The sequence below is a fragment of the Comamonas denitrificans genome, from assembly GCF_017368815.1.
GTDB lineage: Bacteria > Pseudomonadota > Gammaproteobacteria > Burkholderiales > Burkholderiaceae_C > Comamonas > Comamonas denitrificans.
The window spans coordinates 1-56,877 of record NZ_JAFNME010000005.1; the positions used below are offsets into that span (position 1 = coordinate 1).

Sequence of the window (56,877 nt, forward strand, 5' to 3'; positions counted from 1 at the left end):
CGCAAAGCACAAGGCCCGAACCGTCGCCAGTTCGGGCCTTGTCAGGGTAGCTTGGCTGCGGACTTACTTGCGCGCAGGCGGCACATCCGTGCAGCTGCCATGCGCCACTTCCGCCGCCATGCCGATGGACTCCCCAAGGGTTGGGTGCGGGTGAATCGTCTTACCAATGTCCACCGCATCCGCGCCCATCTCGATAGCCAGTGCGATCTCGCCGATCATGTCGCCCGCATGCGTGCCGACCATGCCGCCGCCCAGGATCTTGCCGTGGCCCCGGCCAGCATGGCCGTCTCCTGATCCTGCTTCGGGGCTGTCGTCGAACAGCAGCTTGGTGACGCCTTCGTCGCGGCCGTTGGCAATGGCGCGGCCCGAGGCGGCCCAGGGGAACAGGCCTTTTTTGACCTGAATGCCTTGCGCCTTGGCTTGATCTTCGGTCAGGCCCACCCAGGCCACTTCGGGGTCGGTATAGGCCACGCTGGGGATCACGCGGGCGTTGAACGCGGCGGCGGCCAGTTCTTTGTTGCCCTGCAATTCCCCGGCGATGACTTCAGCGGCCACATGCGCCTCGTGTACGGCTTTGTGCGCCAGCATGGGCTGGCCGACGATGTCGCCAATGGCAAAGATGTGCGGCACGTTGGTGCGCATCTGGATGTTCACGTCGATAAAGCCGCGCTCGGTCACGGCCACACCCGCCTTGTCGGCACCGATTTTTTTGCCGTTGGGCGTGCGGCCCACGGCTTGCAGCACCAGGTCGTAAGTGCCTTCGCTTTGGGTGCCATCCAGCCCCTCAAACTGCACCTTAATGCCTTCGGGGGTGGCTTGGGCACCGACGGTTTTGGTTTTCAGCATCACCTTGTCAAAGCGGTGCTGGTTCATCTTTTGCCAGACTTTGACCAGATCGCGGTCCGCGCCTTGCATCAGGCCATCCATCATCTCGACCACGTCCAGGCGTGCGCCCAGGGTGGAATAGACGGTGCCCATTTCCAGGCCGATGATGCCGCCGCCAACAATCAGCATTTTCTTGGGCACGCCTTGCAGCGCGAGGGCCCCCGTGGAATCGACGATGCGCGGATCATCAGGGAAGAAGGGCAGGTGCACGGCCTGGCTGCCTGCGGCAATGATGGCGTTCTTGAACGCCACCACCTTCTTGCTGCCGGTTTTGTCCTGGCCGGTGCCGGTGGTTTCTTCCACCTCAAGGTGGTTGGCACCGACGAAGGCGCCGTAGCCACGCACGATGGTGACCTTGCGCATCTTGGCCATCTGGCCCAGGCCGCCGGTGAGCTTGGCGATGACCTTTTCCTTGTGGCCGCGCAAGGTGTCCACATTGACCTGGGGCGCGCCAAAGTCAATCCCTGCGGCCGACAGGTGCGCCACTTCGTCCATCACCGCTGCCACGTGCAGCAAGGCCTTGCTGGGGATGCAGCCCACGTTCAGGCACACGCCGCCCAACTGGGCGTAGCGCTCCACCAGAACGACCTTCAGACCCAGGTCGGCGGCGCGGAACGCGGCGCTGTAGCCACCAGGGCCGCCGCCCAGCACCAGCACGTCGCAATCGAGATCGGCATGGCCCGAAAAGCCGCTTGCTACAGGTGCTGCAGCTGCAGCCGCTGCAGGGGCTTGAATGGGCGTGGTTTTTACTTCAGAAAACGCGGCCAGGCTTGCGCTGACTGCTGGGTTTTGTGCAGCAGGTGCAGCCGCTGCGGGCGCAGCGCCCTCCACTTCCATGGTGGCGATGATGCTGCCCTTGCGCACTTTGTCGCCCAGCTGGATGCGCAGCGCGGTCAGGGTGCCGGCGGCCGGGGACGGGATTTCCATCGACGCCTTGTCCGACTCGACGGTGATCAGGGATTGCTCCAGCTCTACGCGCTGGCCCGGTTGCACCAGGATTTCGATCACGCCCACTTCGTCGAAGTCGCCGATGTCGGGCACTTGAATTTCAATGCTTGCCATAGTGTGCGGCCCTTTCTTACAGCAGGATGCGGCGGTAGTCGGCCAGCACCGCGCCCAGGTAGGCGTTAAAGCGGGCGGCGGCAGCGCCGTCAATGACGCGGTGGTCGTAGGACAGCGACAGCGGCAGCATCAGGCGCGGCTGGAAGCCTTTGCCGTCCCACACGGGCTGCATGGCGCTCTTGGACAAGCCCAGGATGGCCACTTCCGGCGCGTTGATGATGGGCGTGAAGTCGGTGCCACCAATGCCACCCAGCGAGCTGATCGAGAAGCACCCGCCTTGCATGTCGGCCGCGCCCAGCTTGCCGTCGCGCGCTTTTTTGGCCAACTCGCCCATTTCCTGGCTGATTTGCAGGATGCCTTTTTGGTCGGCGTTTTTCAGCACCGGCACCACCAGGCCGTTGGGCGTATCGGCGGCAAAACCGATGTGGTAGTACTGCTTATAGACCAGGGTGTCGCCATCCAGGCTGGCGTTGAACTCGGGGAATTTCTTCAGCGCCGCGACCACGGCCTTGATGACAAAGGCCAGCATGGTGACTTTGACATCGCTCTTGGCCTTGGCATTCTCGGCGTTGGTTTGCACGCGGAAGGCTTCCAGCTCGGTGATGTCGGCCAGGTCGTTGTTGGTGACGTGGGGAATCATCACCCAGTTGCGGTGCAGGTTGGCGCCGCTGATCTTTTTGATGCGCGACAGCTCTTTGCGCTCGACGGCGCCGAACTTGGCAAAGTCCACCTTGGGCCAGGCCAGGACTTCCAAACCGCCGACGTTGCCGCCCGCCCCAGGGGCCGCCTTGGGGGCTGTGGCCGCTTGCGCGGCGGTTTGCACGGCACCGGCCATGACGGACTTGGTGAAGGCCATCACGTCTTCCTGGGTGATGCGGCCCTTTTGGCCCGAGCCTTTGACCTCGGCCAGCGGCACGCCCAGTTCACGCGCAAATTTGCGCACCGAGGGCGAGGCGTGAGGCAGCTGGGCCGACGGTGCCACGCTGGGGTTGTGCGCTGGCACGGCAGCGGCAGCAACGGCCACGGGCGCAGCCACAGGTGCTACTGCAACAGGAGCTTCAGGCGCAGCAGCGGCGGGCGCTGGAGCCGTATTTTGTGCTGCAGGTGCAGGTGCAGCAGCGGGTGCGGCAGCGCCTTGCACGACCATCTGGCCGACCACGTCGCCCACGTTCACCTTGTCCCCCAGCTGAACGGTCAAGGCAACGATGGTGCCCGCTGCGGGCGAGGGGATTTCCATCGAGGCTTTGTCCGATTCGACCGTAAACAGCGATTGCTCCACGGCCACGGTGTCGCCCACCTTGGCCAGCAGTTCAATCACGGCCACGTCTTGGAAGTCGCCGATATTGGGGATGCGGATGTCCACGGTGGTGTCTGCTGCAGTTACCGTAGTGGCTACCGGATCATTTACCGAAGTAGCTACCGCTGGTTCTGCTTTGGTTTCAGGTGCTTTTACCGTGGAAACTTCGGCAGGCTGTGCGCTAGCAGCTTCTTCTTTGGGAGCAGTGGCGCTGTCCGCCGTTTCCAGCAGTAGCAGCACGCTGCCTTCACGGATTTGGTCGCCCAGGGCCACTTTCAGCTCTTTGACCACGCCCGCTTGGCTGGAGGGGATTTCCATCGAGGCTTTGTCGCTTTCGACGGTGACCAAGGATTGCTCCACCTTGATGGTGTCGCCCGCTTTGACCAGCACTTCGATCACGCCCACGCTGTCGAAGTCGCCAATGTCCGGTACTTTAATTTCTACGAGTGCCATAACTTTGTCTTCTCCAATTAAGCGTGCAGGGGGTTGATCTTGTCGGTTTTGAGGCCGTATTTGGCAATCGCTTCGGCCACTTTGGTGACGGGCAGCTTGCCTTCGTCGGCCAACGATTTGAGGGCTGCAACCACGATGTAGTGGCGGTTGATCTCAAAGTGCTCGCGCAGCTTGGTGCGGAAGTCCGAGCGGCCAAAGCCATCGGTGCCCAGCACTTTGAAGCTGCGGCCTTTGGGCATGTACGGGCGAATTTGCTCCGGGAAGGCTTTGACGTAATCGGTCGAAGCCACCACCGGGCCAGCATGGGCGGCCAGTTGCTGGGCGACAAAGGCGGTTTTGGGGGTTTCCAGTGGGTGCAGCAGGTTCCAGCGCTCCACTTCCTGGCCATCGCGCGCCAGCTCGGTAAAGCTGGGGCAGCTCCAGACATCGGCGCTGATTTGCCAGTCTTTTTCCAGAATGCTTTGGGCTGCCAGAGATTCGCGCAGGATCGAGCCCGAGCCCAGCAGCTGCACGCGCAGCCCGCTTTGCGGCACTTTTTGCCCTGGTTGGCACAGGTACATGCCCTTGAGGATTTGCGCTTCCGTGCCCGCAGTCAGGCCCGGCATGGCGTAGTTCTCGTTGAGCAGGGTGATGTAGTAGAAGACGTTTTCCTGGTTCTGCACCATGCGGCGCATGCCGTCTTGCATGATGACGGCCACTTCGTGCGCAAAGCTGGGGTCGTAGCTGATGCAGTTGGGGATGGTGGCCGAGTAGATGTGGCTGTGGCCGTCCTCGTGCTGCAGGCCCTCGCCGTTGAGCGTGGTGCGGCCACTGGTGCCGCCCAGAATAAAGCCACGGGCCTGCATGTCGCCCGCAGCCCAGGCAAAGTCGCCAAAGCGCTGGAAACCAAACATCGAGTAGTACACGTAGAACGGAATCATGATGCGGTTGTTGGTGGAGTACGACGTGGCCGCCGCAATCCACGAGCACATGCCGCCCGCCTCGTTGATGCCTTCTTGCAGAATTTGCCCGGCCTTGTCTTCCCTGTAGTACATGACCTGTTCGCGGTCCACGGGGGTGTAGAGCTGGCCTTTGGGGTTGTAAATACCAATTTGGCGGAACAGGCCTTCCATGCCAAACGTGCGGGCCTCGTCCACCAGGATGGGCACCACGCGCGGGCCCAGCGCCTTGTCGCGCAGCAGCTGCGTCAAGAAACGCACATAGGCCTGGGTGGTGGAGATTTCACGGCCCTCAGCAGTGGGCTCCAAAATAGCTTTGAAGGTTTCCAGCGGCGGCACGGTAAAGCTCTCATCGCTGTGCGTGCGCCGCTTGGGCAGGTAGCCGCCCAGGGCTTTGCGCCGCTCGTGCAGGTACTGCATCTCGGGGGTATCGTCCGCCGGTTTGTAGTACGGCAGGCTTTCCAGCTCGCTGTCCGAGATGGGGATGTTGAAGCGGTCGCGGATGTATTTGATGTCCTCGTCGGCCAGTTTTTTGGTCTGGTGCACGGTGTTTTTGGCTTCACCGGCCTTGCCCATGCCATAGCCTTTGACCGTTTTAACCAGCAGCACCGTGGGCTCGCCCTTGTGCTCGTTGGCGGCGTGGAAGGCGGCGTACACCTTTTCCGGGTCGTGGCCGCCCCGGCGCAGCTCCCAGATGTCGTCGTCGGTCAGGTGCTCGACCAGTTTGGCGGTTTCAGGGTACTTACCAAAGAAATTCTTGCGGATGTAGGCCCCGTCCATGGCGCGCATGGTTTGGTAGTCGCCGTCCAGGGTTTCCATCATCAGCTGTTTGAGTTTGCCGCTCTTGTCGCGGGCCAGCAGGTCGTCCCAGCCTTTGCCCCACAGCAGTTTGATCACGTTCCAGCCCGCGCCACGGAAGTCGCCTTCCAGTTCTTGGATGATTTTGCTGTTGCCTCGCACCGGGCCGTCCAGGCGCTGCAGGTTGCAGTTGATGACAAAAATCAGGTTGTCCAGGTTCTCGCGCGCGGCCAGGCTGATGGCGCCCTTGCTCTCGGGCTCGTCCATTTCACCGTCGCCCAAAAACACCCAAACGCGGCGATTGGCCGTGTCGGCAATGCCACGGGCGTGCAGGTATTTCAGGAAGCGGGCTTGGTAGATGGCCATCATCGGCCCCAGGCCCATGCTGACGGTGGGGAACTGCCAAAAGCCGGGCATCAGCTTGGGGTGGGGGTAGCTGGACAGGCCCTTGCCGTCCACTTCCTGGCGGAAGTTTTCCAGCTGCTCTTCGGTAATGCGGCCTTCCAAGTAGGCGCGGGCGTAGATGCCGGGGGCGCTGTGGCCTTGGAAGTAGATGCAATCGCCGCCGTGGTTTTCGCTCTCGGCGTGCCAAAAGTGGTTAAAGCCCGCGCCCCACATCGAAGCCAGTGAGGCGAACGAGCCAATGTGTCCGCCCAGATCCCCCCCATCTTCGGGGTGGATGCGGTTGGCACGCACCACCATGGCCATGGCGTTCCAGCGCATAAAGGCCCGCAGGCGCTTTTCGATGTGGATGTTGCCGGGGCAGCGCGCTTCCTGCGCCGGCTCAATGGTGTTCACGTAGCCGGTGTTGGCCGAAAACGGCAGATCAATGCTGTTTTGGCGCGCGTGCTCGAGCATTTCTTCGATGAGGTGGTGGGCGTACTGCGCACCTTCACGGTCAATCACCGCAGAAAGGGCATCCATCCATTCGCGCGTTTCTTGCGGATCCAGCGCGGGAGTATTCTGTGTCGTCGAGGGTTGGGTTGTCATCTTTGTCGTCTCCAGGTCAAGAGGCTTGCATTGCAAGTGTCTGCAACGACACGCTGCCAATAGAGCATTTGGAATATTTGCTGCGTGAAGGGGCAGGTATAACCTTGCTTCATCACTTGGCGCAATCCTGATTAGCAGCACGTTTTGCGGCACTTTCCCTGCGAAGTGTCGCATATTTTTTTAAAATTTCAAATCATGCTTTTTAGTTTCTTAATGTGAAATTTTGCTGCAGATGCACATTGCGCAATCCCGCTCAATTGCATGCATGCAAGCAACCGCCTCCCCTACACTGCCGGCCATGCCAATGCCGCCACCGCACCACCACTCTGACCTTGCGCCGACCAATCCTTTTTCGCTAGAGCCCCCCACCCGCTGGTGGCGCTCTTGGTGGCGCAGTCTTTCGCCCACCCGCCAAGACCGCTTGGCTGCCATCGCGCCGTTGATTTCGGTGGCGTTGTTTTTTGTGGCCATCGTCGCATCGTTTTGGTACTTGCGCACCGAAGAGCAAGACCGTGAGCAAGATGCCCTGATGCGCTCTGTCCATTACACCCAGCAGCGCATGCGCCTGCGCCTGCTAGAGCGGCAAGAGCAAATCATGCGCCTGGCCCGTGACGTGGCCACGGAGCAAATGGGCACGGCTGAATTTGCCAGCCGGGCCGAAACCTTGATTACCCAATACCCCGAGCTGCAGGCTATTACCTGGGTGAATGCCGAAAGCACTGTGGTTATCAGCCAAGCGGCCCCTGCGGTACCCAGCGGGCAGTTGCACACCCCTGCCCGGCCTTTGCCGCCAGGCCCTACGGCCACCATCTTTGCCCAGATTCGCAAGCAGCCCCAAAGTGTGTATTGGCAGCCGCAGATGGATCCCAACGCGGCCCCCCCCATGCTGCAGCTACAGGTGCCCATTACTGCGGGTGTGAAATTTTTAGGAACAGTGCTTGCAGAATTTTCTGTCGATAACCTGCTGCGCTACACCACGCCGACAGAAATTTTGTCGCGCTACACCGTCAGCATGCTCGATGCCCAGGGGCGCACACTCTCCAGCCCTGGGGGATCACATGCCCAGCCCCGGCTGAGCTTGCCCTGGATTGGCCTGCAACCCCTGAAGGCCTATACCCTGCCCGTCATGCCCGTGGGCGATTCGCTCTCTTTATCAGCCCAGGCCTACCGCACCTCGCCCGGGCTGGTGGGCAATGGCTTGTTTTGGCTGGTTGGGTCGCTCAGTTTGCTCACGGCTTGGCTGCTGTTGGGCACTTGGCGCCACACCGGCAAGCGCTTGCGCACCCAGGAGGCCTTGGTGGCCGAGACCAACTTTCGCCGCGCCATGGAAAACTCGCTGCTCACTGGGATGCGGGCGCTCGATTTGCAAGGGCGCATCACCTATGTGAATGCCGCGTTTTGCCAGATGACCGGCTGGGACGAAGCCGAGCTGGTGGGCCAACTGCCCCCCTACCCTTACTGGCCTAAGGCCGAGTACGCCAACTTGATGCTCAAGCTCAAGGAAGAACTGTCCGGCAAAACTGTGCCCGGCGGCTTTCAAATCAAGGTGCAGCGCAAAAACGGCACCTGCTTTGATGCCCGTTTGTATGTCTCTCCGCTGGTGGATGCCCACGGCCAGCACACCGGGTGGATGTCCTCTATTACCGACATTACCGAGCCCAACCGCATCCGTGCCCAGCTGGCCGCCTCCCACGAGCGCTTCACCATCGTGCTGGAATCCCTGGATGCCTCGGTCTCCGTCGCCCCTTTGGGCAGTGCCGAACTGCTATTTGCCAACAAATCGTACCGCCAGTGGTTTGGCTCGCAAACCACCGGGCATCTGCAGCTGTTGCAGGAAGCCGGGATTGTCAAAGCCAGCCCGCAAGAAGATGACAATGCCCTGAACCTGCGCCCCAAAGCCCGCAATAAAAACGCCGAAGTATTTTGGCCTGAGCTCAATAAATGGCTGGAGGTGCGCTCGCGCTACCTCACCTGGGTGGATGGACGGCTGGCACAAATGGTGATTGCCACCGACATCACCGCCCGCCACCAGGCCGAGGAACAAGCCGCGCAACAGGCCGAACGCGCCCAAGCCGCCAGCCGCCTGATCACCATGGGGGAGATGGCCTCGAGTGTGGCGCACGAGCTCAACCAGCCGCTGACGGCGATCAACAATTACTGCAGCGGCATGCTCTCGCGCCTGGACAGCGGCACCCTGACGGAAAGCCAAATGCGCTTTGCGCTAGAGAAAACGGCCCACCAGGCCCAGCGGGCCGGGCAGGTGATCCAGCACATCCGCTCCTTCGTCAAGCGCAGCGAACCCAACCGCGCCCCAGCCCAGGTCGAAGACATGGTGGCCGAGGCGATGGAGCTGGCCAACTTCGAGCTGCGTCGGCGCAACGTGCGCCTGTCGCACCACATTGCTGCGCGGCTGCCGCCAGTGCTGGCCGATGCCATCTTGATCGAGCAGGTGCTGGTCAATTTGATGAAAAATGCCGCCGAAGCCATTGACCACGGTGGCCGCCCCGAGGGGCGGCGCAGCGTCGAGCTGCTGGTGCGCCCCAAAACGCTGGAAGAGCGCCCCGGGGTGGAATTTGCCGTTCAAGATACCGGCCCTGGCTTGCCGCCGCAGGTTTTGGAGCGTTTGTTTGAAGCTTTTTTCAGCACCAAGAGCGAAGGCATGGGCATTGGCCTGAACCTGTGCCGCAGCATTATCGAGTCGCACAACGGCCGACTACAAGCGCAGAACCTCTACAATGGATCGGAGGTCACGGGCTGCTGTTTCTCCTTCTGGATCCCTCTGGCTGAACCAGCCGCCCTGCAGGAAGACAAGGACACTCTCCCCCAACAATAAGGAACCCCCTATGAATATGACTGCGAAAAAAGGCATCGTTTACGTTGTGGATGACGATGAAGCTGTGCGCGACTCTCTGCAGTGGCTGCTGGAGGGCAAAGACTACCGCGTGCGCTGCTTTGAATCGGCCGAAGCCTTTTTAGCGCGTTACGATCCCCGCGAAGTCGCTTGCCTGATTGCCGATATTCGCATGCATGGCATGACGGGCCTGGAGCTGCAGGACAAGCTGATCGAGCGCCATTCGCCCCTGCCCATCGTCTTTATCACCGGCCACGGCGATGTGCCCATGGCCGTGGACACCATGAAAAAAGGCGCTCTGGACTTTATTCAAAAACCCTTCGATGAAAGTGCCCTGGTCAGCGTGGTCGAGCGCATGCTTGAGCACGCCCGCACCGCCTTTACCGACCAGCAACAGGCCGCCACCCGCGAAGCCTTGCTGGCCAAACTCACCGGGCGCGAATCGCAGGTGCTTGAACGCATCGTCGCTGGCCGCTTGAACAAACAAATTGCCGACGATTTGGGCATCAGCATCAAAACCGTAGAAGCTCACCGCGCCAACATCATGGAAAAAATGGGGGCCAACACCGTGGCCGATTTGCTGAAAGTGGCCCTGGGCTCGGCCCACAACGCGACCGCATAAACTTGCCCCTCGGCACCGACCTGCCAGCCAGATACCAAAACGTGCTTGCGTTTTATACCGTCTGCGCTGGCAGCGTGCTTTTTTACTCCCCCTCTTGCTTCTCCCCTTCTCTCCTTTTCTCTTTTCCCCACGACCATGACAGCACAGATCATCGACGGCAAAGCCCTCTCCGCCCAATTGCGTACCGAAGTCACCCAACGCGCCGCCGCTTTGACGGCCCAAGGTGTGCAGCCGGGTTTGGCGGTGATTTTGGTCGGCGAAAACCCGGCCAGCCAAGTCTATGTGCGCAACAAAGTGCAGGCCTGCGCCGATGTGGGCTTTCATTCGGTCTTGGAAAAATACGATGCCAATTTGACCGAAGCGGCGTTGCTCGAGCGCATCCAAGCCCTGAACAACGACCCCAGCATCCACGGCATCTTGGTACAACTGCCCCTGCCCAAGCACATTGATGACCACAAAGTCATCGAAGCCATCTCGCCCTTGAAAGACGTGGACGGCTTTCACGTGGCCAGCGCCGGCGCGCTGATGGTGGGCGAAGTCGGCTTCAAAGCCTGCACCCCCTACGGCTGCATGAAGATGCTCGAAAGCATCGGCATGAAAGATTTGCGCGGCAAGCACGCCGTGGTGATTGGCCGCAGCAACATCGTCGGCAAGCCCATGGCCATGATGCTGCTGGCGGCCAACGCCACCGTCACCATCTGCCACAGCGGCACCGCTGATCTGGCCGCCATGACGCGCCAGGCCGACATCGTGGTCGCCGCCGTCGGCAAGCGCAATGTGCTCACCGCCGACATGCTCAAGCCCGGCGCCGTAGTGATTGACGTGGGCATGAACCGCGACGATGCCGGCAAGCTGTGCGGCGATGTGGACTTTGACGGCTGCAAAACCGTGGCCAGCCACATCACCCCCGTGCCCGGCGGTGTCGGCCCCATGACCATCACCATGCTGCTGGTCAATACCCTGGAAGCGGCCGAGCGTGTCGCAGCCAAGCAATAACGCACGGCACACCCTCGCACAAACCCTGGTGGCCCCGCCCCAGGGTTTTTTTATAGCTGCAACCGCAATGGTTAAAGAAAATTTTTAATACTTTGCTGATAAATCACTTGTTTTATCAGCGGTCACAGCTCTTGCTTCATCGCATCTTGCCCATGTGCAGGCCTTGAACCCTGCGTTTGCACCACAACCTAGCCACCATGACTATGCACACCCCCAACCCCCTTCTGGCCAGCGCTGGCCTGCCCTTGTTTGACCAAATCCGTGCCGAGCATGTGGGCCCGGCCATTGATCAGCTCATCGCCCATGCCAGTGCAGCGCTGGAAACCGTCACCGCCCCCGACTTCCCTGCCGACTGGAACGCCTTGGCCACCACATTGGACACCGCCACCGAAGCCCTGGGCCGTGCCTGGGGCGCCGTCAGCCACTTGAGCAGCGTGGCCGATACGCCCGAGCTGCGCGCCGCCTTCAACGCCGCCTTGCCGGTGGTCACCGAGTTTTGGACGCGCCTGGGCGCCGATGAGCGCCTGTACGCCAAATACAAAGCCGTTGATGTGCAAACCCTCAATGCCGAGCAGCGCAAAGCCCATGCCAACGCCCTGCGCAGCTTTGTCCTGTCCGGTGCCGAGCTGCAAGGCGCTGCCAAAGAGCGCTTTGCCGCGATTCAAGAGCGCAGCGCCGCATTGGCACAAAAATTCAGCGAAAACACGCTGGACGCCACCGATCGCTGGGCCTACTACGCCACGGCAGAAGAGATGCAAGGCATCCCCGCCGACGTGCAGCAGGCGGCCCGCACCGCCGCACAAGCCGAGGGCAAAGACGGCTTCAAACTCACCCTGAAAATCCCGTGCTACCTGCCGGTCATGCAATTTGCCACCCGCAGCAGCCTGCGCGAAAAGCTCTACCGCGCCTATGTCACCCGCGCCTCGGAGCAGGCCGAAGGCGATGGCCAGCAGTACGACAACCGCCCCATCATCGAAGAGCTCCTGGCCTTGCGCCACGAGGAAGCGCAGTTGCTGGGCTACGCCAATTTTGGCGAAGTCTCTCTGGTGCCCAAAATGGCCAATTCCCCGCAAGAAGTCATCACCTTCTTGCGCGACTTGGCCCAGCGGGCCCGCCCCTACGCCGAAAAAGACGTGCAAGACCTGCGCCAATTTGCCCGCGAACACCTCGGCCTGAGCGATCCCCAGCCCTGGGACTGGACGTTTATCGCTGAAAAACTCAAGGAACAGCGCTACGCTTTCAATGAACAGGAAGTGAAGGAATATTTCACCGCCCCCAAAGTGCTGGCCGGGCTGTTCAAAATCATCGAAACCCTGTTTGACGTGGCCATCGTGCCCGACCAGGCCCCGGTCTGGCACCCGGCGGTGCAGTTCTACGCCCTGCAGCGCAATGGCCAAACCATTGCCCAGTTCTACCTGGACCAGCCCGCCCGCACCGGCAAACGTGGCGGCGCCTGGATGGACGATGTGCGCAGCCGCTGGCAGCGCCCGGACAACGGCCAGCTGCAAACGCCCGTGGCGCACATGGTGTGCAACTTTGCCGACGGGGTCGATGGCCAACCCGCCCTGCTCACGCACGACGATGTAATCACCCTGTTCCACGAATCGGGCCACGCCCTGCACCACCTGCTCACCCAAGTGACGGAGAAAGATGTCAGCGGCATCAACGGCGTGGAATGGGACGCGGTGGAGCTGCCGAGCCAGTTCATGGAAAACTTCTGCTGGGAATGGGACGTGCTGCGCCACATGACGGCCCATGTCAAAACCGGCGAGCCCCTGCCGCGGGCGCTGTTCGACAAAATGGTGGCGGCCAAAAACTTCCAAGCTGGCATGCAAACTCTGCGCCAAGTGGAATTTGCCCTGTTCGACATGCTGCTGCACACCCAGGCCGCCCCCAGCGGCGATTACCTGGCCCTGCTGCAGCAAGTGCGCGATGAGGTGGCCGTGTTGCCCACCACGCCCTACAACCGCAGCACCAACACCTTCAGCCACATCTTTGCTGGCGGCTATGCGGCGGGCTATTACAGCTACAAATGGGCCGAAGTGCTCTCTGCCGATGCCTACGCCGCGTTTGAAGAAACGCACAACCCCGACGGCAGCCACAGCCGTGCTACTGGGCAAAAGTACCTGCACGAAATTTTGGAGCGCGGGGGCAGCCGCAGCGCACTGGAAAACTTCACCGCCTTCCGTGGGCGGGCCCCGCAGCTCGATGCCCTGCTGCGCCACCAAGGCATGGCAGAACCTGTCAGCGCATAAAAATTGATATTAAAAGAGCTGCTTGCGCTTTAACCATCTATATTTCAGTATAAAAAACCTCTGAAATATAGACAGACAATGCGCAAGCAGCTCTTTTTTTAAATACTTTAGCGCTGGCTTGTCGCCAAAATCCCCGCCGCCGCAATAAACGCCCCCCCTGTCGCCCGGTCAAACCATTGCCCGGCGCGCGTGCCATGCAAACGGGCCAGCAATTTGGCCCCCGCCAGCACATACATCAGCATGATGGAGCCATCGAGCACCATCCAAGTACAGCCCAAAATTAGCAACTGCCCCGCCACGGGCGCACTGGCATCCATAAACTGCGGAAACAAGGCGCTGAAAAACAGCAAATCTTTCGGATTGCCCAGCCCCACCATCAAGCCTTTGCGAAACAGCGTCCAAAAGGTGGTGGTATCTGCCGACTCAGCACGCTCTGGCGCACCGGCATTGACAACCTCAGTGTCCACCTCCACACCCGCCGGTGCCTGCTTGGCGTTGCGCCAAGTGCTGATGCCCAAGTAGAGCAAATACACCGCTCCGGCCCATTTAATCGCGCTAAACAGCGTATCGGAAGCGGCAATGATTGCCCCCAAGCCCAGGGCTGAGAGCAACATCAACGTCATGGAGGCGGTAATCCCGCCCAAAATGGTGCCGATGGTTTTACGTGCGCCATGCGCCAACGCATGCGAAACACACAACAAGGCCGATGGCCCTGGCGAAGCAATCAGCGCTGCCGCCAAAGAAACGTACAACAACCACAAGCTCAACAACATTTATAAAAATCCAAAAAAAATTTCACTGCCCAGTAAACCGAAGCGGCCGCCCTGGCGTTAAACCTTACATCTAAGGAGTGAACGCAATGACTGCAACCCAACCGATCACCATCTGGCCCGAAGACGAACGCGATCGCAAACGCGGCCCCGCTCGCTTTTAATGCTTTTAGCGCATTAAGCCCCTTTGGTTTTTGACCTCACCTTTTTTTGAGAGTCCATCATGAACACCTGCATCTGGCCTGAAGACGAACGCGATCGCAAACGCTAATCGCCCTAGCGTGCATTGGCTGTAGCGCCCATTGAGCAAACCGTCGATAGTAACGCCGTCCCCACCCTTGCTTTAGAACAAACAAAAAACGCCTGCACTAGTTGCAGGCGTTTTGCTTTTCAGCGCAGGGCGCTTAGAACGTGAACACGTTCTTATTGCATGTGCTGACCGCCATTCACCGAGAACTCGGCGCCAGTGGCATAACCACCTTCGTTGGAGGCCAACCATGACACCATCGACGCGATTTCTTTGGGCTCACCCAAGCGCTTGACGGGAATGGTGGCGACAATTTTCTCCAGCACATCCTCGCGGATGGCTCGCACCATGTCAGTGCCGACATAGCCGGGGCTGACCGTGTTCACCGTCACGCCTTTGCTGGCCAGCTCTTGCGCCAGGGCTTTAGAAAAGCCGTGCATCCCGGCCTTGGCCGCCGAGTAGTTGGTTTGCCCAGCTTGGCCTTTGGCACCGTTGATCGAGCTGATATTGATGATGCGGCCCCAGCCTTTTTCCACCATGTCGGCCACCACTTGCTTGGTCACGTTGAACATGGAGTTGAGGTTGGTCTCAATCACTGAACGCCAATCTTCCGGCGTCATTTTGATGAACATGCGGTCGCGGGTAATGCCGGCGTTGTTCACCAGCACATCAATGCTGCCGTGCTCGGCTTTGGTTTTGCTGAAGGCTTCGACGGTCGATTCCCAATCGCCCACGTTCCCCACCGAGGCGTAAAAGGTATAGCCAAGCGCTTTTTGCTCGTCGAGCCACTTTGTGTAGTCACGGGTGGGGCCGCAGCCAGCAATGACTTTAAAACCATCGTCGTGCAGACGTTGGCAAATTGCCGTTCCAATCCCGCCCATACCACCGGTGACGTAAGCTACTTTTTGACTCATAGTTTCTCCTTGAATTAGTCTATCGCTTTATAAATGGACTGCTCGCGCAGCCCTAGGGGTCAATTGATTGCGTTTGGCGTATTTGATTATTTGCGCTCAACCGCCAAGGCCACGCCCATGCCACCGCCGATGCACAGCGAGGCAATGCCCTTTTTGGCATCACGGCGTTGCATTTCATGCAGCAAAGTGACCAGCACACGGCAGCCCGACGCGCCAATGGGGTGGCCAATGGCAATCGCCCCACCATTGACGTTTACTTTGCTGGCATCAATGTCCAGCACCTTGTTCACAGCGCAGGCTTGGGCGGCAAAGGCTTCGTTCAATTCAAATAAATCAACATCGCCAACGGCCCAACCGGCACGGTCAAGCACTTTGCGGGTAGCAAACACCGGGCCCATGCCCATCGTGGCCGGATCCAGACCACTGGTGGCATAGGCTTTGATGGTGGCCAAGGGCTTCAGGCCCAGGGCAGCGGCTTTGCTGGCCTTCATGACCACCACGGCAGCAGCACCATCGTTGATGCCCGAAGCATTGCCAGCGGTCACCGTGCCAGCCTTGTCAAACGCTGGGCGCAGGCCAGACAAGGCCTCTAGGTTGGTTTTGCGATTGACGTATTCGTCCGTATCAAACACCACCGGGTCCCCTTTGCGCTGGGGAATCACCACGGGGACGATTTCATCCTTGAATTTGCCCGCATCTTGGGCTGCAGCGGCCTTTTGCTGGCTGGCAATGGCCAAAGCATCTTGCTGGGCGCGGGTGATCTCGTTCTCTTTGGCAACGTTTTCTGCGGTGATGCCCATGTGGTACTGGTTGTACACATCCCACAGGCCATCGACGATCATGGTGTCTTGCATCTTCCAATCACCCATGCGCTGGCCATCGCGCGAGCCTTGCAGCACGTGGGGCGACAGGCTCATGTTTTCCTGCCCACCGGCCACCACAATTTCGCTGTCACCAGTGGCAACGGCTTGGGCGGCCAGCATGACCGATTTGAGGCCCGAGCCGCACACGGCGTTGATCGTCAAGGCCGGGGTTTCTTTGGCCACACCGGCTTTCATCATCGCTTGGCGGGCCGGGTTTTGGCCCACGCCCGCTGCCAGCACTTGGCCCATGATGACTTCGCCCACCTGATCCAAGCCGACATTGGCGCGGGCCAAGGCTTCTTTAATCACCAAAGCACCCAAATCCGTAGCTGGCACCTTGGCCAAGCTACCACCAAACTTGCCAACGGCGGTGCGTACAGCAGAAACGATAACAATGTCTTCCATAACTTTTCCTTAGAGGTGAAGCAAATGCAAACGGGATTTAGAGCGTATTTGCGATCTTTGCGCGAGGGGAGCAACCAGCGAATCAGGATGCCAGGGCGCTGCGCCCCCGCACAGGAATCACAACCACGTTTTTAAGCCTTTTGCAGTACATAGCGGCCGGGAGCGGCCTCAATTTCTTTAAATTTCGTGCCCTTGCCGTAGCGCTTGGGCGCTGCAATTTGTTTGCCAGCATGGCCCTTGAGCCATTGGGCCCAATCGGTCCACCAACTGCCAGCGAATTCGTCTGCACCGGCAATCCAGTCTTCCAGCGTCTGTGGCAAGGCGTTGTCGCTGCGAATCCAGTGGCTGCGCTTGTTTTTGGCCGGGGGGTTGATCACTCCCGCAATGTGCCCCGAAGCACCCATGACAAAGCGCTTGTCACCCGGTAGCACTTTGGTTGCAGCGTACGAGGCATTGATCGGCACGATGTGATCCTCGCGCGAGCCGTAGATGTATACCGGCAAATCCAAGTGACCAAAGTCAATCTTTTCTCCGCAAACGGTCAGTTTCCCGGGTTGAATCAAGTTATTTTCTAAATAGGTATTGCGCAAATACCATGCATACCATGGCCCGGGCAGGTTGGTGGCATCGCTATTCCAATACAGCAGATCAAATGCTGGTGGAGTTTCCCCCTTCAAATAGTTGCCCACCACGTAGTTCCACACCAAATCATTGGGCCGCAAAAAGCTAAAAGTGGCAGCTAGCTCTTGCCCCTTGAGCAACCCACCCTGCCCCATTTGGGCTTCGCGGTTTTTCACGAAGGCTTCGTCAATAAAGACATCCAAGATTCCGGTATCGGAAAAATCCAGCAAGGTCGTGAGCAAGGTGGCACTGGCCACCGGTTTTTGGCCCCGTGCAGCCAGCACAGCCAACGCGGTGGCCAGCATGGTGCCGCCCACACAAAACCCCAAGGCATTGATTTGCGCTGCCCCTGCAATCTCTTGCACCACCCCAATGGCCTCAATCACAGCGCGTTCAATGTAATCATCCCACGTAAGGTGGGCGCAAGAGGCATCGGGATTGCGCCAGCTGATCACAAAAGTGCGGTGGCCTTGGCTAACTGCATACCGAATCAAAGAATTGTCCGGCTGCAAATCCAATATATAAAACTTGTTAATGCAAGGCGGTACTAATAAGAACGGACGCTCGTGGACTTTTTCTGTCAGTGGCTTGTATTCCAATAATTGAAATATGTCGTTCTCGTAAACCACGGCACCTTCAGTGGTAGCTACGTTTTTGCCGACTTCAAAAACACTTTCATCCGTCATCGAGACATAGCCCTTGCCCATATCCTGCAGCATATTTTGCAGGCCTTTGCTCAGACTTTCGCCTTTGGTTTCGAGGGCTTTTTTCTGGGCATCAGGGTTGAGCGCCAAAAAATTGCTGGGGGCCATGGCCGCTACCCATTGCTCGACTGCAAAGCGAATGCGCTGGCGGGTTTTTTCATCCGCTTGCACGGCTTCGGCCATGCCCATGAGTGCGTGAGAATTGAGCGAATACGCTGCCGCCGTAAACGCCGCCAAAGGGTTTTGCGCCCAGTTTTCACTGGCAAAACGCCGGTCTTTAGGCACTTGCGGGGCTTGCGAAAGCCCTCCACTCCACAGCTGGCTGGCCTGTGCAATATAACTTTGCTGTAGCGCCTGGAGCTTTTCCACATCAAACTGCACTTGGGCCGCGTCCGCCGCAGGCGCAACGGTGCCTAATTGGCCAAACGTTTGCAGGGCCTTGGACCAATGTTCAGTAAAAAATTGTTGAACACCCTCCGTCCAAATTGGTTCAGAAGCCATACGCCACCACTCCTTTTTTTAAAAGCATGCTTTTTAGATTGTTGCCAAAATACTTTGCGATGACAATATAAACCATACTAACTTAGGTAGGATTTAAATCCTTAAAAATGAATTGCGTATTTACCCTTTGTTTTTGCGAGTGTTTTCTATGTATTTGATTGTTATTGCATGGCTTTACGTCACTGTGATGATGGCCGTCGCCGAGGCCACTGTGCCCAATGGCAGCCTATTAGGTGCCGTCATTACTTTTCTTTTATACGGCCTGTTGCCCTGCGCCATCTTGATCTATATCTTTGGCACTCCCCAGCGCAAGCGCCGCCTGCATGCCCAACGTCAAAAAGAGCAGCAAGAGTGGGAGGCTGAACAAGCAAAAAACACCTCAAACAGTGCGAACAATGGCAGCAGCCATGCGGCCCGTGCTCCCGAAAATACCACTGTCACGGCGGTGCGAGAAAAAGCGTGAAGGATTGGCAACCGTACACCACCCGGTGCTGGAGTCATTGCCATAAATCGCGTCAATCCCCAAGGCCTGCCAACGCTGGCGGGCCAAGGCGGCCAAATCAGCCTGCCATTTGCCGGGCGCAGCCCCTGGAAGAAAACACGCTTCAGCCTGCGCCTTGGCTTGCGTAAAGGCGCGAACAACCTCTTCCCCCACTTCAAACGCCTGCGGGCCAATGCACGGCCCCAGCCACACCTGGGTGGCCGCAGCGATGGCGGCGTGAGGGGTTGCCTGCTGCTGCTCCACCAAGCGGCAATAGGCTTGCCACAGCTGCTCCACCACCCCCACGCTCTGCTGCCCGGCCAGGCCACGCCAGCCGGCGTGGGCAGCGCCAATAATTTTTAGCTCACGGTGGGCAATCAAAATCGGCAAGCAATCGGCCACCATGATGGTGCAGGCTTGCCCAATGGCATTGCTGACGCAGGCATCAAACGCGCGCGCAGCTGCAGCCGCCAAAGGCAGCTGGCACACCTGCACCCCATGCACCTGCTGCAAAAAGTGCGGCGTGACCGGGCAAGCGGCCAGTTGCTCCAATTGGGCGGCAAACAACTGGCGATTGCTCATCACCGCCTGCGGCGCATCTCCCACGTGGTCACCCAGATTCAAGCTATCCCAAGGGGCTTGGCTGACCCCACCGTTGCGACTGGTAAACACGGCAAAAACGCCAGGGATGGCGGGCCAATCCGGCAACAGCCAATCGGGGGGCAAAGGATTTGCGTTTTTCATTTGTCCAGCATACCAAGCCAAGAAGTGTGGGCGTGGCACACTTGGCAGATTGTTTTAGTGTCCGTGTTGCCATGAATTTTGTTTTTCCTCCCCAGCCCTCCGCCAGCTTGCCCGTGGTGGCCAGCGACCAGCGCTTTCCCATTCATCGCGTTTATTGCGTAGGTCGCAATTACGCTGACCATGCCCAGGAAATGGGGGATACCGGACGGGAGCCGCCTTTTTTCTTCACCAAGCCAGCCGATGCCGTCATTAGCGCCCCTGCAGGGCAGAGCGTGCCTCTGCCCTACCCCAGCCTGACGCAAGATCTGCACCACGAGGTAGAGCTGGTGGTCGCCCTGGGCAGCGGTGGCAAAAATATTGCTGTCGCCGATGCATTGCAGCATGTTTGGGGCTACGCCGTAGGCCTAGACATGACGCGACGCGACTTGCAAGCCCAGTTAAAAAAGCTGGGCCGCCCTTGGTGCATCGCCAAAGGCTTTGATGCCAGCGCGCCCATGGGGGCACTGACCCCCGCTGCCCAGGCAGGCGATGTGCAGCATGCGGCCATTGATTTGCAGGTCAATGGCCAACTGCGCCAAAGCGGCAAGACCAGCGCCATGATTTGGAATATTGCCGAAATCATTGCCGAGCTCTCTTGCGCCTGGGAGTTGCAAGCAGGTGACCTCATCATGACCGGCACCCCTGCCGGGGTTGCGGCCGTGCAGCGCGGCGATCGCTTGCAGGCGCAAGTGACCGGGTTGGCACCGCTGCAAGTGAACGTTCTTTAGGGCCAAAGGACAGCACCATGGCCTCTTATTACCCCCGCCCGATTCGTTTCTGTAACCAATGTGGCCACGCCATCGCCATGCGTGTACCTGACGATGGCGATACCCGCATGCGGGCTATTTGCCCGCAGTGCCAGCACATTCAGTACCAAAACCCCCTGAACGTGGTGGGAACCCTACCCGTTGCCGACGATGGGCGCATCTTGCTGTGCAAACGCAATATTGAGCCGCGCTTTGGCACCTGGACGTTGCCTGCCGGTTTTATGGAGTTGGATGAAACCCTGGAACAAGGTGCTGCCCGCGAAACCGTTGAAGAAGCGGGGGCCGATATTGCCTTGGGCCGCTTGTTTTCGGTCATCAGCGTGCCCCAGGCGGCGCAAGTGCATATTTATTTTTTGGCCCAATTGCGTAGCTTGGTATTCAACCCCGGTTTTGAATCCCAAGAAGTGCGTTTATTCGCGCCTAAAGATATTCCCTGGGACGAATTATCGTTTCGCACGGTGAGCTGGACGCTGCGCCGCTACCTAGAAAATCCGCAAGGCACCGAGGTGCACCAGTGGAATGTGGAGTAAGCCATGCCAGCGCATTTTGTCCGGCACATCCTGAGCGCGGTTGTCAGCATTGCCGCTTGGGCCAGCCCTGGCTTTAGTTTTTCTCAGCAAATTCCGCAGCTGGACTTGCCGCGCATTGAATTGCGCGCCGGTATGCACCGCATCGTGGCCCAAGTGGCCAGCCGCCCGATTGAGCGGCAAATTGGCCTGATGCGCCGCGATTCCATGCTGCCTTTTGAAGGCATGCTCTTTGTCTTTGAGCATCCCGGGGTGCAATGCTTTTGGATGAAAGACACCACCCTGCCTTTAACGGCAGCCTTCCTGGCCGACGATGGTGCCATCGTCAATTTGGTGGATATGCAGCCGCTGGATGAAAATTCGCACTGCTCCAGCGCCCCGGTGCGCTTTGTGCTGGAGATGCACCAAGGCTGGTTTGCCAGCAAAGGGCTGAAAGCGGGCAGCCAGCTCAGCGGCAGTATTTTTAATAAAAAAGAATAGCTACTTTGCTGAGCCCATAGGCAAAAGAAGCCACTTTTTAAATATTTTTTTAACTGAAAGGAAGCTTTTTATGACCTCTTGGCAATGTGTCCGCCTGATCGCCGGTATTTTTATCTTGTTGTCTCTGGCTCTGGGCATTCCCGGCAGCCCCGTGTTTATCAGCCAATGGTTTTTGGCTTTTACGGCCTTCGTTGGTGCCAACCTGCTGCAAAGTGCCCTGACCAAATGGTGTCTACTCGAAAGCATTCTGCGCAAAATTGGCGTTCAGCCAGGGTGCTAAACCAGTGATGGTTCGGCACATACAAAAAAACGCCCCTTTCGGGGCGTTGCTGTTTGAGGAAGGCTGTTTTAGAGCGAATCAATAAAGCTGCGCAGCTTGTCGCTGCGGCTGGGGTGCTTTAACTTGCGCAGCGCCTTGGCCTCAATTTGGCGGATGCGCTCGCGCGTCACGTCAAACTGCTTGCCCACTTCTTCCAGCGTGTGGTCGGTGGACATTTCAATGCCAAAGCGCATGCGCAGCACCTTGGCTTCGCGCGGGGTGAGGCCATCCAAGATGTCTTTCACCACATCGCGCAGGCCCGCCTGCATGGCCGCTTCCATGGGCGCGACGTTGTTGGAGTCCTCGATGAAGTCGCCCAGGTGGCTGTCGTCATCGTCGCCAATCGGGGTTTCCATCGAGATGGGTTCTTTGGCGATTTTCATGATCTTGCGGATCTTGTCCTCTGCCATCTCCATCTTCTCGGCCAGCAGGGCCGCATCGGGCTCAAAGCCAAACTCCTGCAAGTGCTGGCGCGACAGGCGATTCATCTTGTTGATGGTCTCGATCATGTGCACCGGAATGCGAATGGTCCGGGCCTGGTCGGCAATCGAGCGGGTGATGGCCTGGCGGATCCACCACGTGGCGTAGGTCGAGAATTTGTACCCCCGGCGGTATTCGAACTTGTCCACCGCCTTCATCAGGCCAATGTTGCCCTCTTGAATCAAATCGAGGAACTGCAGGCCCCGGTTGGTGTACTTTTTGGCAATCGAGATCACCAGGCGCAAGTTGGCCTCGATCATCTCTTTCTTGGCAAAGCGGCTGGCGCGTTCACCATCGTTCATGCGCTTGTTAATGCGCTTGAGCTCTTCCAGCGGCACCACCACGCGGTTTTGCAGGTCGATGAGCGACTGCTGCAGCTCTTGCACATCGGGGATGTTGCGCCCCAGGATGGCGCTGTAGGGCTTGTTGCTGGCGGCCTGCTTTTCCACCCACTGCAGATTGAGCAGGTTGGCTGGGAAGTCTTTGATGAACTGCTCTTGGCTCATGCCGCATTTATCGACAATGATTTTGCGCAGCTCGCGCTCTTTCTTGCGCACATCATCGACCTGGGCGCGGGCCATATCGCACAGCTTTTCGATGGTTTTGGCCGTAAAGCGAATGGTCATCAGCTCTTCGGTGATGGCCTTTTGCACCTTGACGTAGGCGGGCGAGCCCCAGCCGTCTTTGTCATACGCCTTGCGCAGCTTCTCGAACAGCACGCCCATGCGGTCAAAGCGCTCCAGCGCGTCGGTTTTGAGCTTTTCCAGCAGGCGTGTCATGGCCTTGGAGCCGCCTTTGCCGTCGTCATCGTCGTCTTCGTCGTACTCGTCGAAGTCTTCTTCAGCCACATAGTCGTCGTTCTCATTGGCATTGACAAAGCCATCGACAACGGTGGAGATGATCACCTTGCCTTCGCGGATGTCTGCCGCCATTTTCAGCACTTCGGCAATCGTGGCGGGCGAGGTGGAGATGGCCTCCATCATGTCCATCAGGCCGCCTTCGATGCGCTTGGCGATTTCGATTTCGCCCTCGCGCGTGAGCAGCTCCACCGTGCCCATTTCACGCATGTACATGCGCACGGGGTCGGTGGTGCGGCCAAATTCACTGTCCACGGTGGACAGGGCCGCCTCGGCCTCTTCCTCGGCTTCTTCTTCGGTCGTGGCGGACTGGCCAGTGTTGTTCAGCAGCAGGGTCTCGGCATCGGGCGTTTGCTCGTACACCGCGACGCCCATGTCGCTGAGCATGGCGATCACCACTTCCAGCGTTTCGGCATCGACCAGCTTGTCGGGCAGGTGGTCGTTGATTTCAGCGTGGGTCAGGTAGCCGCGCGTCTTGCCCAGCTTGATCAGCTGTTTCAGGCGCTGGCGGCGGGTGTTCATTTCTTCTTCGGTGAGCACCGTCTCATCCAGGCCGAATTCCTTCATCAAGGCGCGCTCCTTGGCCTTGCTGATTTTCATGCGCAGGGGTTTGACTTTTTCCACACCTTCGGCCGGGGCGGCGGCCTCGGGTTCGGCTTCCAGCTCCAGGTCGGATTCGATGTCGCTCAAATCGGCATCGTCATCCAGGGCCGGTTTGCCTTTGCTTTTGGCACCGCGCTTGGCGCTGGGCTTGTCGGCATCAGCTGCGGCCGCTTTGGTGGTTTTTGTCGTTTTGGTGGTTTTTTTGGCTGCAGCGGCTTTTTTGGCTGGTTTTTCTTCCGTTGCAGCGTCTGCCACGACCTCGGTGGCTACCGCTTTTTTGCTGGTGGTTTTTTTGGCGGCCGGTTTTTCTGCGGCAACAACGGCTTCAGGCTCTTTGGGTGCTACTGTTTTTTTAGCTGCAGCCGCTTTTTTTACGGGCTTTTCAGCGTCAATTTGCTCTGCAGTTGTTTTTTTGTCAGCGTCAGCCGCTACTTTTTTTGCTACCGTGGCCTTGGGTTCGGCTTTTTTACGGGGGCTTTTTGGGGTTGCTTCTGCCAACAGCGCATCGGCCATGGCTTTGAGTTCAGCTTTGGTTGCCACTTACATTCCTTTTTGCAATATCCACCAGCACGCCAAAGGTGCATGGGCTGCACCTAGCGGGCGATCAGTTTTTTTCCATTGAGTCTGCACAGCACGCACCTGGGGCCAGGGCGTGGGGAAGTCAAACCTTCCCAGGCAAGATGGTGGGCGATCATTTGGTGTGCAGTCCTTGCGAAAGTGGGTCAAGGCGCGGTGCCGAACGTGAATGCGCTTTCACGTGACCCGGGTCGGAGGTGCTGCTGTCGCTCTTGCCGGTAAGGGGGCAATTATAGGCAATGACGGGAAACTCAAGACCAAATTTTAAAAAAATGTCAAGAGTTTTCAAAAAATTAAGCCTGTTTTAAAGATTCTTGCTGCGCAATTGCAGATTTTGGTAGCGCTGACGCAGCTCTTGGTTGCCGGGGTCGTTGGCATACGCTTGGGCCAATTGGGTTAGAAGTTGGCGAATGCGCTGGGTCAGCAGCGGTTTCAAAATGCTGCGCAACTCGGCTTGCTGGGCCTGGGGGTCATCTTCTGGGTGGCCCAAGGGGCCGGCCATTAGGCGTTGCACCCAAGCGCCATGTTCTGACTGGTCCAGCTGCTGCTGCACCACGGCCCAGGTTTGCGCGCCGTGGGCTTGGTAAAACGCCTCCGTCCAGGCAAACAAGGGGCCATGCGGCACGGGCAGGTGTACCAGCGCATCCCAATCGTCGTTGTCCAGCTGCTCCAGCAAGGCCATGTGCCCCAGCAAGAGGCGCACGGCTTGGTCTGGCCCGTTGGTGATTTCAACGCGGCGCATCGGTGGCGGCGCTGGGGCGTAGCGGCCTTGCCCCCATTTTTCAGAGGGCGCAAACGACCTGGATTGGCCGCGCTGCCAGGGCTGGCGCTCGGTACGGCGAAAACCTGCGCCTGGTGCACCGCCTTGCGCAGCAGGCCCAAGGTGGCCTGCGGCTGGGCTGGGTGGCTGCCAACTGCGCTCCAGCTCGTGCGCGGGCAGGGTGATGTGCTGGGCCAGCTCGTCCAAAACCAAACGCTTTAAGGTGCTGGGCGGCAATAAACTCCACAGCGGCTGGGCTTGGTTGGACAGTTTGGCCTTGCCCGGTGCGGTGCCCAGGTCGCAGCCCTCGCTGGCCACTTGCAATAAAAATTGGTTGAACGGCATGGCCGCATGCACCATGCGCGTAAACGCATCGGCCCCATGGGCGCGGATGAAGCTGTCCGGGTCGTGCTCGGGCGGCAGAAATAAGAATTTGGCGCTGCGCGTGTCATTGAGCAGGGGCAGCACCGCCTCCAGCGCTTTGCGGGCGGCCCGCTGGCCGGCGGCATCGCCATCAAAGCTGAACACCACCGCTTCGGTAAAGCGAAACAGCTTGTGCATGTGCTCGCTGGTGCAGGCTGTGCCCAAGGTGGCCACGGCATTGGGAAAGCCCAGTTGGGCCAGCGCCACCACGTCCATATAGCCCTCGCACACCAGGGCGTAGCCGCTGTCGCGCAAGGCGGTGCGGGCTTCGTACAGGCCATACAGCTCGCGCCCTTTGTGAAACAACGGGGTTTCGGGGGAGTTGAGGTATTTGGGCTTTTCATCCCCAAAGACGCGCCCGCCAAAGCCGATGCACTGGCCTTTGACATCGCGAATCGGGAACATGATGCGGTCGCGAAAACGGTCGTAGCGCTTGCCCTCGTCCTCGTGCGTGTTGTGGATGACCAGTCCACCCTCTTCCAGCAAGTGGCTGGTGTAGTCGGGGAAGATGCTGGCCAGAAAATTCCAGCCCGCCGGGGCGTACCCCAGGCCAAACCGGCGGCTGACCGCGCCCGAGACACCCCGGCGCTTTAAATACTCAATGGCGTGTGGGGCGTTTTTGAGCTGTTCGCAATACGCCTGGGCGGCCCGCTCCAGGGTATCGACCAGGCTGTCTTGCTGCTGCTTCATGGCCTGGCGCTGGGCACGCTGCTGGGGGGAGATGTCTTCCTGCGGCACCTGCATGCCCACCTCTTGGGCCAGGGACTGCACCGCCTCCATAAACTCCATGCCGGTGTGCTCGCGCAAAAAGGCGATGGCATCGCCGCCTTTGCCGCAGCCAAAGCAATGGAAAAACTGTTTGACCGGGCTGACGCTGAACGAGGGCGATTTTTCCCCATGAAACGGGCACAGCCCCATGAAGTTGGCCCCGCTTTTTTTCAGCGGTACATAGCGCCCAACCACATCGACGATATCGACGCGTTGGAGCAGGTCTTGGAGGAAGGAGGCAGGAATCGACACGGCAGCGATTGTCTTGCAAATCGCCCATCCGCTGGGGCGTTGCATGAATTAAAAATTAAAAAATAAAGAGCATTTACCGCAATGAATACGTGGTTTTTTATATAAATTAACTAAAAAACCAATAAATACAAGCGGTAAATACTATGGTTTTTAATTATTCCCACCGTCCCGCACGCGCCAATACCGGGCAAAGCGTGGCAGCCCGCTGGCGTGGGTGCCGTTGAAGCGGTAGGTGATGGTGCTGCCAATGGCCGGCGGCTGGGCGCGGTCGGCATCGCGCAATCCGCTACCAATTTTGAAGCGTTGGCCATTGGGTATCTCCACCAGCAAAGCGCCGGTCAAGCCCTGGTATTTGCCTTTGCCGGGCAGGTGGGCCACGACCACGGCCTCGGCATCTTCGAACAATTTCAGCTTGATCAAATCATCACTGCGCCCTGGGCGGTAGGGGCTGTCGGCGCGGCGCAGCATCAAGCCCTCGGCACCTGCCGCGCTCACATCGTTTAACTGCTGCTGCAGCGCAGCGTGGCTATCGACCTGCCACTGCGCTGCAGCCTGCACCCAGGGCTGGCCCATGGCCTTGACCACACGCTGCAAGGCCTGCTGGCGCTGGGCAAAGCCGCCGGGGTGCTGGGGCAAGTCAAACACCATGTAGCGCAGCGCCCGCCAGCCGCCCTCATCCTTGGCCCCCAGCGCCACCGTGGCCTGCACAGCGGCAAACTGCCCCCGGCCCGCCCACAACTCGCCATCAAGCGCCTGCGCGGGCCAGCCCTGGGTGAACCACGCAGGCGCGTCAATGGGCAGCCCCTGGCGGCTCATCAACCGCTGCCCGTCCCAATGGCCACGGATGCCATCGTACTTCTCGCTCACCCAGTACGCCTGCACGTCCAGCCCAGGCCGGTAGCTGTTGGCCAGGGTGAGCGCATCGGCCCAGGCCGCAGCGGCCAGCAGGCACAGCGTGAGAAAACTACCCAGGCGGCGTAGCCAGAAAAGTGGGGGCATGAGGGGGGCCTTTCATGGGTGGCAGGTTGGCACCGTGCTGCCGACTTTATGCGATCTGCGGAAACCGGGCCGCCGCGCTCAACACGGCCAGGATGGAGGCGGTGACGATGTTTGCATGCAGCCCTACGCCAAGCGCGTTCGACAAATTAACTTAAAACATGTACATTAACCTGTACGTTAAGGTGTGCATCTTAGGAGAAAATCATGCAAGTTATCAGCTTCACCAAGGCCCGCAATGAGTTCAAAGGAGTCATTGACCGCGTAGTGGCTGACCGCGATGCAACCCTCATCCACCGCCGCGACGGGGAAAACGCCGTCCTGCTCTCCGAATCCACCTACACCAGCATGCTAGAGACACTGCACTTGATGCAAAGCCCCGCGAATGCACGTCGCTTGATGGCCGCTGCCCAGCAAGACCGCAAAGGTATCGCCAAAAAACAAACCCTCATTGAAGCGTGAGCCGCACAATTAAATTCCTCCCTGATGCCTGGGGGGACTACCTCTATTGGCAAGGCCAAGACAAAAAGACCCTCAAACGCATCAATTTGCTACTGACCGAGGCAGCGCGAGAACCATTCGTTGGCACTGGAAAGCCCGAGCCACTGGTGGGCAATTTATCAGGCTACTGGTCAAGGCGTATCGACCAGACCCACCGGCTTGTGTACCGTGCCGATGATGATGATCTGGTCGTCTTGCAGTGTAGATACCACTATGGCGACTGAGCTTGAACTGGCGAGATGCCGTTAGTAGTTTGTTAGGCCGCCGCGCCCAGCTTCTGCGCGCGCGCTATTTCTTGCTGCAAGAAGTCGAACACCGCCTCATCCTCGCAAAACGCGATGTTGAAACGCAGCCACGGACTTGGCTCCAGCCCGGGCGAGAACAAATGCCCCGGCCCCAGCAGGATGTCATGCTCAGTCGCCCGCAGTGCCAGCACATTGGCATCGGCAATCTGCGGGTGGCGCACCCACAAAAACATACCGGCTTTGGGTTCGGTGAACAGCTCAAAGCCCAGTTCAAGAAAACGGGCGGCGATTTTTTCATGCGCGGCGGTGAGGCGCTCGCGCAGCGTTTTGGCGTGTTTGCGCCAGCGCCCGTCAATCAGGGCACCGTAAACGATGCGCTCAGACAGCTCGGCCGAGGTCAGGCCGGCAATCATTTTGAGCTGGGCCAGGTCCTCGATCAGCTCTGGGTGGCCCGCCATATAGCCCACGCGCAAGTTGGGTGAGATGGTTTTGGAAAAGCTGCTGATATAGACCACGCGCTTGAGCTGGTCCAGGCTGGCCAAAGAGGGGTGGGGACGCGGATCCAGGTCGCTGTAAATATCGTTTTCGACCAAGGTTACGTCGTATTTTTCGGCCAGCTGCAGCACGCGGTACATGTGCGCCAGCGTGGCCGATGCCCCGGTGGGGCAGTGCAGCCGAGGCTGGGTGAAGAACACTTTGGGGCGGTGCGTTTGCAGCAAATGCTCCAGCAGGGCCAGGTCATAGCCTTCTGGGGTGCGGGTCACCCCCAGCAGGTCAGCCCCCAGCAAGCGCAAACCAAAGCACAAGTTGGCATAGCTGGGGTCGTCGATCAGCACCGGGTCGCCGGCATGGACCAGCCGCCGGGCAATCAAATCCAGCGCGTGGCTGGAGCCTTGGGTGAGCAAAATCTGTTCGGTGGTCAGCGCCACCTCCTGCTCGGCCAGCAGGTCGCGCACCAGCTGGCGCAGTGGCACAAAGCCCTTGGGCTCGCCATAGCCGCTGATGCTGATCTCGCCTGAGGCCAGGGTGCGCAGCGCACGGCGCACGCCTTCGCCAAACAGCCAATCCTCCGGCAGCCAGCCACAGCCGGGTTTGCGACTCAGCCCCCGGTGCTCGAAGATGCGGCGCATGTAGTACATGGAGTCAAAATCGTAGCGGTCACCGCCTGCGGGGACTTGATCATCGTCCTGTCGACGGCGGCGCACAAAAAACCCCAGATGCGGGCGCGAGACGAAATAGCCCTGGGCGACCAACCGGTCGTAGGCATCCACCACCGTATAGACGCTCACGCCGTGGGCGTGGGCAAACTGCCGAATCGACGGCAACTTGGCGCCCGAGCGCAGCGTGCCCTCATCGACCAGATGGCTAAAACCATCCACGATCTGCTGGACCAGGGACACGGACGAGGAGGAATCAAGCACGAACATGACAAAAGCAAGCGGGGCGGGTGGTTGCAGCACCACCCTAGGGTTATTGCGAAGCGGGTTTGTTTGTACTGCACACACCGCCTGCACAGTACCTGCCAAAAAGGGCACAAGTTGTATATGTTAGCCCGTCAGACCAGGCAATAAAGTGGCTTGCACTGTCCCCCCAAGTAAAGAAGGAAGCCATGCTTGACACCACCCAAACCACCAACGCCACCTTGTACGCCCGCCGCGAAGCAGCCATCCCACGCGGTGTCGGTCACACCCACCAAATTTTTATTGACCGCGGTGAGAATGCCGAGATCTGGGATGTGGAAGGCAAGCGCTACATCGATTTTGCCGGTGGCATCGCCGTGCTGAACACGGGCCACCGCCATCCGCAGATCATGGAGGCGGTGCAGGCGCAAATGCAGCGCTTTACCCACACCTGCTTTCAGGTGCTGGCCTACGAAAGCTATGTGGAGCTGGCCGAGCGCCTGAACGACAAAGCCCCCGGCGACTTCGCCAAAAAGACCGTGCTGCTCTCCACCGGCGCTGAAGCGGTGGAAAACGCCGTCAAGATTGCCCGCAGCCACACCCGCCGTGGCGGGGTGATTGCCTTCAGTGGTGCTTACCACGGCCGCACCTCGCTGACCATGGCGCTGACGGGCAAAGTCGTGCCCTACAAGGCCGGTTTTGGCCCTTTCCCCGGCGAGATCTTCCACGCCCGCTTTCCCAACCCCAAGCGCGGCGTGACGGTGGAAGATGCCATCGAGTCCATCGAGCAAATCTTTAAAAACGATATCGAGCCCAGCCGCGTGGCCGCCATCATCATCGAGCCAGTGCAGGGCGAAGGCGGCTTCAACCCCGCCCCGCGTGCCCTGCTGGAGCACATCCGCGCAGTGTGCGACCAGCACGGCATTGTGATGATCGTCGATGAGGTGCAAACCGGCGCAGGCCGCACCGGCACCTGGTATGCCATCGAACAAAGCGGTGTGGTGCCAGACATGATTACCTTGGCCAAGTCGATGGCCGGGGGCTTTCCCATCTCGGCCGTGACGGGCCGCGCTGACATCATGGATGCCCCCGCCCCCGGCGGCCTGGGCGGCACCTACGCAGGCAACCCGATCTCGTGCGTGGCTGCGCTGGCCGTGCTCCATGCCTTTGACCAAGAAGACTTGCTGCAGCGCTCGCGCAGCGTGGGCCGCCATCTGGTGAGCCGGTTGGAGGCCATCGCCGACCAGCATCCTGAGCTGGCCGACATCCGTGGCCTGGGTGCCATGGTGGCGGTCGAGTTGTGCAAAAACGGCGACCTGCAGCAGCCCGCCCCCGAGCTGGCCAAGGCCGTCAGCGCCGAAGCCGCCCGCCGGGGCCTGATCCTGCTGACCTGCGGCACTTACGGCAACGTGCTGCGCATTCTGGTGCCGCTGACAGCCAGCGATGCGCTGCTGGACGAGGGCCTGGCCATCCTGGCCGCCAGCATCGAAGCGGTCAAGCAGCAGGCCTAAGCGACGGCTTTGCCGGGGCCCGCCCCCCGGCATGGGCCAGCGGCCCGCAACCTGCCCAAGCAAGGCAGACCCGAACGTTTATCAAAGCCACAGCGCTTTGCCCAATACACAAAATAAACGAGGAGACAACATGACAACACAAGCCTGCACAGCAGGAAGCGGTAGCACGCTGCACAACGGATTGCGCTCGCGCCATCTCACCATGATTTCGATTGCGGGCGTGATCGGCGCGGCCCTGTTCATCGGCTCCGGCAAGGTGATTGCCAACGCCGGGCCGGCGGCCATCCTGGCCTATATCGCAGGCGGCATCGTGGTGGTGCTGGTCATGCGCATGCTGGGGGAGATGGCCGTGGCCCAGCCCGATACGGGCTCGTTCTCGACCTATGCCGACCGGGCCATTGGCCGCTGGGCGGGCTTTACGATTGGCTGGCTGTATTGGTACTTTTGGGCGCTGCTCATGGGCTGGGAGGCCTATGTGGCGGGCAAAATCCTGCACGACTGGTTCCCGATGATTCCGATCTGGGGCTATATGCTGATCGTCACCATCTCGCTGGTGCTGGTGAACCTGATGAAGGTAAAAAACTACGGTGAATTTGAATTTTGGTTTGCGCTGATCAAGGTCACAGCCATCATCATCTTCCTGATCATCGGCCTGCTGGCGCTGACGCACATCTGGCCCTGGGGCCAGCCCGATGCCGTGGGCTTTACGCACCTGACCAAAGAAGGCTTCATGCCCAACGGCTTCGGGGCGGTGGTCACCGCCATGCTGGGGGTGATGTTTGCCTTTATCGGCGCAGAAATCGTCACCGTGGCCGCAGCCGAATCGGAAAACCCCAGCAAAGAAATCGTCAAAACCACCAAATCCGTGGTGTGGCGCATCATCCTGTTCTACGTCGGCTCCATCTTCATCGCCGTCTGCCTGGTGCCCTACAACGATCCGCTGCTGCAACAGGCCACGCACGGCACCTACACCGTCACGCTCACGCGCCTGGGCATCCCCGAAGCGCGGCACATCGTCAATTTTGTGGTTCTGACCTCGGTCTGCAGCTGCTTTAACTCGGCCTTGTACACCTGCTCGCGCATGCTGTATTCGCTCTCGCGCCGAGGCGATGCCCACCGCATCATGCAAGTCACCGGTAAAAACAGCGGCAGCCCCTGGGTCGGCGTGCTGGTCTCCAGCGTGTTCGCCTTCGTTGCCATCTACCTGACGGCCACCGAAAAAATGGACATCTACGATGTGCTGATGTCTGCCACTGGCACCGTAGCCATGTATGTGTACCTGTGCATCGCTATTTCTCAGCTCAAAATGCGCCAAAAGCTTGATGCCGCCAAGACTGAGATCACGTTCAAAATGTGGCTCTTCCCCTGGCTGACCTATGCCGTCATCTTCGCCATCCCTGCCGCGCTGGTGGTGATGGTGTTCGAGGGCACTTACCGCACCGAGGTGGTCTATACCTCCTTGCTGGCGGCGGTGATCATCGCCATGGGGCTGATTGCCCAGAAGTTCAATATCGGCGGGCCCCAGGCCCAGCACGCACCGGCCCACCTCTCCAAAGGAGGCTTGCAGCCCGAGGCCAACCCCACCTGATCCATCCCGTTTTTTTTGTATCTCAAAGGAAGTCTCAAAAATGCTCCAAAAAACCCACCGCACCGCTTTTCAATGGCACGACCCGCTGCTGCTGGACCAGCAACTGACCGACGAAGAACGCATGGTGCGCGAGGCCGCTGCGGCTTACTGCCAGGAAAAGCTCGCACCCCGCGTGCTCGAAGCCTTTCGCCATGAGCACACCGACCTGGCCATCTTTCGCGAGATGGGCGAACTGGGCCTGCTCGGCCCCACCATCCCCGAGCAATACGGCGGCCCCGGCCTGAACTACGTCAGCTACGGCCTGATTGCCCGCGAGATCGAGCGCGTCGATTCCGGCTACCGCTCCATGGCCAGCGTGCAGTCCTCGCTGGTGATGGTGCCCATCTACGAATTTGGCAACGAGGAAACCAAACAAAAATACCTGCCCAAGCTGGCCAGCGGCGAATGGATCGGCTGCTTTGGCCTGACCGAGCCCAACCACGGCTCCGACCCCAGCAGCATGGTCACCCGGGCCAAAAAGGTCGCTGGCGGCTACCAACTGAGCGGCAGCAAAATGTGGATCACCAACAGCCCCGTGGCCGATGTGTTTGTCGTCTGGGCCAAGGACGATGCCGGGGCCATTCGCGGCTTTGTGCTGGAAAAGGGCTGGAAGGGCCTCTCTGCCCCCACCATCCACGGCAAGGTGGGCCTGCGCGCCAGCATCACCGGCGAAATCGTCATGGATGAAGTGTTTGTGCCCGAAGAAAACGCCTTCCCCGAAGTGCGTGGCTTGAAAGGCCCCTTCACCTGCCTGAACAGCGCCCGCTACGGCATTGCCTGGGGCGCGATGGGCGCTGCCGAAGCCTGCTGGCACACCGCCCGCCAGTACACCATGGACCGCCAGCAGTTTGGCAAGCCGCTGGCCGCCAACCAGCTCATCCAGAAAAAGCTGGCCGACATGCAAACCGAAATCACCCTGGGCCTGCAAGGCGTGCTGCGCCTGGGCCGCATGAAGGACGAGGGCACCGCCGCCGTGGAAATCACCAGCCTGTTCAAGCGCAACAACTGCGGCAAAGCGCTGGACATTGCCCGCACCGCCCGCGACATGCTGGGTGGCAACGGCATCAGCGACGAGTTTGGCGTGGCCCGCCACCTGGTGAACCTGGAGGTGGTGAACACCTACGAGGGCACGCACGACATCCACGCCCTGATCCTGGGCCGCGCCCAGACCGGTATTGCCGCGTTCTAAGCACGGTTTACAACTTCAAATACAAGAGCTGTTAGCGCTGATTATTCAATTGTTTTATAGATTTTTTACTATGAAACCTTTGATTTCAAAGCGCGAGCAGCTCTTTTATTTTTTTAAACGGAATACTTGCTCATGACCGACTCCCCTCCCCGCGCACAGCCCCTGGCCGGTTTGCGTGTGCTTGACCTTTCCCGCGTGCTGGCCGGCCCCTGGGCCAGCCAAATCCTGGGCGACTTGGGTGCCGACGTGGTCAAGGTCGAACGCCCCGGCAGCGGCGACGACACCCGCGCCTGGGGCCCGCCGTATCTGCAGGGTGCCGACGGCCAAGCCACGCGCGAATCGGCCTACTTTCTGTGCGCCAACCGCAACAAGCGCTCGATTGCCATCGACATGGCCAGCCCCGAGGGGCAACAACAACTGCAGCAACTGGCCGCCCAGGCCGACATCGTGCTGGAAAACTTCAAAACCGGCGGTCTGGCGCAATACGGCCTGGACTACGCCAGCCTGAACGCCCTCAACCCGCGCCTGATTTACTGCTCGATTACCGGCTTTGGCCAAAACGGCCCCTACGCGGCGCGGCCGGGCTACGACTTTTTGATTCAAGCCATGGGCGGCTTGATGAGCATCACCGGCGTGCCCGACGGTGAAGACGGTGCCGGCCCGCAAAAAGTGGGCGTGGCGCTGACCGACATCCTCACCGGCCTGTACGCCACCATCGGCATCCTGGCCGCACTGCAAGAGCGCCGCCACTCTGGCCTGGGCCAGCACATCGACACCGCCTTGCTGGATGTGCAAGTGGCCGCGCTGGCCAACCAAGCCTCTAACTACCTGGTCGGCGGCGTGGTGCCGCGCCGCATGGGCAATGCCCACCCCAGCATCGTGCCCTACCAAAGCTTTCCCACGGCCGACAGCGACATGATTCTGGCCATTGGCAACGATGGCCAGTTTGCGCGCTTTTGCCAGGTCGCTGGGCACCCGCAATGGGCACAGGACGCGCGCTTTGCCACCAACCCGCAGCGCGTTGCGCACCGCAGCGTCTTGATTCCGCTGCTGCGCCAAACCACCGTCATGCGCACCACCGCCGAATGGGTCAGCGCCCTGGAGCAGGCCGACGTGCCCTGCGGCCCGGTGAACCGGCTGGACGAAGTGTTTGCCGATCCGCAGGTGCAGGCCCGGGGCATCCAGGTCGATCTGCCGCATCCGCTGGGCACGGTGGCCACCGTCGCCAGCCCGGTGCGCCTGAGCGCCACACCCGTGCAATACCGCCGCCCGCCGCCCTTGCTGGGCCAGCACACCCAGGAGGTGCTGCACGACTGGCTAGCATCCCAACCGGCAGACCCCAGCCAATCCACGCAGCTGGCACAGGCCACCTCCTGAGCCCGGCCACAATGTCTGCTACGATTTTTTCCTGCCATTTTTTATCCAACATCGCCAACATCGCTTACCAAGATCGCTATGACCACGCCCCAATCCCCCCTGCACCTGCTCCAAGACCCCAGCCTGCTGAAAACCGCCGGCTACATCAACGGCACCTGGGTGCAAGGCCCCGACACCTTTGCCGTCACCGACCCAGCCACCGGGCTGGAGCTGGCCCAGGTGGCCAACCTCACACCCACCCACACCCAGCAGGCCATTGATGCGGCCGAGGCCGCCCTGCCCGCCTGGCGCAGCCTCACGCACAAGCAGCGCAGCCAATTGCTGCGCAAATGGTTCGACCTGATCATGGCCCACCGCGACGATCTGGCCCGCCTGATGACCGCCGAACAAGGCAAACCGCTGGCCGAGGCCACGGGCGAAGTCGTCTATGGAGCCACCTTTGTCGAGTGGTACGCCGAAGAAGCCAAGCGCACCTACGGTGAAACCGTGCCCAGCTTCGCCCCCGACCGCCGCGCCATGGTGCTGCGCCAACCCATCGGCGTGTGCGCAGCAATTACGCCCTGGAACTTCCCCGTGGCCATGATCACGCGCAAAGTGGCCCCGGCCATCGCGGCGGGCTGCACCGTGGTGGTGAAACCTGCCGAATTCACCCCGCTGTGCGCCCTGGCCATGGCCGAGCTGGCACACCGCGCCGGTATCCCGCAGGGCGTGATCAACGTCGTGCCCACCGAGCATGCCGCCGCCGTGGGCAAGGTGCTGTGCGACAGCCCGGTGGTGCGCCACCTGAGCTTTACCGGCTCGACCGAAGTGGGCCGCATCCTGATGGCGCAGTGCGCCCCCACCATCAAAAAACTGGCGCTGGAGCTGGGCGGCAACGCCCCCTTCATCGTCTTTGACGATGCCGATCTGGACAGCGCCGTCGAAGGGGCCATGACCAGCAAGTACCGCAACGCCGGCCAGACCTGCGTCTGCGCCAACCGCCTGTACGTGCAAGCGGGTGTGTACGATGCTTTTGTCGCCAAGCTGGCCGAGCGCGTGCAGGGCCTGAAAGTGGGCAACGGCTTTGAGCCGGGCGTAACCCAAGGCCCGCTGATCGAACCGGCCGCGCTGGACAAGGTGCAAGAGCACATTGCCGATGCCGTGGCCAAGGGCGGGCGCATCGTCACCGGCGGCCAGCGGCTGCAGGGCCAGTTCTTTGCGCCCACCGTGATCGCCAACGCCACCCAGGACATGCGCGTGGCCCGTGAGGAAACCTTCGGCCCCCTGGCCCCGGTGTTTCGCTTCGAGACCGAGCAGGAAGTCGTGGCCGCGGCCAACGCCACCGAGTTCGGCCTGGCCAGCTACTTCTACAGCCGCGACATTGGCCGCATCATCCGCGTGAGCGAAGCGCTGGAATACGGCATGGTGGGCGTAAACATCGGCCTGCTGGGCAGCGAGCAGGTGCCGTTTGGCGGTGTCAAACAATCGGGCCTGGGCCGCGAAGGTGCCCACCAGGGCATGGATGAGTACTTAGAGGTGAAGTACATCAACCTGGGCGATGTGCTGAAGTAATGCTTTAGTTGTCGTTGCGGTGGCAGCCTGGCAAATCATTGTTCCAGCGCTTGCCATCGGGCGTACACCTCCAGAACGTGGCCGGGCCTTCCAGCGCACACACCGGGCGCATCAAGAAACTGGCCTGCCCGCAGGATTTAACCGCTGCCACCGGGGCCGGCGCGGGTGTTGGCACAGGGGCCACTTCCGGGGCCGGGGCCGGGGCCTCGCGGGTCACGGGGCGCACCACCGGCTTGGGCTGCTCCACCGGGCGCTTGACCGGTTTCGCCTCGGCTTGCGCGGGCGCTTCGGGTGATGGCGGCAGCGGCACATCGGGCACCATCACAGGCTGGGGGGCCACCGCCAGCGGGGTATTGAGCGGGGCACTGTCTGTCACCAGCGCAGGCGCGACAGGTTCAGTGGGTGCATTCATAACCGGGGCCGGGGTCGATACGGCAGGCACCTCCATCGGCCCCACCTTGTTCTTCAGGGGCGAGGGGCTGTTGTCCATGAACAGGTACACCGCCCCACCAATGGCCGCAAAAAAAGCAATGGCCCCACCAATCCAAAGCCCTACATTGTTCCCCATATTGGTAGCTGGTTCCGCAGGAAATAAAGGTGGAAGGGGATAGTTTCCCTCATCTTTTGACTCCTTACCTGCGGAAATAGCTTCTTTAATAGGAGCAGACTCAGGCACAGGGGGCGCTGGCGGCACCGCCACAGGCTGGGCCGCCATGGGGGCACGCGCGACGGCAGCGCCGCAATGGTTGCAAAACTTGGCCTCGGGCTTCAAAGGCGCTTGGCAAGCCGCGCACGCCAACGTTGGGGCGAGCACCGGCGCAACGGCCACGGCAGCAGGATGGCCGCAGTGGGGGCAAAACTTTGCGCTGTCTTGAAATTCGGCGTGGCATTGGGTGCATTGCATGGCAGAGCTCTCCCCCTCTCTTTTGAAAATATGGTTTTTTGGAAGCGCGGATATTACCCCGCAGAAACTGACAGCAGGCCTGCAAAACAGTCAAACCTCAGAGGAAAAGCACTTTCCGAGACAATCGCGCCCACCATGAAAGCCCCTGAACTGCTCCTGCCCGCCGGCTCGCTCGACAAGATGCGTGCCGCTTATGATTTTGGTGCCGATGCCATCTACGCCGGCCAACCACGCTACTCGCTGCGTGCCCGCAACAACGACTTTCGCCTGGAGCAAATCGCCCAAGGCATCCAAGAAGCCCACCAGCGCGGCAAAAAATTCTTCGTCACCAGCAACCTGATTGCGCACAACGACAAAGTACGCACCTACCTGCGCGACATTGAGCCCGTGATTGCCTGCCGCCCCGATGCCCTCATCATGGCCGACCCCGGCCTGATCATGATGGTCAAGGAAAAGTGGCCCGAGCAGGAAATTCACCTCTCGGTGCAGGCCAACACCACCAACTGGGCGACAGTGAAGTTTTGGCAGAAGATGGGTGTCTCGCGCATCATCTTGTCGCGCGAGCTGTCGCTGGACGAGATTGAAAAAATCCGCCAGGAATGCCCCGACATGGAGATTGAAGTCTTCGTCCACGGCGCTTTGTGCATCGCCTACTCGGGTCGCTGCCTGCTGTCAGGCTACTTCAACCACCGCGACCCCAACCAGGGCACATGCACCAACGCTTGCCGCTGGGAGTACAAGACGCACGACGCGGCCGTCGATCCCAACACCGGCGAAGCCCTGGCCACACCGATGGAACAGGGCTTTAGCTTTAGCAAATCGCGCGAAGATGCCGATAGCCAGTTCTCCAGCACCCACATGCAGCGCCACCCGCTGGCCGACCAAATCTACTTGCTCGAAGAAAAAGGCCGCCCCGGCGAGCTCATGCCCATCATGGAAGACGAGCACGGCACCTACATCATGAACAGCAAGGACTTGCGCGCGGTGGAGCACGTGGAGCGACTGGTGAAAATCGGGGTTGATTCCCTGAAGATCGAGGGCCGCACCAAGAGCCTGTACTACGTCGCCCGCACCGCCCAGGTGTACCGCCGCGCCATTGACGATGCCGTGGCCGGTCGCCCGTTCAACCCGCATTTGATTACCGAGTTGGAAGGCCTGGCCAACCGGGGCTACACCGGCGGTCTGCTCGAGCGCCGCCCGGCCAACGACTACCAGAACTACGAAACCGGCACCAGCGTGCTGCAGCGCAGCCACTTTGTCGGCCAGGTGCGCGGCCACGCTGACGGCATGGCCGAAATCGAAACCATGAACCGCTTTGCCGTGGGCGACATGATCGAAATCATCCACCCCAGCGGCAACCGCACCGTTAAGCTCGAACAGATGTTTAACCTGGAAGGCGAACCGGTACAGGTCGCCCCTGGCAACCCGGTGCGTGTGCGCGTGCCGCTGACGGGGCCGCTAGAGGGCGCACTGATCGCCCGCTTGCTGTAAGAACGTGTTCACGATCTAATAACAAATATCAAAAAAACCGATTGCCCCGCTCGGGCTTGGCAGGGGCCAACTCACCAAACCGGGCGGTGGTGCTGCTGCCCTCGCGGTAGGCCAGCACGGCGCTGGCCAGGGCAAAGTCTTCTGGGTAAGTCACTTTAAAGTTTTGCGCGCCACCCGCCACCAGCTTGGGGCGGTGGCCTGCGGCCTCCATGGCGCTGGCTTCGTCGGTGGCCGCATCGCCCAACTTTTCTAGCGCGTGCAGCAAAGGCTCGAGGCGGAACATCTGCGGCGTTTGCGCCAGCCATTTATCGCTGCGCTCCAGCGTGCCCACCACGCGCACACCACCCGGGCCGGTGACCGCCGTTTTCAAGGTGTCGGGGATTTTGTGTGCCAGCAAGCCGCCCACACTGTCGTGTTGGCACTCGGCAATCAAGGTTTCAATTTGCAGTGAAGTGACCAAGCACCGCGCCGCATCGTGCACCAGCACCCAATCGTCGGCCTGTGCTCCACGCTGCAACAACGCGCGCAAAGCACCCAACACCGTTTGCGCCCGACTCGGGCCGCCGCAGGGCACCGTGAAATAGCGCAAGGAAGGGTAAGCGGCCAAAAAATCATCGCCAGAGGCTACCGCTACCAACGTGCCCGCCAACTGCGGTACGGCGGCAAAGGCCGCCAAGGTATGTAGCACCAGGGGCTGCCCCAACAGCGGCTGGTATTGCTTGGGCAAGCTTGGCTCCAACGCCCCCGCAGCCATCGCGCGAGCACCCACGCCAGCACAGGGAATGACCGCCCAGAAACGGGGTGGTGAAGAAGGTTCAGGGGCAATAAAAGCGAGCGTCATGGCAGGCGATGATAGCGAGCACGGGCAAAGAAAAAGCCGTGCTTGCTTGCGCAACCACGGCTTTTATCAAACTTGGCAGGGGAGGAAGGACTCGAACCCTCGCATGCCGGAATCAAAATCCGGTGCCTTAACCAACTTGGCGACTCCCCTACGAAAAATCGAATTATGCACGATTTTTTGTGTCATTTTTCCCAAGCACTCAATTTTTTTAAAAATGAGCGCAATGCTCACAATTTTTCACCCTGCTGTGCAGCGCACGGGGCCACTGTTCTGCATTGTCCGCCCTCCAAGAGGCATGCATTGTTTAAAACTAAGCCCTGGGGCAAGGATTTGTGCAACTGCCCACAATGGTAGCTTTTTAATACGCTTTACTCGTTTTCATGTCTCAACACGAATCGGTCTCGCCAACTACGATCTGGGTTTTAACCCTTGCAGGATTGGGTGTTGCCTTGCTCATCATCTGGGGCTTTGTGGCACAGCGTCAGCAGCAAGAGGCGGCGCAGCAGCTGAAAAAACAGCAAGCCGCTTATGCCATCTATGAGCGCAATACCCGGGTCAATGCGCCGACCACAGACAACTCGGCCGAACCCACCCCCACCCAACAAGAGCGCCAAAATGCTTGGGAAGAGGCCCGACAAATCCGTAAATTCTTACTCGAGCACCCCAGCGTCACTCCCGGCCCCGGCTTTAGCGCCCCTGGCGTGCAAACCACTGGGGCGGCCATTGTCCGCGCGATTGACAATGCCCAAGAGCGTTAAATCGGCCACCTAACACTATCAAGGCTTCACACCATGCCCCACCAGTCCAGCCCCCAGCAACCAACCGCAAGCATTTACCTAGCCGGTGGTTGTTTTTGGTGCACAGAAGCCATCTTTCGCCGCGTGCGCGGTGTTCAACATGTGCGCAGCGGCTATGCCAATGGCACTGATATAGCGACCCCACCGACGTACGCAGCAGTCTGCACCGGCACCACAGGCTATGCCGAAGCGGTTGAAGTGGTGTATGCGCCGCAGGAATTGGCATTGGTGGATTTGCTCGCCATTTTCTTTGCCACCCACGATCCAACCACGCTCAATCGCCAAGGCAATGACGTGGGCACGCAGTACCGCAGCGGGATTTACACCACCACCGCAGAACAGCTCGCGGTGGCACAAGACTATGTGGCGCAGTTGAACCAAGATCGCAGCTTCCCCGCGCCGGTGGTGACCGAAGTGGCCCCTCTCACCGCTTTTTACCCGGCAGAAGAGGAGCACCACGATTATTTTGCCCAGCACCCCCAGGCGGGCTATTGCGCGTGGGTGATTGCTCCCAAGGTGGCGAAATTCACAAGCCAATTCGCCCACTGCATGCGCTGAAGATGCGTGCGCGCGCCCAGCCTGCGCCAAGGCCCGGCATGCATTGCATCGCCTTGTGCGGCACGCCGGTCATTAAAATCACAAATACCAATTAAGCGCCTCAGGACGGCGCTCGGTTGTAAACCACTGTGGTTCAAGCTGCAGACGATCGGGCCGAATGGGCTCATCATGCCCCACCAGATAGACCATCATCTCTTTACGGCGCAGCACCACGTGACTGACGGTTTCTTCGCGGCCACCTTGCAGCACCCGAACCCCAGGTTTGAACACCGGCATTTGAAACATGCGGTGGCGAGGCGTAGCCCCGGCCTGGGCCGCTTCGGTAAAAGTTGTGTTATTCATTCTGGAGCCCTTTCCAAGCTTTGCATTGCAGACAGCGAATACTTGCGCTATCGGCAGCTGCGGTAAAAAGTTAAGCTGTTTTTCCAATCCGCCTGGTTTTCAAGGATTTTTGTGCGTTTCAAACCTGACACCTTCACCCTGCTCCTGCTTTCTACGGTAACGATAGCTAGTCTCGCACCAGCCACTGGGATATTTGCAGAAATTTTGAACAAAGCAACTACCTGGGTGATTGTTTTGCTCTTTTTTTTGCATGGCAGCAAACTCTCGCGCCAAGCCATCTGGGCCGGTATTGGCCACTGGCGCCTGCATCTGGTGGTTACGGCCACCACGTTCATGGTGTTTCCCCTGGTAGGCTGGTTGGCCCAACCGCTGTGGGCCCTGTTGCTGCCTCCGCCTTTGGTGCAAGGCATGCTGTTTTTGTGCGCCTTGCCCGCCACGGTGCAATCGGCCATTGCGCTGACCAGCATTGCCCGGGGCAATATCCCTGCTGCGGTCTGCAGCGCATCGGCCTCAACCTTGCTGGGCATTGTGTTCACGCCTTTGCTGGTGGGCGCTTTGCTGGCCCACAGCGGTAATACCGGCGACCCACTGCAAGCCGTCAGCCGCATTGCCGTGCAGCTGCTGCTGCCCTTTGCCCTGGGCCACCTGCTGCGCCCCTGGACGGGCAAGTTGCTGCAAAAAGCAGGGCAAAAAATCCGCATCATTGACCAAGGCTCCATCCTGTTGGTGGTTTATGCAGCCTTTAGCAGCGCCGTCGTCGGCGGCCTGTGGCAGCAAATGCCCCTTGCGGCCATGGCGACGCTGCTGGGCGTGTGCGCTGTGCTGCTGGCGATCAGCATGGCCTGGTGCCTTTGGATCAGCCGCCGCCTGGGCTTTAACCAAGCCGATGAGGCAACCATTTTGTTTTGCGGGGCGCAAAAAAGCCTGGTCAGCGGCATTCCTATGGCCAACGTGCTGTTTTCAGCGGCGGTCGTGGGGCCCATGATCTTGCCGGTGATGCTGTTTCACCCCATGCAAATCATGGTCTCGGGCATTTTGGCGGGCCGCTATGGCCGCCAGCAGGCCCAAGCCCTTGCAGACAAGCAACCAGGGGTTCACCCTAGCACCTGATAAAACAAAACCTTGGTTGCACCTGCAATTTTTCAATTAGAGAAAATAGCGCCATGTCCCCGTAAAGTGCCTGCCATGCAGTGCGCGAACGGGGATTTTTTCCTTTGAACACTGGCAGAGTTCCCCTCTGCTCCTCCGACGAAGAAGGGTTATCTCTCCTATGCACATCACCTTCAGTGCCTACTACACGCTGATCCTGGCCGTGCTCGTGCTCCTGCTGGGCAAGTTTTTGGTGCAGCGCATACGCTTTTTGCGCAACTTCAATATCCCAGAGCCCGTGGCGGGCGGCCTGGTGGTCGCCACGGTGATTTACACCCTGCACGAAGCGATTGGACTGACGCTGGCATTTGAAAGCAGCTTGCAAACGGCTTTTATGCTGATTTTTTTCTCGTCGATTGGCCTGAGTGCCAACTTCGCCAAGCTGCGTGAAGGCGGTATGGGGCTGGTGGTGTTCCTGGCCATCATTGCCGTATTTATCGTGGTGCAAAACACTGTGGGCATTGGGCTGGCCAGCCTGCTGGGACTGGACCCGCTGATCGGTTTGGTGGCCGGCTCGATTACCCTGATCGGTGGCCACGGCACTGCCGGGGCCTGGGGATCGGTGCTGGAAGGCCAATATGGCCTGACCGGTGCCACCACGTTGGGCATTGCCTGCGCTACCTTTGGTTTGGTCATTGGTGGCTTGCTCGGCGGCCCGCTGGCCAAGCGCCTGATTACCCGCCACCAGTTGGCCCAAGCCCGCCCGGATGCTGAGCAACTGGCCCCCACCGCACCCACCGTACCGGAAGGCGGCGAGCGCACGAATTTCGAGTTTCCCTCGAATGCGCCGCGCCTGATCACGGCCGATGCCGCCATTGAAACCCTGGCCTTGTTTGCCGGTTGCCTGGCCTTTGCCGAGTTCATGACCCACCTGACCAAAGGCACGGCCATTCAGCTGCCTACCTTTGTCTGGGCCTTGGGCACGGGGGTGGTGATTCGCAACGTGTTGGACTATGTCTTTAATGTCCAGGTTTTTGACCGCGCCATTGACGTGTTTGGCAACGCCGGCCTGTCGATTTACCTGGCCATGGCCTTGCTGTCCTTGAAGCTGTGGGAGCTGACCGATCTGGCCGCGCCGTTGATGGTCATTTTGACTGTGCAAACCGTCATGATGGGCTTGTACGCCGGTTTTGTGACCTTCCGCCTCATGGGCAAAAACTACGATGCTGCCGTGCTGGCCGCTGGCCATTGCGGCTTTGGCATGGGGGCTACGCCTACCGCAGTGGCCAATATGCAGGCCATTACCAACCAGTACGGGCCGTCGCACAAAGCGTTTTTGATTGTGCCGCTGGTGGGTGCCTTCTTTATTGACATCATCAACGCCTTCATGATTCAGGGCTTTATCCAGTTTGTGCGCTAACACCGCCTAACTTGCGCCGCATCGGGCCGCGACTGCGCATACCATCGCGCATGTTTTTACGGTTTTGCTCCGCCGCCTGCATCGCCCTGCTGGCTTTGGCCCTTGGCGGCTGCGCCCTGCCCTCTTTAGAGGGGCGCAGCCACAGCCAAGCCATCGCCGCCACTGCCGACACACCGCTGGGCCAGACAGCCCGCCACCTGCGCCAATTGGCCCAAGCGCCAGAGAGCATCACCGCCATCGTGCCCCTGGACAGTCCACAAGAGGCTTTTGCGGCCCGCCATTTTCTGATCCAGCAGGCCACACACAGCCTGGATGTGCAGTACTACATCTGGCGGGCCGATACCAGCGGGCTGATGCTGCTGGGCGATTTGCTCGCTGCGGCTGATCGGGGTGTGCGTGTGCGCTTGTTGCTTGACGATGGCGGCACCGCCGGAATGGACAGCCTGCTGCACACCTTGAACACCCACCCCCAGATTGAGGTGCGCCTGTTCAACCCCTTTGTGCTGCGCTGGCCCAAAGTGCTGGGCTATGTGTTTGACTTTCAGCGCACCAACCGGCGCATGCACAACAAATCGCTCACCGCCGACAACCAGGCCAGCATTGTGGGCGGGCGCAATATTGGCAACGAGTACTTTGACAATCCCCAAGGGGTATTGTTTGCCGACTTGGATGTGCTGGCCTGGGGCCCGGTTGTGCGCGATATTTCGCACGACTTTGACCGCTACTGGGCCAGCCCTTCGGCCTACCCCATCGAGCGCATCGTCACCCACCCCTACGCTTTGGATTGGCCCACGTTGCGCCAGCGCATTGCCACAGCGCACGCCAGCACCGAAGGGCAGCGCTACCAGGCCGCCAAGGCCAACAGCCGGCTGCCCGAGCATTTACAAGCCAACGATCAAGCCATCCTCTGGGCCCCGGCCCACCTGGTCAGCGACGACCCGGCCAAGGTGCTGGGCCAGGCCCGCCAGCAGGGCCTGATCGGCGCACAACTGACCCGCGCCATTGGCCAGCCCAGCATTGCGCTGGATATGGTCTCGCCTTATTTTGTGCCCACCCAGGCCGGGCTGGATGCGCTGGCCCAGCTGCGTGCCCAGGGCATCCGCATTCGTGTGCTGACCAATGCACTGGAGGCCACCGATGTCAGCCTGGTACACGTGGGCTACGTGCGCTACCGCGCCCCCCTGTTGCGCATGGGTGTGCAGCTGTACGAGCTGCAGCGCCAGGCCCCCATTGAGCTGCCGCGCCAGCTGCATGAACGCATCAAACGCCGTTGGCTACTGGCCAGCAGCGGCACCAGCTTGCATGCCAAAACCTTTGCCATTGATGGGCAACGCGCCTTTGTCGGCTCGTTTAATTTTGATCCGCGCTCCATGCTGCTCAATACCGAGATGGGGCTGGTGATTGAAAGCCCCGCCCTGGCCGCACAAATTAGCAATATCTTTGAGCAGGACATCCCCTGGCGCTCTTACCGCTTGAGCCTCGACCCCGAAGGCCGCCTGCAGTGGGAAGCCCCCCCCTTTGGCAGTGGCACCATGCACTCAACCGAGCCCAACACCGGCTGGTTCAAGCGCTGGGGATTGCGCCTGTTGGAATATCTGCCGCTAGAACCATTGTTATAAATTTAATAGCTCTTAGCGCTTATATAAAGCCATTCCCCATTGAAAAACGGCTAAAAAATATACATAACAAACGCAAAGAGCTTCAAAAACAATAGTAGAACCCTGTTCTTGCTGGCTTACTTCAACCGCGCCAGCTCGCGCTCAATGCCTTGCACATCGCTTTCTTGGCGGGCGATTTTGGCTTTCAGATCGTCAATACGGGCTTGGTACACCTCGGGCTGGCTTGCCTCCAGCTCGGCCGCAGTGGGCTGGCCACCATTGAATTGGGCTTTCAACTCAGCCAAGCGCGCTTGGGCCCGGCCCAGCTCAGACTGCAAAATCGCTCGGGCATCGTTATCGCGCACCTGCTGCTGAGTGCTGCTGACCTGCGCCGCTTCTGGCCCTCGGTTCACCGGGGTTGCGGGGCCACTGCTGGATGCCGCCGCACGTGGGGCGCTGCCACCACCACTGCTGCCCCCACCTGTATGCACAATCGTCAGCGAGCCGCCCTCAACCAAACGGCAATTTTCTTTTTTCGCCTGGGCTGCATTGTTCGTGTACTCATTGCCACAGCGGTACACCCGGCTTTGCCCCCAGCTGGCCGAAGCCACGCTCAGCAGCACCAGCGCACAAAAAAATTGGATGCGGTTTGTTTTCATCACAGCCTCTACCTTCTAAATTTTGCGTATCCTCGCACCCACTGGCGCTTTGCCCGCACTGTAAGCGAGGCCGCCGCGCTTAAAGCCCCAATGAGCAGGGTTTCTCTGCATGAGATACTTCTGTGAAACAGTTTTTTACCTCCCCGTGTGCCCATGACTACAACGCCCCCCAACGCCGCCACCGAGCGCGTGATTAAAAAATACCCCAATCGCCGTCTGTACGACACCAGTACCTCGGCCTACATCACCCTGGACGAAGTCAAGCAGCTGGTTTTACAGCGCGAAAATGTGCTGGTCAAAGATGCCAAAACAGGTGAAGACCTCACCCGCTCCATCCTGCTGCAAATCATCTTGGAAGAAGAAGCCGCCGGCATCCCCATGTTCAGCGAAGCGGCGCTGGCCAACATCATCCGCTTTTATGGCCACGCCATGCAGGGGCACATGGGCAGCTACATTGAAAAAAACCTGCAAATGTTCACCGACTTTCAAACCAAGCTGGCCGAGCAAACCGGCAACACCGATGCTTGGGCCAAGATGATGCAGATGCCCCAGGCCATGCTGCCGGCCGGTTACGCTGAACAAATACAAAAAATGCAGGAGCAAATGCGCCAACAAACCGAGCAAATGATGGGCATGTTTGGCCTCAAGCGCTAACCATGCGCTTGCCCGCTGCCAGTGGCACGTGATGGCTTGCCTGCGCACACAATAAAAAAGCCAGCTTGCGCTGGCTTTTCTTGATGGTCAATGTGGTCAATGGCTGACCAACAACCAATTAATAGCTGCTGCGACGCGAATCACTGTAGCCACCGCCGTAGCCACCGCTGCGGGGGGCGCGCGCTTCCATCGGGCGGGCGATGTTCACGGTCAGGTCACGGCCACCCATGTTCTTGCCGTGCATGGCCTGGATCGCTGCCTCGGCTTCTGCGCCACTGGACATCTCGACAAAACCAAAGCCTTTGGAGCGGCCGGTGTCGCGCTCCATCATGACTTTGGCGGATTGGACTTGGCCAAAGTGGGAAAACTGCTCTTGCAGATCGTCGTCACGGACCGAGTAGGACAAGTTACCGACATAAAGTTTGTTGCTCATTTTGGAGCCTTTCAAAAAAAGCGCCCAACAACGTTAGGGGCGCAGGTGAAAACACAGGTGTGCGAGAAATTAGTATTAGTGCTTGCGTTTGAAGGCAGGCGCTCGCGCAGCGCGGGGCTGGCGATTTTCGATATGGCGGAAAGTGATTCGCCCTTTGGTCAGGTCGTACGGCGACATCTCCAGCGTGACGTTGTCGCCGGCCAGAATGCGGATTCGGTGCTTGCGCATCTTGCCGCCGGTGTAGGCAATCAATGTGTGGCCGTTGTCCAAGGTCACCCGATAACGGGTATCAGGCAGCATTTCATCTACCTTGCCTTGCATTTCAATAAGTTCTTCCTTGGCCATAGAGCCTCCTTGAAGTTACGGTTTAGGGCAGCGAGGTGGGGTCAAGCAACCAGTGGCGGCCTTGTGCGGCGGCGTACATCAAGGCGCTGTCTTGCGTCTTGAACTCGGGCTTGAAGGTGTAAACACGGTCAAGTTGTTGGCGGCCTTGACCTCGCTGGATGGAAAGCAATGCGGTGTATTGGTCGCTGCCGTGCGAGCGGCTAAGCGGTGTGATCCGAAAATCGCCGACAGCGAACGGATGGGTACTGGCAAATGGCATTAAAAACAATAGTGCTCGGGCCGATGTAGCCCGGGTTCATGCTGTCACGCTGTGCGACAAAGCATGGGCAGAGGCAACCGCGTAAAGGTCGCTCAAGTGAAGCTTGCCTTGGGAAAAGTCAGACCACCGAAGAGCCCACATTGAAGTGGTATGCAGTGGAGGTGTGCGGTTTTGGGGTACCGCTGCCCAGATCGAACCTGCTTGCAGCACGAGTAAGCAAAAAACGCTGCAGCTGGGCTAATGTAGGGGGCTTAGGCCTGGTGCGCAAGCAGTTTTTGCATATTGGTAGAAAAAAGTCTAGCGCCAGGTGTGCGCCAGTGCATTCGCGGGAAGCGGTTATAGCCAGTGTCGCCCTTGGATGCAAAGCGTTTGAAATAGAATCCCCGCCTTACGAATAAAGGCGTTATCGCAAAAGAAAATTAAATGAAATCAATGGATTGTGAAAATAATACCCAACCCGCCATTCCGAAAATTGGGATGGTGAGTCTGGGCTGCCCCAAAAATCTGACTGACTCTGAACTCATCATCACCCAGCTCAGTGCCGAGGGCTACCAGACCGCCAAAAGCTTTGCCGGTGCCGATTTGGTCATTGTGAACACCTGCGGCTTTATCGACGATGCCGTCAAAGAAAGCCTGGACACCATTGGCGAAGCCCTGGCTGAAAACGGCAAAGTCATCGTCACCGGCTGCCTGGGGGCCCGCAAAGACGATGGCGGAAGCAATATGGTGGCCGGCATCCACCCCCGCGTGCTGGCCGTGACCGGCCCCCATGCCACGCAAGAAGTGATGGATGCCGTGCATGCGTACTTGCCCAAACCGCACGACCCCTTCATCGACCTGGTGCCCAGCCTGCCCGGTGCGGTGGGCGAGGCGGGCATCAAGCTCACCCCACGCCATTACGCCTATCTGAAAATCTCGGAGGGCTGCAACCACCGCTGCACGTTTTGCATCATCCCCAGCATGCGTGGCGACCTGGTGTCGCGCCCGATTGGCGACGTGCTCAAAGAAGCGCAAGCGCTGTTCGCTGGCGGGGTGAAAGAGCTGCTCATCGTCAGCCAAGACACTTCGGCCTATGGCGTGGACATCAAATACCGCATGGGTTTTTGGGAAGGCCGCCCGGTCAAAACGCGCCTGCTGGAGCTGGTGCAAGAGCTGGGCAAACTGGCACAACAACACGGTGCCTGGGTGCGCCTGCACTACGTTTACCCCTACCCCAGCGTGGACGACATCCTACCGCTGATGGCCCAGGGGCTGGTGCTGCCCTACCTGGATGTGCCGCTGCAGCACAGCCACCCCGATGTGCTCAAGCGCATGAAGCGCCCAGCCAGCGGCGAGAAAAACCTCGAACGCATCCAGCGCTGGCGCGAAATCTGCCCCGAGTTGGTGATCCGCTCCACCTTCATCGCCGGTTTTCCGGGCGAGACCGAAGAAGAATTTCAGCACCTGCTCGATTTTGTGCGCGAAGCACAAATTGACCGCGCCGGCTGCTTTGCTTATAGCGATGTCAGCGGTGCCACCGCCAACGACCTGCCCGGCCAACTGCCCCAGTCCGTGCGCGAAGAGCGCCGTGCGCGCTTCATGGCCGTGGCCGAGGAAGTCTCCATCCAGCGCCTGCAGCAGCGCGTGGGCCAGACGATGCAGGTGCTGGTCGATAAAGCGCACAGCCTGGGCAAAAAAGGCGGCATCGCCCGCAGCTGGGCCGATGCGCCAGAAATTGATGGCTTGGTCCACCTGCAACCCATTGCCAAGGCCAGCCAGCAGTACAAGGTGGGCGACATGCTCAAGGTGCGCATCACCGCCGCGCAAGGGCACGATCTGATCGGTGAAGTGCTCTAAAAAAAGCGATGAAAAGCCAATTAAGTAGCTATTGCCGCAGGTGTTTATTCAAATTCAGGTGTTTTTAACCCTGAAAATCAATAAACACCTGCGGTAAAAGCTATAAAAAATCAGTGGCTTTTACTCCGGGTCGGAACGCTCAAAGAAGCGATGGCGCTGCGCTTGCAAGGTGTTTTTGATTTCGGCACGGATTTCCACCTCCAGCTGGCGCAGGTGGCTGGCAACCAAGGCATTGATGCGCTCCTCCAGTTGCTCTTGCAGCAGTTTTTTTGGTGGCCCTGCCGTGGGGTGGGCCACCGATGTGTCCACTGCCGCCACTGCCGCCTCGATCGGTGGGGCGGCCAGTGGTTCTGGCCCGCGCTGCTGCCCCACGGGCCCAGGCACAGGCTCAAGCACGGGCTCCACCGCCTGGGTCAGGGTTGGCACAAAGCGGGGGGGCTGCTTTTGCGGGTAGTGGCTCATGCTGCGCGCTGAAGCAAATAGTGCAGCAACAAGGCCACTGGACGGCCCGTAGCGCCTTTGGCCGCGCCTTCTTTCCAGGCTGTGCCGGCAATGTCCAAATGCGCCCACGGTGCATCACCGACAAAGCGCTGCAAGAACTTGGCGGCGGTGATCGACCCACCAGCGCGGCCTGCGACGTTGCCCACGTCGGCAAAATTGCTTTTCAGCCCCTCGCCGTAATCCTCATCCAGCGGCATGCGCCAGCATAGATCCAAGGCCTGCTCACCAGCCGTTTGCAATTGGCTGGCCAGCGTATCTTCGCTGGCGTACAGGCCGCTGCGGATGCCGCCCAGAGCAATCACGCATGCGCCGGTTAGTGTGGCAATGTCGATCAAGGCGGCGGGTTTGAAGCGCTGGGCATAGGTCAAGGCGTCGCACAGCACCAAGCGGCCTTCGGCATCGGTGTTCAGGATTTCAATGGTCTGCCCGCTCATGCTGGTGACCACGTCACCGGGTTTGATCGCTGCGCCATCGGGCATGTTTTCGCAGGCGGGGATCAAGCCGACCACATTGATGGCCGGCTGCAACTGCGCCAAGGCGGTAAACACCCCCAGCACGCTGGCCGCGCCGCACATGTCGAATTTCATTTCGTCCATGGCTGCAGCCGGTTTGATGCTGATGCCACCGGTATCAAAGGTGATGCCCTTGCCGACCAGCACCACGGGGGCCTCGGTTTTGGCGGCCCCTTGGTAGTGCAGTTCGATCAATTGCAAGGGCTCTTTGGAGCCTTGGGCTACGGCCATAAAGGCCTGCATGCCCAGCTTGGCCACTTCTTTGGGGCCGTGAATTTTGCAGCGCATATTCTCGGCCTTGCCCAGCGCCTGGGCCACCTCGGCCAAGTGGCTGGGGGTGGCGTGGTTGGCGGGGCGATTGCCCCATTCTTTGGCGGTGGTTTGCCCGGCAGCAATGGCTTGGCCCAGGGTGAAAGCGGCCTCAGCAGCGCGTTTATTGGGCACGCCCAGGGTCAGTTTTTTGATGGCGGGGACTTTGGCCGAGGGCTTGGTGTGCTGGTAGTGGTAGAGCGCTTCGTGCAGAGCTTGTACGGCAATGGCCACGTCAGGCGCATCTAAAGCGCTTAAACACAGCGCAGCGTGCTCTACTGCTGGCGCTTTGAGCGCGCTGGCTGCCCCCAGCAAGGCGCTGCGCAGCTCTTTGGCGCTGCCTTGCCCGGTGCCCAGCACCAGCACGCGACGGGCTTTGATGCCCGCGATTTGGTAGGCCTGCAGCTGGCTGCCCGCTTCGGTGGAGGCATCCTTATGGGCGATGGCGGCGGCCAGCCATTGCGGCAAAACCTCTTGTTGTGCGGAAAAATCGCCACTTTGGCTGCTGATAGGCACGATCAGCAAATCACATTTCAGCGCTGCGGCCGCGCTAAGGCTTAAAGCTTTGAGTTCAAAGTTCATAATCGGGGTTTTCCTTTTTTGCCAATGTTATTCGATTCATCCATACGCAAAGAGCTCTCGCGCAGCTTTGGTGCCACGCTGTTGGTGCTGATTACTGTGGTGATGACCATGATGCTGATCCGCATGCTGGGCCAAGCGGCCAAGGGCGTTATCAGCCCCGCAGATGTGCTGCTGATTATGGGCTTTACCGTGCTGGGGTATCTGGCCACGATTTTGACGCTCAGTTTGTTCGTGGCCATGGTCTCCACCCTCTCGCGCATGTACCGCGACAGCGAAATGGCCATTTGGATGAGCAGCGGCCAAGGGTTGCTGGCGCTGCTGCGGCCGTTTTTGCGCTTTTCTTGGCCCATTTTGCTGGCCGTGCTGGGGCTGTCGGTATTGGCTTGGCCATGGAGCAATAGCCAAGTTTTGCAATTGCGCACCCAGTTTGAGCAACGCAGTGACTTGGACCGCATTGCCCCCGGCGAATTTCAAGAATCGGCCGATGGCAGCCGGGTCTTTTTCATTGACAAAGAAAAACTCAGTGCTGAATCGGCCAGCAACGTCTTCATTGTTGAAAACCGCCCGGATCAAGAGATTGTGACTTCGGCCCAATCGGCCCATTTAGCGGTACAAGATGGCCTGCGCTATGCCATCTTAGAAAATGGCCAGCGCGTTGAAACCCAGCCCAGCACCCAAACCACCAAATCCACCCAATTTGCGCGTTACCAGGTGCTGCTCAAGGCAGAAAGCACCACGCAGGCCGGATTGAGCGTGCGCGCCCTGCCCACCATGGCCCTGTTCAGCGCAGCAGAGGCGCAACACCACGGTGAGCTGGCCTGGCGACTGAGCCAGCCTTTGCTGGGCCTGAGTTTGATTTTCTTGGCGCTGGCCATTACGCGCGTCAATCCCCGGGTGGGCAAAAGCAGCAGTTTGATGCTGGCCCTGCTGGCCTTCGTGGTTTATTACAACTTGGTCAATGCCGGGCAAAGCTGGGTGGCTGCGGGCCGGGTGAATATGTGGGTGTTTTTAATCGCGCTGCATGGCAGCGTTTTGCTGCTGGGGGTGGGCGGGCTGCTGATGCGCCACCAACAAACCACCCTGGGCCAACTCCTGGGGGCCTGGCTGGGCCGTGGCACGGCAGGCAAAACCGGAGAGGCCGCATGAAGATTTTTCGCCGTTTGATTTACAAAGAAGTCCTCAGCGCCGTCACGTTTGTCTCGCTGGGGTTTTTAGCGCTGTTTTTCTTTTTTGACCTGCTCGATGAAATGCGCAGCGTAGGCCGTGCCCCGGGCTACACCCTGGGCTATGCGCTGATGGCGGTGGCGTTTGAAATTCCCAATCACCTGTACGAGTTGCTGCCCATCACGGTGCTGATTGGCACGATTTTTGTCATGGCCCGGTTGGCCCAAAGCTCGGAGTTCACCATCATGCGCACCAGCGGCCTGGGGCCTTGGCGTGCGCTGGGCACGATGGTGTTGCTGGGGCTGGGCTTTGTGCTGTTTACCGGGTTTTTGGGCGACTACGTTGCGCCAGCGGCCCAGCGCTTGGCCTTGCAAGCGCAGGCCAAGTATTTAGGCAGCAGCAAATCGACCGGCAGCACGGGCGCTTGGCTCAAAGAGCGCAGCGCCGATGGGCACATGCTGGCGGTGAATATTCGCGCCATTGATGCCAATGGCCGCTTGGGCCCGGTGCGGATTTTTGCGTTTGATGCGGCCGGCCGCATGCACCAGCAGCTGCACGCCAGCGATGGGCAGGTGCATGCCGAAGCCGGAGTTTGGGAGCTGAACGCGGTGCAGTACAGCCAGTTTTCATACGATAGTGCTGGAGAAATGGCGCAAGTAAAGCGCGAGCAGCTCCCAAGTTTTAGCTTTTACACCAGCATTACCGGCGACATGGCCCTGGCCGCAGCGCACAAGCCCGACCACATGCCCATGCTGGAGCTGTGGCGCTTTGCCCAGCACCTCAAGGCCAACGATCAATCGGCGCAAAAGTACGAAATGGCCTTCTGGCGCAAAGTGTTCTACCCCTTGAGCTGCCTGGTGATGGTGGTGCTGGCCCTGCCCTTTGCCTATTTGCACTTTCGCTCGGGCGGGATTGCCGGCTATGTGTTTGGCGGCGTGATGGCGGGGATCAGCTTTTTTCTGCTGAACAACGTCTTTGGCTACGCCGGCAGTTTGCAAAACTGGTCGCCGCTGTGGAGCGCTGCGGCACCGGGGCTGACGTATTCGGTGCTGTCCCTGGCGGCCTTTGGCTGGTTGGTACTTAGACGATAAAACAACAGCGCAGTCAATCCTATATGCAAATAGATCATAATGACGCGCAGTTTTATTGTTTGCGTACCTTATGAACCTCCATCAATTTCGCTTTGTGCAAGAGGCCGTGCGCCGCAACCTGAATTTAACGGAAGCGGCCAAGGCCCTGCACACCTCGCAGCCCGGTGTTTCCAAAGCCATCATCGAGCTGGAAGAAGAACTGGGCGTGGACATCTTCGCCCGCCACGGCAAGCGCTTAAAGCGCGTGACCGAACCCGGCGAGCATGTGCTGCAAAGCGTGGCCATCATCATGCGCGAGGTGGGCAACCTCAAGCGCATTGGCGAGCAATTCAGCGCCCAGGACAGCGGCACCCTGAGCATCGCCACCACCCACACCCAGGCGCGTTACGTGCTGCCGCATGCGGTGGCCAAGCTGCGCAGCAGCTACCCCAAAGTCCACATCAGCCTGCACCAGGCTACCCCACACGAAGTGGCCCGCATGGTGCTGGACGAGCAAGCCGAAATCGGCATGGCCACCGAATCCTTGGCCGACTACCCCGACCTGGTCACCCTGCCCTGCTACGAGTGGGAGCACGTGCTGGTGGTGCCGCCCAGCCATCCGCTGGCCACCAAGGAGCGCATCGGCCTGGACGATTTGGCCATTGAGCCGCTCATTACCTACCACCCCTCATTCACCGGCCGCAACAAAATTGACGCCGCCTTTGCCGCCCGCCAGCTGCATCCGCGCGTGGTGCTGGAGGCGATCGACTCCGACGTGATCAAAACCTACGTGCGCCTGGGCCTGGGCGTGGGCATCGTGGCCGAAATGGCCATGCGCGAAGACCCCGGCGTTGATCTGGTCGCCCGCCCGCTGGGCCATTTGTTTGGCCAAAGCGTGGCCCGCGTGGCCTTCAAGCGCGGGGCCTACCTGCGCAACTTTGTCTATAAATTTGCCGAAACCTTGAGCGACCGCTTAAGCCGCGACCTGATCGTTCGCGCCATGCAAGGCGAACCCAGCGACTACAGCCTGTAACCCATGACTGCCACCCCCTCCTTCCCCAGCCGCCTGCCCCAAGTGGGCACCACCATCTTCAGCACCATGTCTGCCCTGGCGCAGCAGCACCAGGCCGTCAATCTTGGCCAAGGCTTCCCCGACTTTGGCTGCGATCCACGCCTGCTGCACGCCGTCACCGATGCCATGCAAGCCGGGCACAACCAATACGCCCCCATGCCCGGCATCGCCGCACTGCGCCAGGCCGTCAGCGACAAAATGCAGGCCCTGTACGGCCGCCGCTACAACGCCGATAGCGAAATCACCGTCACCGCCGGGGCCACCCAGGGCATTCTCACCGCCATCCTCGCCTGCACCCAGCCCGGCGACGAAGTCATCGTGCTCGACCCCTGCTACGACAGCTACGTGCCCAACATCGAACTGGCCGGTGCCACCGCCGTGCGCGTGCCACTCACCCCCGGCAGCTTTGCACCGGACTTTGCCAAAATCGCCGCCGCGCTAACCCCGCGCACGCGCCTGCTCATCATCAACACCCCGCACAACCCCAGCGCCACCGTCTGGAGCGATGCGCAAATGCGCCAGTTGGAGGATTTACTCGCCCCCACCAACGTGCTGCTGCTCAGCGATGAGGTGTACGAGCACATGGTCTTTGACGGCCAGCCGCACCAAAGCGTTGCCCGCTTCCCCGGCCTGGCCGCGCGCGCCTTTATCGTCTCCAGCTTTGGCAAAACCTACCACGTCACCGGCTGGAAAGTGGGCACCATCGCCGCCCCGGCCGCGCTCATGGCCGAGTTTCGCAAAGTCCACCAATTCAACGTCTTTAGCGTAAACACCCCCATGCAAGCAGCCCTGGCCAGCTACATGGCCGACCCCGCGCCCTACCTGGAGCTGCCCGCCTTCTACCAACGCAAGCGCGATCTGTTTTTGCACGGCCTGCAAGCCACCCGCCTCAAGCCCTTGCCCACACGCGGCACCTACTTTCAGTGCGTGGACATTTCTGCGGTCACCGACCTGCCCGAGGCCGACTTCTGCCGCTGGCTGGTGCAAGAAATCGGCGTGGCCGCCATCCCACTCTCTGCCTTTTATGGCGACGGCTTTGACCAACAAGTGGTGCGCTTTTGCTTTGCCAAAGAAGATGCCACGCTACTGGCCGCGCTGGAGCGCTTGAAGAAGCTGTAGCGATAGCTGCTTACGCTGGTATTTAAAGGGTTTCATGGCTTTATTGCTTTGAAACCCTTTGTTTTTGTGCGCTGAAGGCTATGGAAGTCTTGGGCATGGCCTACAGCAGGGGGGCGGGCTACACCAGCGCCTGCGCTACGCTGCAGCAGTTGGCAGGCAGGCCCAGCCAGCGCTGGGCGGCCGCTTGCAGCGCCGGGAGCTGGCCCGTGGTGAAAAGCTGCATGGCTGCAGTGGTAGTGCCCGGTGGCGGGGGGGCAAGCAGCTGGCCTTGCTGCAGCAGGCGCTGGGTTTGCTGGGCCACGGCTTTGCCGGTATCCAGCAGGTGTACGTGCGGGCCGACCAGGCGCTGCAGCACGGGCCGGGCAAACACGTAGTGGGTGCAGCCCAAAACCAGGGTGTCCATGTGTCCAGAATTTGGACCAAATGGGCCTAAAGCGCTTATGTAGCGTGCGCAGAGTGCTTCTATTTCTGCCAAGTTTCCGTCGGCCTGCCAGGTGCTGGCTTCAATGGCTTGGGCCAGGCCATCGCAGGCTTGCACGTGCCAATGCACTTGCTGGCCATGGGTGTGCAGCAGGTTTTGAAAACGGCTACTGCCCACCGTGCCGCGCGTGGCGATAACGCCGACATGGCCGGTGCCCGTTTGCAGTGCGGCGGGTTTGATGGCCGGCTCCACCCCG

50 protein-coding genes, 1 tRNA gene and 1 pseudogene (1 of these 52 only partly in view) are annotated in these 56,877 nt (G+C 59.8%); 28 read left to right on the top strand and 24 right to left on the bottom strand.

Features of this window, described 5'->3' with window-relative positions:
* Positions 1-63: 63 nt before the first annotated feature.
* From lpdA to aceE, 3 genes are read right to left on the bottom strand one after another with little or no spacing between them, the layout of a single operon-like run.
* Positions 64-1,947, bottom strand: coding sequence for a dihydrolipoyl dehydrogenase (gene lpdA, locus J1777_RS03290; RefSeq protein WP_207574413.1), 1,884 nt, complete (start codon positions 1,945-1,947; stop codon positions 64-66).
* A gap of 16 nt (positions 1,948-1,963) precedes the next feature.
* Positions 1,964-3,697: a dihydrolipoyllysine-residue acetyltransferase gene (gene aceF / locus J1777_RS03295; protein ID WP_207574414.1), complete on the bottom strand. Its 1,734-nt coding sequence runs from the start codon at positions 3,695-3,697 to the stop codon at positions 1,964-1,966.
* A gap of 17 nt (positions 3,698-3,714) precedes the next feature.
* Entirely contained in the window at positions 3,715-6,423 is a 2,709-nt protein-coding gene (gene aceE, locus J1777_RS03300) for a pyruvate dehydrogenase (acetyl-transferring), homodimeric type (protein ID WP_207574415.1), read from the bottom strand.
* A gap of 304 nt (positions 6,424-6,727) precedes the next feature.
* Here aceE and J1777_RS03305 point away from each other — a divergent pair, with 304 nt between their 5' ends.
* The 4 genes from J1777_RS03305 to J1777_RS03320 all read left to right on the top strand — a co-directional run bounded on the left by J1777_RS03305 (position 6,728) and on the right by J1777_RS03320 (position 13,147).
* Positions 6,728-9,256, top strand: coding sequence for a PAS domain S-box protein (locus J1777_RS03305; RefSeq protein WP_207574523.1), 2,529 nt, complete (start codon positions 6,728-6,730; stop codon positions 9,254-9,256).
* 10 nt (positions 9,257-9,266) lie between these two features.
* A complete protein-coding gene (locus J1777_RS03310) occupies positions 9,267-9,896 on the top strand; it encodes a response regulator transcription factor (RefSeq protein WP_207574416.1) in 630 nt (209 codons plus the stop codon).
* Between the two features lie 135 nt (positions 9,897-10,031).
* Positions 10,032-10,892: a bifunctional methylenetetrahydrofolate dehydrogenase/methenyltetrahydrofolate cyclohydrolase FolD gene (gene folD / locus J1777_RS03315; RefSeq protein ID WP_207574417.1), complete on the top strand. Its 861-nt coding sequence runs from the start codon at positions 10,032-10,034 to the stop codon at positions 10,890-10,892.
* Between the two features lie 197 nt (positions 10,893-11,089).
* The gene (locus J1777_RS03320) at positions 11,090-13,147 is read left to right on the top strand and encodes a M3 family metallopeptidase (RefSeq protein WP_242700362.1); all 2,058 of its coding nucleotides are present in this window, start codon (positions 11,090-11,092) and stop codon (positions 13,145-13,147) included.
* Positions 13,148-13,254: 107 nt separating this feature from the next.
* Here J1777_RS03320 and J1777_RS03325 read toward each other — a convergent pair whose 3' ends face one another.
* From J1777_RS03325 to J1777_RS03340, 4 genes are all read right to left on the bottom strand, one after another.
* Positions 13,255-13,920: a LysE family translocator gene (locus tag J1777_RS03325; RefSeq protein ID WP_207574418.1), complete on the bottom strand. Its 666-nt coding sequence runs from the start codon at positions 13,918-13,920 to the stop codon at positions 13,255-13,257.
* Between the two features lie 420 nt (positions 13,921-14,340).
* Complete coding sequence (gene phbB, locus J1777_RS03330; RefSeq protein WP_207574419.1) at positions 14,341-15,078, bottom strand: acetoacetyl-CoA reductase; 738 nt, start codon at positions 15,076-15,078, stop codon at positions 14,341-14,343.
* 86 nt (positions 15,079-15,164) lie between these two features.
* Positions 15,165-16,346 carry an acetyl-CoA C-acetyltransferase gene (locus J1777_RS03335; RefSeq protein WP_207574420.1) on the bottom strand — a complete coding sequence of 394 codons (1,182 nt, stop codon included), beginning with the start codon at positions 16,344-16,346 and terminating at the stop codon, positions 15,165-15,167.
* A 131-nt stretch (positions 16,347-16,477) separates the two neighbouring features.
* Positions 16,478-18,172: a PHA/PHB synthase family protein gene (locus tag J1777_RS03340; protein ID WP_207574421.1), complete on the bottom strand. Its 1,695-nt coding sequence runs from the start codon at positions 18,170-18,172 to the stop codon at positions 16,478-16,480.
* 148 nt (positions 18,173-18,320) lie between these two features.
* On the opposite strand from J1777_RS03340, the gene J1777_RS03345 reads away from it, so the two are divergent.
* A complete protein-coding gene (locus J1777_RS03345) occupies positions 18,321-18,635 on the top strand; it encodes a hypothetical protein (protein ID WP_207574422.1) in 315 nt (104 codons plus the stop codon).
* Here the strand turns inward: J1777_RS03345 and pgeF are convergent.
* On the bottom strand, positions 18,552-19,397 hold the full coding sequence (gene pgeF / locus J1777_RS03350) for a peptidoglycan editing factor PgeF (RefSeq protein WP_207574423.1): 846 nt from the start codon (positions 19,395-19,397) through the stop codon (positions 18,552-18,554). The genes J1777_RS03345 and pgeF overlap by 84 nt on opposite strands.
* A 71-nt stretch (positions 19,398-19,468) precedes the next feature.
* Between pgeF and J1777_RS03355 the strand changes: the two genes are divergently transcribed.
* The 4 genes from J1777_RS03355 (at position 19,469) to J1777_RS03370 (ending at position 21,490) form a co-directional block, all read left to right on the top strand.
* On the top strand, positions 19,469-20,164 hold the full coding sequence (locus J1777_RS03355; RefSeq protein WP_207574424.1) for a fumarylacetoacetate hydrolase family protein: 696 nt from the start codon (positions 19,469-19,471) through the stop codon (positions 20,162-20,164).
* A 17-nt stretch (positions 20,165-20,181) separates the two neighbouring features.
* On the top strand, positions 20,182-20,733 hold the full coding sequence (locus J1777_RS03360) for an NUDIX hydrolase (RefSeq protein ID WP_207574425.1): 552 nt from the start codon (positions 20,182-20,184) through the stop codon (positions 20,731-20,733).
* A gap of 3 nt (positions 20,734-20,736) precedes the next feature.
* Positions 20,737-21,210, top strand: a complete 474-nt coding sequence (locus J1777_RS03365; RefSeq protein ID WP_207574426.1) for a DUF192 domain-containing protein — start codon at positions 20,737-20,739, stop codon at positions 21,208-21,210.
* A gap of 70 nt (positions 21,211-21,280) precedes the next feature.
* Entirely contained in the window at positions 21,281-21,490 is a 210-nt protein-coding gene (locus J1777_RS03370; RefSeq protein WP_207574427.1) for a YgaP family membrane protein, read from the top strand.
* Positions 21,491-21,558: 68 nt separating this feature from the next.
* Here the strand turns inward: J1777_RS03370 and rpoD are convergent, their stop codons facing one another.
* The 3 genes from rpoD to J1777_RS03385 form a co-directional block, all read right to left on the bottom strand.
* Positions 21,559-23,982 (bottom strand): RNA polymerase sigma factor RpoD, encoded by a 2,424-nt coding sequence (rpoD, locus tag J1777_RS03375; RefSeq protein ID WP_242700369.1) that lies wholly within the window; start codon positions 23,980-23,982, stop codon positions 21,559-21,561.
* A 367-nt stretch (positions 23,983-24,349) separates the two neighbouring features.
* The gene (gene dnaG / locus J1777_RS03380; protein ID WP_207574429.1) at positions 24,350-26,293 is read right to left on the bottom strand and encodes a DNA primase; all 1,944 of its coding nucleotides are present in this window, start codon (positions 26,291-26,293) and stop codon (positions 24,350-24,352) included.
* A 105-nt stretch (positions 26,294-26,398) separates the two neighbouring features.
* Positions 26,399-27,247, bottom strand: a complete 849-nt coding sequence (locus tag J1777_RS03385; RefSeq protein WP_207574430.1) for a DNA ligase — start codon at positions 27,245-27,247, stop codon at positions 26,399-26,401.
* A gap of 204 nt (positions 27,248-27,451) precedes the next feature.
* Between J1777_RS03385 and J1777_RS03390 the strand changes: the two genes are divergently transcribed.
* Complete coding sequence (locus J1777_RS03390) at positions 27,452-27,706, top strand: type II toxin-antitoxin system Phd/YefM family antitoxin (RefSeq protein ID WP_207574431.1); 255 nt, start codon at positions 27,452-27,454, stop codon at positions 27,704-27,706.
* Positions 27,703-27,969 carry a Txe/YoeB family addiction module toxin gene (locus J1777_RS03395; RefSeq protein WP_207574432.1) on the top strand — a complete coding sequence of 89 codons (267 nt, stop codon included), beginning with the start codon at positions 27,703-27,705 and terminating at the stop codon, positions 27,967-27,969. Before J1777_RS03390 ends, J1777_RS03395 begins: the two co-directional genes overlap by 4 nt.
* Positions 27,970-28,001: 32 nt before the next feature.
* Here the strand turns inward: J1777_RS03395 and J1777_RS03400 are convergent, their stop codons facing one another.
* On the bottom strand, positions 28,002-29,417 hold the full coding sequence (locus tag J1777_RS03400) for an aminotransferase-like domain-containing protein (RefSeq protein WP_207574433.1): 1,416 nt from the start codon (positions 29,415-29,417) through the stop codon (positions 28,002-28,004).
* A 182-nt stretch (positions 29,418-29,599) separates the two neighbouring features.
* On the opposite strand from J1777_RS03400, the gene gabT reads away from it, so the two are divergent.
* From gabT to J1777_RS03425, 5 genes are all read left to right on the top strand, one after another.
* Complete coding sequence (gabT, locus tag J1777_RS03405) at positions 29,600-30,901, top strand: 4-aminobutyrate--2-oxoglutarate transaminase (RefSeq protein ID WP_207574434.1); 1,302 nt, start codon at positions 29,600-29,602, stop codon at positions 30,899-30,901.
* Between the two features lie 130 nt (positions 30,902-31,031).
* Positions 31,032-32,489, top strand: coding sequence for an amino acid permease (locus tag J1777_RS03410; protein ID WP_207574435.1), 1,458 nt, complete (start codon positions 31,032-31,034; stop codon positions 32,487-32,489).
* 40 nt (positions 32,490-32,529) lie between these two features.
* The gene (locus J1777_RS03415; protein WP_207574436.1) at positions 32,530-33,717 is read left to right on the top strand and encodes an acyl-CoA dehydrogenase; all 1,188 of its coding nucleotides are present in this window, start codon (positions 32,530-32,532) and stop codon (positions 33,715-33,717) included.
* A 132-nt stretch (positions 33,718-33,849) separates the two neighbouring features.
* Positions 33,850-35,094 carry a CaiB/BaiF CoA transferase family protein gene (locus tag J1777_RS03420; RefSeq protein ID WP_207574437.1) on the top strand — a complete coding sequence of 415 codons (1,245 nt, stop codon included), beginning with the start codon at positions 33,850-33,852 and terminating at the stop codon, positions 35,092-35,094.
* Positions 35,095-35,172: 78 nt separating this feature from the next.
* A complete protein-coding gene (locus J1777_RS03425) occupies positions 35,173-36,645 on the top strand; it encodes an NAD-dependent succinate-semialdehyde dehydrogenase (protein ID WP_207574438.1) in 1,473 nt (490 codons plus the stop codon).
* Positions 36,646-36,649: 4 nt separating this feature from the next.
* Here the strand turns inward: J1777_RS03425 and J1777_RS14280 are convergent, their stop codons facing one another.
* Complete coding sequence (locus J1777_RS14280) at positions 36,650-37,213, bottom strand: hypothetical protein (RefSeq protein ID WP_242700363.1); 564 nt, start codon at positions 37,211-37,213, stop codon at positions 36,650-36,652.
* Positions 37,214-37,441: 228 nt separating this feature from the next.
* Positions 37,442-37,549, bottom strand: a pseudogene (locus tag J1777_RS14560) (zinc-ribbon domain-containing protein); the annotation flags it as partial.
* Positions 37,550-37,684: 135 nt separating this feature from the next.
* On the opposite strand from J1777_RS14560, the gene trhP reads away from it, so the two are divergent.
* The gene (trhP, locus tag J1777_RS03435; protein ID WP_207574440.1) at positions 37,685-39,040 is read left to right on the top strand and encodes a prephenate-dependent tRNA uridine(34) hydroxylase TrhP; all 1,356 of its coding nucleotides are present in this window, start codon (positions 37,685-37,687) and stop codon (positions 39,038-39,040) included.
* Between the two features lie 28 nt (positions 39,041-39,068).
* Here trhP and J1777_RS03440 read toward each other — a convergent pair whose 3' ends face one another.
* Complete coding sequence (locus J1777_RS03440) at positions 39,069-39,881, bottom strand: IspD/TarI family cytidylyltransferase (RefSeq protein ID WP_207574441.1); 813 nt, start codon at positions 39,879-39,881, stop codon at positions 39,069-39,071.
* A 73-nt stretch (positions 39,882-39,954) separates the two neighbouring features.
* Positions 39,955-40,031: transfer RNA gene (locus J1777_RS03445), tRNA-Gln, on the bottom strand.
* A gap of 230 nt (positions 40,032-40,261) precedes the next feature.
* Between J1777_RS03445 and J1777_RS03450 the strand changes: the two genes are divergently transcribed.
* A complete protein-coding gene (locus J1777_RS03450) occupies positions 40,262-40,639 on the top strand; it encodes a hypothetical protein (RefSeq protein WP_207574442.1) in 378 nt (125 codons plus the stop codon).
* Positions 40,640-40,672: 33 nt separating this feature from the next.
* A complete protein-coding gene (gene msrA, locus J1777_RS03455; RefSeq protein ID WP_207574443.1) occupies positions 40,673-41,236 on the top strand; it encodes a peptide-methionine (S)-S-oxide reductase MsrA in 564 nt (187 codons plus the stop codon).
* Positions 41,237-41,314: 78 nt separating this feature from the next.
* Here the strand turns inward: msrA and J1777_RS03460 are convergent, their stop codons facing one another.
* Entirely contained in the window at positions 41,315-41,578 is a 264-nt protein-coding gene (locus J1777_RS03460; RefSeq protein ID WP_242700365.1) for a hypothetical protein, read from the bottom strand.
* 105 nt (positions 41,579-41,683) lie between these two features.
* Here J1777_RS03460 and J1777_RS03465 point away from each other — a divergent pair, with 105 nt between their 5' ends.
* The 3 genes from J1777_RS03465 (at position 41,684) to J1777_RS03475 (ending at position 45,706) form a co-directional block, all read left to right on the top strand.
* On the top strand, positions 41,684-42,688 hold the full coding sequence (locus tag J1777_RS03465) for a bile acid:sodium symporter family protein (protein WP_207574526.1): 1,005 nt from the start codon (positions 41,684-41,686) through the stop codon (positions 42,686-42,688).
* A gap of 160 nt (positions 42,689-42,848) precedes the next feature.
* Entirely contained in the window at positions 42,849-44,087 is a 1,239-nt protein-coding gene (gene gltS / locus J1777_RS03470) for a sodium/glutamate symporter (protein ID WP_207574444.1), read from the top strand.
* Between the two features lie 50 nt (positions 44,088-44,137).
* The gene (locus tag J1777_RS03475; RefSeq protein WP_207574445.1) at positions 44,138-45,706 is read left to right on the top strand and encodes a phospholipase D family protein; all 1,569 of its coding nucleotides are present in this window, start codon (positions 44,138-44,140) and stop codon (positions 45,704-45,706) included.
* Between the two features lie 116 nt (positions 45,707-45,822).
* Here the strand turns inward: J1777_RS03475 and J1777_RS03480 are convergent, their stop codons facing one another.
* Positions 45,823-46,344, bottom strand: a complete 522-nt coding sequence (locus tag J1777_RS03480) for a hypothetical protein (RefSeq protein WP_207574446.1) — start codon at positions 46,342-46,344, stop codon at positions 45,823-45,825.
* 153 nt (positions 46,345-46,497) lie between these two features.
* Between J1777_RS03480 and phaR the strand changes: the two genes are divergently transcribed.
* Entirely contained in the window at positions 46,498-46,998 is a 501-nt protein-coding gene (gene phaR, locus J1777_RS03485; RefSeq protein WP_207574447.1) for a polyhydroxyalkanoate synthesis repressor PhaR, read from the top strand.
* A gap of 118 nt (positions 46,999-47,116) precedes the next feature.
* Here phaR and J1777_RS03490 read toward each other — a convergent pair whose 3' ends face one another.
* The 3 genes from J1777_RS03490 to J1777_RS03500 all read right to left on the bottom strand — a co-directional run bounded on the left by J1777_RS03490 (position 47,117) and on the right by J1777_RS03500 (position 48,035).
* Positions 47,117-47,431 carry an RNA recognition motif domain-containing protein gene (locus J1777_RS03490; RefSeq protein WP_207574448.1) on the bottom strand — a complete coding sequence of 105 codons (315 nt, stop codon included), beginning with the start codon at positions 47,429-47,431 and terminating at the stop codon, positions 47,117-47,119.
* 75 nt (positions 47,432-47,506) lie between these two features.
* Positions 47,507-47,776 (bottom strand): translation initiation factor IF-1, encoded by a 270-nt coding sequence (infA, locus tag J1777_RS03495; RefSeq protein ID WP_207574449.1) that lies wholly within the window; start codon positions 47,774-47,776, stop codon positions 47,507-47,509.
* 22 nt (positions 47,777-47,798) lie between these two features.
* Entirely contained in the window at positions 47,799-48,035 is a 237-nt protein-coding gene (locus J1777_RS03500) for a hypothetical protein (RefSeq protein ID WP_207574450.1), read from the bottom strand.
* A 423-nt stretch (positions 48,036-48,458) separates the two neighbouring features.
* Between J1777_RS03500 and rimO the strand changes: the two genes are divergently transcribed.
* Complete coding sequence (gene rimO / locus J1777_RS03505) at positions 48,459-49,871, top strand: 30S ribosomal protein S12 methylthiotransferase RimO (protein WP_207574451.1); 1,413 nt, start codon at positions 48,459-48,461, stop codon at positions 49,869-49,871.
* 120 nt (positions 49,872-49,991) lie between these two features.
* Here rimO and J1777_RS03510 read toward each other — a convergent pair whose 3' ends face one another.
* Both J1777_RS03510 and J1777_RS03515 read right to left on the bottom strand, forming a co-directional pair.
* The gene (locus J1777_RS03510; protein ID WP_207574452.1) at positions 49,992-50,333 is read right to left on the bottom strand and encodes a hypothetical protein; all 342 of its coding nucleotides are present in this window, start codon (positions 50,331-50,333) and stop codon (positions 49,992-49,994) included.
* On the bottom strand, positions 50,330-51,775 hold the full coding sequence (locus tag J1777_RS03515) for a leucyl aminopeptidase (protein WP_207574453.1): 1,446 nt from the start codon (positions 51,773-51,775) through the stop codon (positions 50,330-50,332). The genes J1777_RS03510 and J1777_RS03515 overlap by 4 nt, the downstream gene beginning before the upstream one ends.
* A 24-nt stretch (positions 51,776-51,799) precedes the next feature.
* Between J1777_RS03515 and lptF the strand changes: the two genes are divergently transcribed.
* From lptF to J1777_RS03535, 4 genes are all read left to right on the top strand, one after another.
* Entirely contained in the window at positions 51,800-52,921 is a 1,122-nt protein-coding gene (gene lptF, locus J1777_RS03520; RefSeq protein WP_207574454.1) for an LPS export ABC transporter permease LptF, read from the top strand.
* The gene (gene lptG, locus J1777_RS03525) at positions 52,918-54,030 is read left to right on the top strand and encodes an LPS export ABC transporter permease LptG (RefSeq protein ID WP_207574455.1); all 1,113 of its coding nucleotides are present in this window, start codon (positions 52,918-52,920) and stop codon (positions 54,028-54,030) included. Before lptF ends, lptG begins: the two co-directional genes overlap by 4 nt.
* A 70-nt stretch (positions 54,031-54,100) precedes the next feature.
* Entirely contained in the window at positions 54,101-55,042 is a 942-nt protein-coding gene (locus tag J1777_RS03530) for a CysB family HTH-type transcriptional regulator (protein WP_207574456.1), read from the top strand.
* A gap of 3 nt (positions 55,043-55,045) precedes the next feature.
* The gene (locus J1777_RS03535) at positions 55,046-56,200 is read left to right on the top strand and encodes a pyridoxal phosphate-dependent aminotransferase (RefSeq protein WP_207574457.1); all 1,155 of its coding nucleotides are present in this window, start codon (positions 55,046-55,048) and stop codon (positions 56,198-56,200) included.
* A gap of 118 nt (positions 56,201-56,318) precedes the next feature.
* Here J1777_RS03535 and murI read toward each other — a convergent pair whose 3' ends face one another.
* Positions 56,319-56,877: the 3' portion of a glutamate racemase gene (gene murI / locus J1777_RS03540; RefSeq protein WP_207574458.1), read on the bottom strand. 296 nt of this gene lie beyond the right edge of the window; 559 of the gene's 855 nt are visible here — the last part of the coding sequence; its start codon lies off the right edge, out of view; its stop codon occupies positions 56,319-56,321.

Coding starts and splice junctions, on each gene's coding strand:
- lpdA (WP_207574413.1), bottom strand. CDS start 1,947: ATGGCAAGCATTGAAATTCAAGTGCCCGACATCGGCGACTTCGACGAA.
- aceF (WP_207574414.1), bottom strand. CDS start 3,697: ATGGCACTCGTAGAAATTAAAGTACCGGACATTGGCGACTTCGACAGC.
- aceE (WP_207574415.1), bottom strand. CDS start 6,423: ATGACAACCCAACCCTCGACGACACAGAATACTCCCGCGCTGGATCCG.
- J1777_RS03305 (WP_207574523.1), top strand. CDS start 6,728: ATGCCGCCACCGCACCACCACTCTGACCTTGCGCCGACCAATCCTTTT.
- J1777_RS03310 (WP_207574416.1), top strand. CDS start 9,267: ATGAATATGACTGCGAAAAAAGGCATCGTTTACGTTGTGGATGACGAT.
- folD (WP_207574417.1), top strand. CDS start 10,032: ATGACAGCACAGATCATCGACGGCAAAGCCCTCTCCGCCCAATTGCGT.
- J1777_RS03320 (WP_242700362.1), top strand. CDS start 11,090: ATGACTATGCACACCCCCAACCCCCTTCTGGCCAGCGCTGGCCTGCCC.
- J1777_RS03325 (WP_207574418.1), bottom strand. CDS start 13,920: ATGTTGTTGAGCTTGTGGTTGTTGTACGTTTCTTTGGCGGCAGCGCTG.
- phbB (WP_207574419.1), bottom strand. CDS start 15,078: ATGAGTCAAAAAGTAGCTTACGTCACCGGTGGTATGGGCGGGATTGGA.
- J1777_RS03335 (WP_207574420.1), bottom strand. CDS start 16,346: ATGGAAGACATTGTTATCGTTTCTGCTGTACGCACCGCCGTTGGCAAG.
- J1777_RS03340 (WP_207574421.1), bottom strand. CDS start 18,172: ATGGCTTCTGAACCAATTTGGACGGAGGGTGTTCAACAATTTTTTACT.
- J1777_RS03345 (WP_207574422.1), top strand. CDS start 18,321: ATGTATTTGATTGTTATTGCATGGCTTTACGTCACTGTGATGATGGCC.
- pgeF (WP_207574423.1), bottom strand. CDS start 19,397: ATGAAAAACGCAAATCCTTTGCCCCCCGATTGGCTGTTGCCGGATTGG.
- J1777_RS03355 (WP_207574424.1), top strand. CDS start 19,469: ATGAATTTTGTTTTTCCTCCCCAGCCCTCCGCCAGCTTGCCCGTGGTG.
- J1777_RS03360 (WP_207574425.1), top strand. CDS start 20,182: ATGGCCTCTTATTACCCCCGCCCGATTCGTTTCTGTAACCAATGTGGC.
- J1777_RS03365 (WP_207574426.1), top strand. CDS start 20,737: ATGCCAGCGCATTTTGTCCGGCACATCCTGAGCGCGGTTGTCAGCATT.
- J1777_RS03370 (WP_207574427.1), top strand. CDS start 21,281: ATGACCTCTTGGCAATGTGTCCGCCTGATCGCCGGTATTTTTATCTTG.
- rpoD (WP_242700369.1), bottom strand. CDS start 23,982: ATGGCCGATGCGCTGTTGGCAGAAGCAACCCCAAAAAGCCCCCGTAAA.
- dnaG (WP_207574429.1), bottom strand. CDS start 26,293: ATGCAACGCCCCAGCGGATGGGCGATTTGCAAGACAATCGCTGCCGTG.
- J1777_RS03385 (WP_207574430.1), bottom strand. CDS start 27,247: ATGCCCCCACTTTTCTGGCTACGCCGCCTGGGTAGTTTTCTCACGCTG.
- J1777_RS03390 (WP_207574431.1), top strand. CDS start 27,452: ATGCAAGTTATCAGCTTCACCAAGGCCCGCAATGAGTTCAAAGGAGTC.
- J1777_RS03400 (WP_207574433.1), bottom strand. CDS start 29,417: ATGTTCGTGCTTGATTCCTCCTCGTCCGTGTCCCTGGTCCAGCAGATC.
- gabT (WP_207574434.1), top strand. CDS start 29,600: ATGCTTGACACCACCCAAACCACCAACGCCACCTTGTACGCCCGCCGC.
- J1777_RS03410 (WP_207574435.1), top strand. CDS start 31,032: ATGACAACACAAGCCTGCACAGCAGGAAGCGGTAGCACGCTGCACAAC.
- J1777_RS03415 (WP_207574436.1), top strand. CDS start 32,530: ATGCTCCAAAAAACCCACCGCACCGCTTTTCAATGGCACGACCCGCTG.
- J1777_RS03420 (WP_207574437.1), top strand. CDS start 33,850: ATGACCGACTCCCCTCCCCGCGCACAGCCCCTGGCCGGTTTGCGTGTG.
- J1777_RS03425 (WP_207574438.1), top strand. CDS start 35,173: ATGACCACGCCCCAATCCCCCCTGCACCTGCTCCAAGACCCCAGCCTG.
- J1777_RS14280 (WP_242700363.1), bottom strand. CDS start 37,213: ATGGGGAACAATGTAGGGCTTTGGATTGGTGGGGCCATTGCTTTTTTT.
- trhP (WP_207574440.1), top strand. CDS start 37,685: ATGAAAGCCCCTGAACTGCTCCTGCCCGCCGGCTCGCTCGACAAGATG.
- J1777_RS03440 (WP_207574441.1), bottom strand. CDS start 39,881: ATGACGCTCGCTTTTATTGCCCCTGAACCTTCTTCACCACCCCGTTTC.
- J1777_RS03450 (WP_207574442.1), top strand. CDS start 40,262: ATGTCTCAACACGAATCGGTCTCGCCAACTACGATCTGGGTTTTAACC.
- msrA (WP_207574443.1), top strand. CDS start 40,673: ATGCCCCACCAGTCCAGCCCCCAGCAACCAACCGCAAGCATTTACCTA.
- J1777_RS03460 (WP_242700365.1), bottom strand. CDS start 41,578: ATGAATAACACAACTTTTACCGAAGCGGCCCAGGCCGGGGCTACGCCT.
- gltS (WP_207574444.1), top strand. CDS start 42,849: ATGCACATCACCTTCAGTGCCTACTACACGCTGATCCTGGCCGTGCTC.
- J1777_RS03475 (WP_207574445.1), top strand. CDS start 44,138: ATGTTTTTACGGTTTTGCTCCGCCGCCTGCATCGCCCTGCTGGCTTTG.
- J1777_RS03480 (WP_207574446.1), bottom strand. CDS start 46,344: ATGAAAACAAACCGCATCCAATTTTTTTGTGCGCTGGTGCTGCTGAGC.
- phaR (WP_207574447.1), top strand. CDS start 46,498: ATGACTACAACGCCCCCCAACGCCGCCACCGAGCGCGTGATTAAAAAA.
- J1777_RS03490 (WP_207574448.1), bottom strand. CDS start 47,431: ATGAGCAACAAACTTTATGTCGGTAACTTGTCCTACTCGGTCCGTGAC.
- infA (WP_207574449.1), bottom strand. CDS start 47,776: ATGGCCAAGGAAGAACTTATTGAAATGCAAGGCAAGGTAGATGAAATG.
- J1777_RS03500 (WP_207574450.1), bottom strand. CDS start 48,035: ATGCCATTTGCCAGTACCCATCCGTTCGCTGTCGGCGATTTTCGGATC.
- rimO (WP_207574451.1), top strand. CDS start 48,459: ATGAAATCAATGGATTGTGAAAATAATACCCAACCCGCCATTCCGAAA.
- J1777_RS03510 (WP_207574452.1), bottom strand. CDS start 50,333: ATGAGCCACTACCCGCAAAAGCAGCCCCCCCGCTTTGTGCCAACCCTG.
- J1777_RS03515 (WP_207574453.1), bottom strand. CDS start 51,775: ATGAACTTTGAACTCAAAGCTTTAAGCCTTAGCGCGGCCGCAGCGCTG.
- lptF (WP_207574454.1), top strand. CDS start 51,800: ATGTTATTCGATTCATCCATACGCAAAGAGCTCTCGCGCAGCTTTGGT.
- lptG (WP_207574455.1), top strand. CDS start 52,918: ATGAAGATTTTTCGCCGTTTGATTTACAAAGAAGTCCTCAGCGCCGTC.
- J1777_RS03530 (WP_207574456.1), top strand. CDS start 54,101: ATGAACCTCCATCAATTTCGCTTTGTGCAAGAGGCCGTGCGCCGCAAC.
- J1777_RS03535 (WP_207574457.1), top strand. CDS start 55,046: ATGACTGCCACCCCCTCCTTCCCCAGCCGCCTGCCCCAAGTGGGCACC.